Raw genomic sequence first — 57,671 nt, forward strand, 5'->3', positions numbered from 1 at the left:
CCTGTTCGAGGTCTGGCACCTGGCCGTCGAGAATCGCGGCGTAGAGCGCCTGTGCCTCGACGCTGGACATGTCGCGAGCGCCTGCTGCGCCGCGCCCGATTTCCCTGATGACCGCCGCCAAATTCATGTTTTCTATCCCTTCGCTAGTCGCCATGCCCCTCCCGTAGTGTCTTCAGGCAAGCAGTTCGGTGGTGGTGCGCTGGGTCTGGCTGGCGACCATCTGCCGCAGTACGGGAAGACAGGAGCCGCAGAAGGTACCGCATTTCCGCTTTTCCTGCAGTACTGCCAGTGTTGCACCGCTTTCGAGGTCGGCCTTGATTTGTGCTTCGCTGATGTCCCCACAATTGCAGACGATGCGGTTGCGCTGCGGCAGCTTGCCCGGTCGCTTGCCGATCGGTGCCACCGCCCAGCGGATCAGCGCCGGGTCGAGCGCTGTACTGGCTGCGTCAGCGTCGTCGTTTTCTTCGGCTTCCGCAGCCATCACTTCCTTGAGCCACGACTGGGCCTGCGTTTCGCCGGCGAGGCGAATGCCGATCAGCTTGCCGTCCGGGGCGAGGGCACGCTTGCTGATCTGTCGGCGCGGATCGGCGTAAACGATCGCCGCCGCAGCGTCGGCGTCAAGGCCGAACAGCGCGTCGATCTCGCGCAGGCGGGATTCGGGGAGTGCTTCGCCGTGTGCCGCGCGGAACACCACCAGTGCTTCGCTGCGCCCGTACAGTCCGACGCTGGCAAAGGCGAAATCGGCGAGCAGGCTGCGCGCTTTGGCGAGCAGGGTCGGTGCCGCCAGTTCTCCGCTTCCCGCCTTGCGCAGAACGACCAGTTGCCACGGCAACTCGGCCTGCTCGACAGCGACGGCGGCATGCTTGAGTTCGGGTTGCTGCGAGAACGGGTCGTAGGCCGAAAGGGTGAGCGCGTTGACGCCGGCGCTGTTCATGAACTGGCTGCCCCAGTGCATCGGTAGCCAGGCGCGTCCGCGCACCAGCCCAGCGTCAGGCTTGACGCGCACATGCACCTGACCGCGCGCATTGCCGACGCGCACCACATCGCCGCCAGCGAGGCCGCGCTGGCGCAGGTCGGCGGGGTGCATCGAGAGCAGCGGTTCATCGTCGAGATTGAACAAGCGGGCGACGGTACCGGTGCGACTCATGCCGTGCCATTGGTCACGCAGGCGGCCGGAGAGCAGGCTGATCGGATACCTCTCGTCGGTGCTTTCGGCGGTCGGCAGGTGCTCGACGGCGACGAAGCGGGCGCGACCGGAGGGGGTCGGGAAAACGCCGTCGGCGTAAAGGCGCTGGCGGCCACTGCTCGCCCCTTCGGGGAACGGCCACTGCTGCGGTCCGCTGCTGTCGAGTAGCGCATAGCTCAGGCCGGTGATGTCGAGATCGCGGCCGCGTGTGCTCTCGCGATGCTCGTTGAAGATCGCCTCGGGACTGGCGTAGGGAAAAAGCTGCGCGGTCAGCGGCTGGCCGAGCCGGGCCCCGAGCCGGTGCGCGAAGTCGACGACGATTTCCCAGTCGGGCCGCGCTTCGCCTGGTCTGGCGACTGCTGGCGTGAGGTGTGTGATGCAGCGCTCGGAGTTGGTGACCGTGCCTTCCTTTTCTCCCCAGGTGGTCGCCGGCAACATCAGGTCGGCGTAGGCCGCGGTGTCGGTATTGGCGAATGCTTCCTGGAGGACGACGAAGTCAGCAGCCTCGAGGGCGGCGCGCACTTCGCTCTGGTCGGGGAGCGATTGTGCCGGATTGGTGCACGCGATCCATACCGCCTTGATCTCGCCACGCTTGAGCGCGGCAAAAAGTTCGACCGCTGCCTTGCCGGGCTGCGCGGGAACCGACGGCAGGCCCCACAGACGTGCGACTTCGGCGCGGTGTTCGGGGTTGGCGAGGTCGCGATGTGCGGAAAGCAGGTTGGCCAGGCCGCCGACTTCGCGGCCACCCATGGCGTTCGGCTGGCCGGTCAGCGAAAAGGGGCCGGCGCCCGGGCGGCCGATCTGCCCGGTGGCCAAATGCAGGTGGATCAGCGCGGCGTTGTTGTGCGTGCCGTGCGACGACTGGTTGAGTCCCTGGCAGTACAGCGACAGCGCCGCCGCCGACTTGCCGAACCAGCGCGCGGCCTGGATGATCTCGGCCTCGGCGAGGGCGCAGATTTCGGCCACCACTGCTGGCGGGAAAGCGGCGACCGTCTGTTCGAGCGCGGCGAAGCCTTCGGTGTGCGCGGCAATGTAGTTGCGATCGACCAGTTCCTCGGCCAGCAGCACGTGCAGCAAGCCGTTGTAAAGGGCGATGTCGGTGCCCGGTTTGAGCGGCAGATGCAGGTCGGCAATGGCAGCGGTTTCGCTGCGCCGCGGGTCGACGACGATGATGCGCAGATCCGGATTGGCGGCGCGCGCGTCTTCGATGCGCCGGAAGACGATGGGATGGGCGACCGCCGGGTTGGCGCCGGCGATGAGCAGGCAGTCAGTGGCGGCGATGTCCTCGTAGCAGCATGGCGGCGCGTCGGCGCCGAGCGTTTGCTTGTAGCCGGCCACCGCCGACGACATGCACAGGCGCGAGTTGGTGTCGACGTTGTTGGTGCCGATCAGGCCCTTGGCGAGCTTGTTGAAGACGTAGTAGTCCTCGCTGAGCAGCTGCCCGGAAATGTAGAAGGCGACGCTGTCCGGACCGTGCGTGGCGATGATCTCGGCGAAGCGTTCCGCGGCATGGTCGAGTGCCTCGTCCCAGGCGACACGCTGGCGCGGCAGCTCGCGGCTCAGACGCAACTCGGGATGCAGCAGGCGATATTCGGGGCGCGTTGTGAGGTGCAGCGAGGCGCCTTTGGTGCACAGGCGGCCAGCGTTGGCCGGATGCGCGGGGTCGCCGCGCACGCCGACGATGCGCTCGTTCTCGGTTTCGATCAGCAGCCCGCAGCCGACACCGCAGTAACAACAGGTGGATTTGACTTGTTCGATCATGGTTTTCTTGCTCCTGCTTGTGCTGAGCAAAAGCCGTGCCATGGATGCAAGTCATTGATCTGGAGAGATTATGGGCTCCGCTGTGGGCGCCAGAGCCCTCTTGTGGTGCGCCGTAGGCAAGGGCGTGCCTTGATACGGGGCGGTGGCGGATTGTGCCGGCGATTCCACCGCTTCTCATTTTGTCCGTGCGTGCCGTTTAGCGAATGGCGGAGTATTTCCCGCCGCGGAAATTTGCAAGCTACGGTATCTGGCCTGCAATTCTCCGCAATCGCGGGGAACTTGAGAAAACACTCACTGCCCAGCGCTGAAGCATGACGACGCCGGCCCAGTAGTGGCAAGGCGTTGCGGTGGGCAGGCAAAAAAAACCTTCGCACAAGAGGGCTAGACGGCCGGGCGGACTTCTGGCAGGATAGGTGGAGCGTAATCAATCTGCGCTTCAGTCGGAGGTTTTGCGATGCTTGCAACGAGTGCGGGGGAATGGGTGCACTGTGGTCGCGTGTTCAGCGCGACGGAGATTGCCGAGCTCTGCGCGACGGTCGCGTGGCTGCCGGGATTGGCACGCAAGGAGTTGGCGGCGACGGTGTGCGAGCACCTGGGCTGGACGACCCTGACGGGGACGGCGAAGATCAGCGCCTGCCTGGATTTCCTGGAGCGTTTGCAGGCGGCCGGATTGCTGGTACTGCCTGCGTTGAGGCCCTCGCCGCCGCGCCGTTGCGCGCCGCCATCGGCATCCGCCGCCCCAGTCGCCCCCGTTGCCGAGCCGGCGGTGCACTGCGCCCTGTCGGCGCTCGCGCCGGTGTCCCTGGCAGTGGTTCGCGACGCGACCCGGGTGGCGCAGTGGGATGCGCTGGTGGCGCGCTGGCACCCGCTGGGTTTCCAGGGGGCCTTCGGTTACCGGCTGCGCTACTTCATCAAGGCGGGCGAGCGGCGGCTGGGCTGCGTCCTGCTGTCCGGTGCTGCCCGCGCGGTGGCCGTGCGCGATCAGTGGATCGGCTGGACGGCCCAGGCCCGCCGCGAGAACGTGGCGCGGGTGGTGAACAACAGCCGCTTCCTGATCTTTCCGCACGTCCGCGTACCCCATCTGGCCAGCCATGTGCTCGGGCAACTCGCGCGCCGCGCACGCGCGGACTGGCTCGAGCACTGGGGCTTCGAGCCCCTGCTGCTGGAGACCTTCGTCGATCCGCGTCACTATGCCGGCACCTGCTACCGTGCCGCCGGTTGGCAGTTGCTTGGGGCAAGCAGCGGGCGCGGGCTGGCCCGCCCTGGCCAGTCCTATCACAGCACGCCCCGCCAGGTGTGGGTCAAAGCGCTGACCTCGGATGCTTGCGCCGCGCTGTGCGCCGCGCCGGGGAGCCCGCGGTCATGAGCAAACCTTGCCGTCGCCCGACACGCGTGGCCATCAAGAAACTGCGCTCGGAGAAGAAACGGCAGGAGAAGGTACTGAACGCGAAGCTGCGCGCAACGGGACAAGTCCCCCACTCAGCCGCTCCATTGCCCAACAGAAGCTCGGCCTTCGCGACCGTCGACGAGGAACAAAAGGCCCGCGAGGACGCCGTGAGCAAACAGATGCGCCTCCTGCGCAAAGAGCTGCCCGCCTTGCTCGCTCAACTGGAACAAATTCCCGACCCGAGAGATCCCAAAAAGCGCCGGCACAAGCTGACCGTGCTTCTGCTCTACGGCTTGCTGATGTTCGTCTTTCAGTTCTCTTCCCGGCGCGAGACCAACCGCGAAATATCCCGTCCCCAGTTCATGACCAACCTGCAGCTGCTGTTCCCGGAGATCGACACCCTGCCACACGCCGACACCCTGTTTCGGCTGTTGCGCGACATTGACCTTGAACAGCTCGAGCAGGCCCACGTCGATCTGGTGAAGCGGCTGATTCGCGGCAAGAACTTTCGTCGCTATCTGATCGACCACTGCTATCCGATCGCCATCGACGGCTCACAGAAGCTCGCTGGCGACACCCTCTGGACGGAGGAACTCCTGCAACGTACCGTCGGCAAGGACGAAACCCGTCACACTCAGTACTTCGTCTACGTCCTCGAGGCCAGCTTTGCCTTCCACAACGGCCTGGTCATCCCACTGCTCAGCGAGTTCCTCGAACACGCGCTGGGCGATACCGAAGCGCAAAAGCAGGACTGCGAGCTGCGCGGCTTTGTGCGCTTGAGCGACCGGCTCAAGACGCTGTTCCCCCGCCTGCCGATCCTGCTCCTGCTCGACGGCCTCTACGCCAACGGGCCGGTGATGCGGCGCTGCTTGCGCGCCCACTGGCAGTTCATGATCGTGCTCAAGGACAAGGATTTGTCCACGGTCTGGCAGGAGTTCCGCGCGCTCCACGCCCTGAAGCCACAAGCCGTGCAGCGCGGTTGGGGAAGACGCCGACAACACTTCAGCTGGGTCAACGACATCGACTACGCCTTCGCTGCCAACGGGCGTCAGCGTCTCAAGCTGAATCTGGTGGTCTGTGAGGAAAGCTGGGAGAAGATCGATGAACAGGCCAGGACCGTCACCGAAACATCGCGCCACGCCTGGCTCTCCAGCCAACCGCTCAGCCAAGACAATGTCCATGAGCGCTGCAACCTCGGCGCCCGCCACCGCTGGGGCATCGAAGCGGGCTTCCTCGTCGAAAAACATCAGGGCTACCACTACGAGCATGCCTTTGCCCTCGACTGGAATGCCATGAAAGGCTATCACCTCCTCATGCGCCTGGCGCATGTGTTCAATACCCTGGCACGCTTCACCCGACAGCTACGCGATCTCTATCAGCAACTCGGCGTGCGCGGTGCCATCGCCTTTATCCGAAGCTCCTGCGCCGCCCCCTGGCTCGACCCAGCACGAATCCGCGCGCTCCTCGCCGCTCCATTCCTGCTTCAACTTGAGTGACCTCACACAGGCGTACCCGAAACATCCTCTCGAGCGCGGCGTACGCCGCGTTCGGAAAGGCTCGCCTGGCGATCGTACCGCCGTCCAAAAAATTCTTTCGGCATCCTCCTGGCTGACTCCACCACCCGTTCTTTGCCGCTAGCCAACCGCAATCTGACCGCCTCGACCGCAAAAGCGGGCGTTACCGGCAAATGAGCCTGATTCGGCTGGGTCATGCGTCAGGGCTGCTCACTGCCCCACCCGGTCGCCGGATGACAAACCCTGGGCTATACTTCTTTCCCCAATTCACTCAATCTGGAAATCTGCCATGCGCTTCAGCCTGCTCCGCAGCACCCTGTTTGCCGGGATTCTCACGGCTCTGCTTGTCGCCTGTTCGTCGACTTTGGTGATCTCCGAGTGGCGAGATCCGGGCTATCAGGGCGCGGCGCTCAAGAAGATTCTGGTCTACGTCGCGGCGGGCGAGGACGCCACCCGGCGCACGGCCGAGGATCATCTGGCGGCGTCGTTTCCCAAGGGAACGCAGGGCGTGCCGAGCTATACGCTGTTCCCGGATGCGAAGGAGATCAACAAGCAGAACGAGAAAGCGATCGCCGCGCGTCTTCAGAAGGAAGGCTTCGACGGTGCGCTCACGGCGCGCCTGGCCTCGGTGGATAAAGAGAATGTCTATATGCCGCCGCAGACCTATCTGGCGCCGACGATGCTTGGGCCATACGGCTCTTTCTACGGCTATGGCACTTTTGCCTACTCTTCGGTATATACCGTTCCCGGCTATACCTATCAGGAGAGGAAGTACATGATCGAGACGATTCTTTACGAAATCCCCGGCGGGAAGATGCTGTGGACGATGACCACCGAATCGGTAAGTCCGGATTCCCGTGAGCAACTGATCAAGTCGGTCACGGGCCTCATTGATGGCGAATTGAAGAAACAGGGATTCATCGCCGGCTGAATGCGCTCCCACCCCACACGGCCGGCCGCATTTTTTTCATGGTCAATGTCGTCACCGATGACGCCAGACCGTTCGCTGCCGAAAGGCGATTGCGAATGGCAAAGCATCTGCCAAGTCGTTGTTTTTCAATGGCCCGAATGGGCTTCTAACCAAGGACTGAAAATGATATTTCGCACTTTCGTCGCTAGCGCTGTCGCCGCTTCATGTTTTCTTGCCACCCCGGCAGCGGCTGATCAATCCACTCTGGACAGAATCAAGGAAACGTCGACCATCAAGCTCGGCCACCGGGAGAACTCGCCACCGTTCTCCTTCGTTGGCGACGACAAGAAGGCAATGGGCTACAGCGTCGATCTTTGCCTGCGCGTGGCAGATGACATTGCCAAGCAGTTGAATATCCCGGATCTGAAAGTGCAATGGGTGGCGGTAAGTGCAGAAAGCCGCTTCGACGCGGTGAAGAACGGCGATATCGATATCGAATGCGGCAACACGACCCAGACGATAGGACGCCGCGCGAACTTTGACTTCAGCCTGATGACTTTTATCGATGGCGCCAGCATGCTCTTTCTCCGCGATGGAAATCCGAAGTCGCTAGAGGATGTCAAGGGGCAGCGCATTGTCGTCGTCGCCGGAACGACGACCGAAAAAGCAATGGACCTACTCGTCGCCGACAAAACGCTGGGACTGCAGTTGATCAAGGTCAAGGACCACAAGGAAGCCTTGGCGGACCTGAAGAGCAAGAAGGCAAGCGCCTATGCCGCGGATCGCACGGTATTGATCACCACTGCGCTGCTCGGTGGCGGCGGTACGGAATACTCCATCGGTGACAATCAGTTTACCTACGAGCCCTACGGTCTGATGATGCGCCGCGATTCGGACATGCGCCTGGCCGTCGATCGCTCGCTGGCACAGTTGTATCGCACTGGCGAAATCGGCCCGGTCCTCAAGAAGTGGTTCGGGCCGCTTGGCAACCCGGGCGAAGTGCTGAAGGTGATGGTCCTTCTGAATGCTCTACCCGAGTAAATAGTCCGACCGGGCGCAAGCACTCAGCACGCGCTTGCGCCTGCCTTGCCCAGCCTGCCGGCCAGGGTGAAGCCGTCGAGTGAGACGCAGGGCGACTGGCCGCCGATCAGGTCGGCGAGCGCACGGCCGCTGGCCAGCGACAGCGTGAAGCCGAGTGCGCCGTGGCCGACATTCAGCCACAGCTTGCGGTACGGGCTGTGGCCGAGGATCGGCCGTCCGCTCGGCGTCGCCGGCCGCAGGCCGGCCCAGCCGTCCAGCTGCTCGTAATTGGCCGCAGCAGGGAAAGCGGCACGTGCTTCGGCGAGCAGGGTTGCCAGGCGCCGCGGCGCGATGGCGCGGCTGTAGCCGCCGATATCGGCAATGCCGGCAACGCGCAATTGTCCGCCGAGGCGGGCATAGACAATCTTGCGCTGGAAGTCGGTGACGCTCAGTGTTGGCGCAGCGTTCGGGTCGCTGATCGGCGCCGTCAGGCTGTAGCCCTTGAGTGGGTAGATCGGCAGCGCCAGGCCCAGCGGACGCGCCAGGCGTGCGCTGTCGCAGCCGCTGGCGAGGAGGTAGGCGTCGGCTTCCAGCAGTCCGGCGCTGGTTTCGACGCCGACGATGTCGCCCTGGCTGACTTTGAGACCCTGTATCGAGGTGTCAAAAAGGCAGCGGCTTTCCGGCCCGGCCGCACGCATCCTGGCCAATAAGCCGATGCTGAAGCGATAGCAATCCGCGCTGTCCTCGCTCGGCGTGTGCACGCCGCCGACGATTTGCCGGCGCAGGCCGTCGAGGGCCGGTTCGATACTGATGCAGCTTGCGCTGTCGAGCACCTCCTGGCGGTAGTGGCTGTCGGCAACCAGGCCTCGCTGGAATTCGACCTGGCGGCGCGCACTCTCCAGGGCCGCCGCATCGCGGTACACGACCAGCTTGCCGCTACTGGCGTAGGCGCAGTCGAGGCCCGGCTCGCGGCTGAGCAGTTCGTGCATCAGACGACGGCTGGCGTGCCCGAGGCGCAACAGGTGGCGGGTCGTTTCCGCACTGCAGCGGCCGCGACAGGCAGCGAGAAACTGCAGGCACCAGCGCCATTGCTGAGGGTCGAGTCGGGGACGAAAACGGACCGGGGAGGTCGGGGAGAGCAGCCAGGGGACAAGCTTCGGCCACACTCCTGGGTCAGCCAGCGGTGCCACGTAGCTATAGCTCAACTGGCCGCCGTTGGCGTAACTGGCTTCCAGGGCAGCACCCCGGTTGCGGTCTACGAGCGTGACTTGATGGCCGTCACGGGCCAGATAGTAGGCGCTGGCGATGCCAACGACGCCGGCACCAAGAACGATTACGTGCATTCTTTCTCCCTGGCCGCTGCGCGCCAATGAAGGTGTTTCCAGACTGTCGGCTTCGCGCCGGGCTTGCACGCGAGAATCTGCTGTCGTGTGGCATTACGCGGCATCAATCGCCGGCCACGGGGCGACTGGCCATGATAAGCCGTGCGGGAAAAAGAAAAAGGGGCCATCGTCAGCCGATGGCCCCAGCTTGTCACAGGCGAGCGCGCGATCAGCCGATCTTGAACATCAGCGAATGGGAACCCGAGTTGAGGGCCACGCTGATCGGTTGCTGATGCGTCGTCGGGCCCCAGAACTGGCGCGGACCGGGTGACGTGAAAAGGTCACTGGCGGCCCACTCGTCGCGTCGGGACGTAAAGAACTGCATGGCCGGCGAGTCCATTTTGACCAGCGCCTTCTCGATCACGAACTCATCCTGGCCGTGGCGGCGCTCGATGTTGAGCAGGCCGGCAAGCGGGATCGCCTGCGGCACGCCGCCGCTGGTCAGGCCGGTAATCGTCGCCATGTAGCCGCTGTGGCCGTCGAGGATCAAGGAGCCGGCGGTCAGGCCGAGGTTGTAGGTGTAGGCGGCGTCGAACAGTGTCGGCGCGCCGCAACGTCCTTCGTACCCCAGGAAGTGGCTGTGCGCGGCAAACGGGACTTTGCCGTCGAGTTCCTTGACGCGCGCCTTGGTCATGTCGATCAGCAACTGCTCGGTGGGGATCAGCGAGACCTGCAGGTTGCCGTGCGAATCGCGCTCGGCGAGCAGCATGTCGACGATGTAGTGCGGCAGGGAAGCCAGCAGCTTGCCGTTGTCGGCGCTGAGCTTGCTTTCCACGAAAGCCGCTTTCCTGTCGTCGGCGAGAGCGGCGAAAGCCGCGGCCTCATGCGCCAGGACGTCGTTGAGCTCGGCGATCATGGCGTTCATCTCGGGGATGAACTCGATCAGGCCTTCGGGAGCCAGCAGTACGCCGTAATTCATGCCCTTGTGCGAGCGTTCGACGACGACTTTGGCGATGCTGTCGATGATGCTCGCCAGCGACATCTTCCTGGCCGACACTTCCTCGGAAATGATGGCGATCGCTGGCTTGGTCTGCAGCGCCACTTCGAGTGCCACGTGCGAGGCGGAGCGGCCCATGAGCTTGACGAAGTGCCAGTACTTCAACGAGGAACTGGTGTCCTGCAGGATGTTGCCGACCATTTCGCTGTAGATCCGCGTCGCGGTATCGAAGCCAAAGGAGATCGCCAGCAGGTCGCCCAGTTGCAGGTCGCCGTCGATGGTCTTCGGTACGCCGATCACCTGAACGCCGGAACCGTCCGCCTTGACGCCACGGTACAGCGACTCGGCGAGTACGGCGGCGTTGGTGTTCGAATCGTCACCGCCAACGACGACGATGGCGTCGAGACTGTGCTTGATGCAGGTTTCGCGAACCTGCGCGAACTGGGCGTCGCTCTTGATCTTGGTACGGTCCGAACCGAGAAAGTTGAAGCCGCCGGTGTTGAGGACGAAGTCGACGTCGGCATCGCTGATTTCGAACAGCGAGCCTTCGAGCAGGCCTTTCGGTCCGGCCTTGACGCCAAGCAAGGTGTTGCCCGAGCCGAGTACCCGCTTCAGGCCGCAGACGACGTTGTGTCCACCGGCGGCGGGGCCACCCGAGAAGAGGACGGCGACGCGCTTGCCCTTGATGTGGGTGGTTCTGCTGCCGGCGGAGCTGAGCACGACATTGCCCGACGCGGCGACGGTTCTTGGAAACTGCTTGGCGACGGCTTCGCTGTCTTTGGTGCTCAGCACACGATCGGTGCTGCTGAAGCTGACCGGCTGTGGCTTGTCGGACGAGCCGAAGGCGGCACAGACCGGAAGCGGGAGTTGGCGCACTGCGGATTCGAAAAGCGATTTGTGCGCTTCTGTATTGATTAGCTGTTCTACCAGGGTGCTCATGGTTCGGTCCTCGGTTGGCAAGAGTGTGGTGGTGTCGGAGCAGGGCGGGCAGGCTTGTACTGTTCAGGCAGTTGCGCCGGCGTCGCGGCAATGGCTCGCTCGCTGCGTGCATGCAGTGCATGTGCCGTGCCTTCGCAAGATCCTGGTCCGACACAAAAAAGGGCCAGCCCAGAACCTGGGCCAGCCCGTTTCGGTGCCGTCAGCGCTTGACTACGCCAGGGTACCGATGTTGTTGAGATCCTTGAAGGCCTGCGTCAGGCGGGCGCGGAAAGCGTCTTCGCCCTTGCGCAGCCAGGCGCGCGGATCGTAATACTTCTTGTTCGGCTTGCTGTCGCCTTCGGGGTTGCCGATCTGGCCTTGCAGATAGCCTTCGTTCTTCTTGTAGAAGCCCATCACGCCGTCCCAGAACGCCCACTGCAGGTCGGTATCGATGTTCATCTTGACGACGCCGTAGCCGATCGCCTCGCGGATTTCCTCCAGGCTCGAACCCGACCCACCATGGAAGACGAAGTCGACCGGCTGCGCCTTGGTGCCGAATTTCTTCTGTACGAATTCCTGGGAGTTCTTCAGGATGATCGGCTGCAGTTTCACGTTGCCGGGCTTGTAGACGCCATGCACGTTGCCGAAGGCCGCCGCGATGGTGAAGCGATCGCTGACTTTGGACAGCGCTTCGTAAGCCAGTGCGACATCTTCGGGCTGGGTGTACAGCTTGGAGCTGTCGACGTTGGTGTTATCAACGCCGTCTTCTTCACCGCCGGTCACACCGAGTTCGATTTCGAGAGTCATCCCCATCTTGCTCATGCGCTCGAGGTAACGCGTGCAGATGTCGATGTTTTCGCCGATCGGCTCTTCGGAGAGGTCAAGCATGTGCGAGCTGTAGAGTGGCTTGCCATGCACCTTGAAGTACTGCTCGCCGGCGTCGAGCAGACCGTCGATCCAGGGCAGCAGTTTCTTGGCGGCGTGGTCGGTGTGCATGATGACGGTGCAGCCATACAGCTCGGCAAGCTGATGGACGTGCGTGGCGGCGGAGACGCCGCCAGCGACGCAGGCGCGTTGACCGGCATTGTCGAGGCCCTTGCCGGCATAGAATTGTGCGCCGCCATTGGACAGCTGGATGATTGCCGGAGCGTTCAGCTCGGCAGCGGTTTCCATGACCGCGTTGACGGTGCTGGAGTTGATGACGTTAACCGCTGGGAGAGCGAACTGCTTTTCCTTGGCCAGTTCGAAGATCGCTTGCAATTGGTCGCCGGTAGCAACACCCGGTTTAATGTTTTTGGCATTCATGAGTTCTTATCCAGATTCGGTTGATGGAAAGGGTTCAGAAGCGAGGGGAGCTCGACCAGTGAAGTTGGCCGGTTCAATAGAAGTATCTCGTTCGCACAGCAACTCGTCAAGCACCGTCTGCCGCGGCCTTGCGGGCGTTGGTTTCCTTGCTCAGTGCGATTCACGAAGCGGTGCGCGCGGGCCCAGGCCGGCCTCGTACCAGGGCTTGCTGCGGTTCACCAGACGCACCAGCCAGAGCATCACCGGGACCTCGATCAGGACGCCGACGACGGTGGCCAGCGCAGCACCGGAATCGAAGCCGTAGAGGGCGATTGCCACGGCCACCGCCAACTCGAAGAAGTTTGATGCTCCTATCATCGTCGATGGGCCAGCAACGGCATGCGCCACGCAGAATTTCCGGTTCAGCCAGTAGCCAAGGGCGGCAATCAGCAAGCCCTGCAGGAGGATGGGCACGGCAAGCATGGCGATGATCAGCGGCTGCTCGCTGATGGCCTGGCCCTGGAAGGCAAAAAGCAGCACCAGCGTGGCCAGCAGGGCGATGATCGAGAACGGGCCGATGCGGCTCAGCGCGCGCTGGAAAAGTTCCTCGCCATGTCGGCGCAGACGCTGGCGGACGAACTGGGCGATGGCCAGTGGCAGCACAATGTAGGTCACCACCGACAGGAGCAGCGTCTCCCAAGGCACGGGAATTGCCGAAACGCCAAGCAGCAGGGCGACGATCGGCGCGAAGGCGAAGACCATCACCAGATCGTTCAGCGCCACCTGTGTGAGCGTGAAATTGGCATCGCCACGGCACAGATTGCTCCACACGAAAACCATCGCCGTGCACGGCGCTGCGCCAAGCAGGATCAGGCCGGCGATGTAGCTGTCGATTTGCGCTGCCGGAAGGGCCGGGGCGAAAACGTGGCGGATGAATATCCAGCCGAGCAGTGCCATCGAGAACGGCTTGACGGCCCAGTTTACGAACAGCGTGATGCCGATAGCGCTCTTCTGGCGCCGGACCTGGTGCAGTGCCGCGAAGTCGACCTTCATCAGCATCGGGATGATCATCACCCAGATCAACAAGCCGACCGGGATGTTGACCTGCGCGACGGCGAGGCGGGCGAAGGCCTGCGCCAGTTCGGGAGCGGCAACGCCGACAGCCGTCCCGGCGACGATGCACAGGAATACCCACAAGGTCAGCCAGCGCTCGAAAAAGCTCATTCGTGTGTCGCCGCTGGCTTGCAAATCTCCGGATTGCCGTCGCAGCAATTGTCGGTGAGAAAGCCGATCAGCGCATCGATTCTGCCCATCTCGGCTCGGCAGCGGACGAAACGCCCTTCCTGAAGCGTGCTGACCAGGCCGGCGTGCGCCAGCGTCTTGAGATGGAAGGATAGCGTCGGTGCGGGCAATTCAAGCTGCTCGGCGATCACCCCGACGGTCAGGCCGGCAGGGGCGTTCTGGACCAGCAGTCGGAAGATGGCGAGGCGGCTGTCCTGCGCCAGCGCGGCGAGCGCGGCGACGGCATTGGTATTGTTCATGCTTCCAACGATACCGAAATATTGCCGCTGCCGCAAAGTGTTTGCCGGCGAAGGTGGTTTTCCCGCGCATCAGGCCTGGCCCGGAGCATCGGCCAGAGCAGACTCGCTTTGGCAACTCGCTGCGCTGAGGGTTTACAGATTTCGAGAATTCTAGCAATATGAAAACGTCGAGCGCGCCGATGTAGCTTGTGGCGTGCAAAAGGGCGGCTCGCGGGATCCGTCCGAGCCGCATCCACAACCCCCTGGATGAAAACGTCGAGCGCGCCGATGTAGCTTGTGGCGTGCAAAAGGGCGGCTCGCGGGATCCGTCCGAGCCGCATCCACAACCCCCTGGAGAAACGAGAAATGACGATCAAAGTTGGCATAAACGGTTTCGGTCGCATGGGCCGGCTGGCTCTGCGCGCGGCCTGGGACTATCCGGAGCTCGAGTTCGTGCATATCAACGAAGCGAATGGGCCGGTCGAGTCGGCCGCACACCTGCTTGAATTCGATTCGGTGCAGGGCCGCTGGCGGCGTGACATTTCGGTCAGCCAGGGCCGCATGCTGATCGATGGCCGGTCGATCGGCTATAGCAGCGCCAAGGACGTCGCTGGCGGTCCGTGGCACGATGCCGGCGTGGACATCGTTCTCGAAGCCAGCGGCAAGTGGCGCACGGTCGGGCTGCTAAACCCCTATTTCGATGCCGGCGTCAAGAAAGTGGTCGTCGCCGCGCCGGTCAAGGATGGCGGCGTGCTGAACATCGTCATGGGGATCAATGACCATCTCTACGATCCGGCGCGCGACCGGATCGTCACCGCCGCGTCGTGCACCACCAACTGCCTGGCGCCGGTGGTCAAGGTCGTTCATGAGGCCATCGGTATCACGCGCGGAATGATCACCACCATTCACAGCTCGACCAACACGCAGGTAGTGCACGACCAGATGCACAAGGACTTGCGGCGTGCACGCTCGGCGAGTCTGTCGCTGATCCCGACGACGACCGGTTCGGCGACGGCGATCGCGCTGATCTTTCCGGAGCTGCAGGGCAAACTCGATGGCCACGCGGTGCGCGTGCCCCTGCTCAACGCTTCGCTGACCGATTGCGTCTTCGAAATGCAGCGGCCGACCACGGCCGCCGAGGTCAACGCCCTGTTCAAGGCGGCTGCCGAGGGTTCGCTGCAGGGAATCCTCGGTTACGAGGAGCGACCACTGGTATCCATGGACTATCTGGGCGATCCGCGTTCGTCGATCGTCGATGCCGCCCACACTCTGGTGGTCAACGAGACGATGCTCAAGATTTACGCCTGGTATGACAACGAGTGGGGCTATGCCAATCGCTACGCCGAGTTGGCGCGCAAGCTGGCGCGGTCGCTCTAGGTCGATGCTTTTGCTTGGTTTTCGCAGCGCTGCAGGGGAGCGAGTCGGCGTCCGTCGGACGCCGACGGCGAGCCGCCGGCAGCCGACAGGAGGAGAGCAGTGAACAATCCATCGCCAAGCAGGAGTGAGGCGTCGCGTGCCGGCCTGCGCAACTACGTGCTGGTGACTGGCGCCTACTGGGCGGATACGGTGACCGACGGCGCGACGCGCATGCTGGTCCTGTTCTACTTCTACAATCTCGGCTACACGCCGCTGGCCGTTGCTTCGCTGTTCATTTTCTATGAAGTCTTCGGCATCCTGACCAACCTCTTCGGCGGCTATATCGGTGCCCGCTTCGGGCTCAAGACGACGCTTTTCATCGGTCTCGGTACGCAAGTCGTCGCGCTGTCGATGCTCGCCTTTGCGCCGCAGTCGTGGCTGGTCGTCGCCTGGGTGATGGCTTCGCAGGCCTTGAGCGGGATCGCCAAGGACATGACCAAGATGAGTTCGAAGAGCGCCGTCAAGCTGATCGTCCCCGAGGATTCGTCGGCGACCCTGTACCGCTGGGTGGCGATCCTGACCGGCTCGAAGAACGCCTTGAAGGGTGTCGGTTTCTTCGTCGGTGGTCTGTTGCTGACGGTGCTCGATTTCCAGACGGCGCTCAAGCTGCTGGTCGTGCTGGTGGGCGTCACGCTGCTCGTGGCCGCCATCCTGATGCGCGGTGGTCTTGGTCAGGCCGACAGGAAAGCAAAATTCGGCCAGATGTTCTCGCGCAACGCCGCGGTCAACAAACTCGCCGCGGCGCGCATCTTCCTCTTCGGTGCTCGCGACGTGTGGTTCGTCGTTGGCCTGCCGGTGTTCCTTTCGAGCGTGCTCGGCTGGACCTTCTGGCAGTCGGGTGGTTTCCTGGCGGTGTGGGTCATCGGCTACGGCATCGTGCAGGCGGCGACGCCGCGCCTGTTGCGCAGCCGTGTTCAGGAGCAACACGAGCCCGACGGGCGGACGGCGACGATCCTCGCCTTCGTTCTCGCCGCGCTGCCCGCCGGTATTGCCGTGGCCTTGAGCGCCGGGGTGGCGCCAACGCTTGTCGTCGTCGCCGGCCTGATCATCTTTGGTGCCGTCTTTGCGCTCAACTCGGCGGTTCACTCTTACCTTATTCTGGCCTACACCGACAGTGACAAAGTGGCGATGAGCGTCGGTTTCTACTACATGGCCAATGCTGCCGGTCGTCTGGCCGGCACCGTTCTTTCGGGGGCCCTCTATCAGTGGGGGCTGCAAAGCGGAGCGAGCAACGGGCTGGTTGCCTGCCTGTGGGCGTCCTCGGCGTTCGTTCTGATTGCCGGCCTGCTGTCACTGCTCTTGCCGCGCCAGGCGGGCGTGCGCAGCAAAGCAATCAAAATCGGCGATGCCTTTTTTTGTGGCTGCAAACCCGGCTTAGCAGCTGGTTGTACTTGCAGATGCGGTCGGTACGCGACAGCGAACCGGTCTTGATCTGGCCGGCGCCAGTGCCGACGGCGAGGTCGGCAATGAAGGCGTCTTCGGTCTCGCCCGAGCGGTGCGAGGAGATTACGCCGTAGCCAGCCTTCTGCGCCATCTTGATGGCGTCGAGCGTCTCTGTGACGGTACCGATCTGGTTGACCTTGATCAGGATGGCGTTCGCCGCCTTCATGTCGATGCCTTGCTTGAGGCGAACCGGATTGGTGACGAAGAAGTCGTCGCCGACGATCTGCACTGTTTCGCCGAGTTCCTTGGTCAGCTTGACGTAGCCGTCCCAGTCGCTCTGGTCAAGACCGTCTTCGATGGACACGATCGGGTACTTCTTGCACCAGTCGCTGTACACCTGGATCATCTCGTCGTCAGTGAACAGCTTGTCCGGGTTCGACTTCCAGAACTTGTAGCCCTTGCGGTCACCTTCGTCGAAGAGCTCGGAAGAAGCACAGTCAAGCGCAATGCCGATCTGCTTGCCAGGCTTGTAGCCGGCGGCAACGATTGCTTCCATGATCACTTCGAGCGACTGGTCGTTGGTCAGGTTGGGCGCGAAGCCGCCTTCGTCGCCGACCGCGGTGACATGGCCGCCTTTCTTCAGGATGCTCTTCAGAGCGTGGAAGATCTCGGTGATCCAGCGCAGGCCTTCCGAGAAACTCGGTGCGCCGACCGGCATGATCATGAATTCCTGGAAGTCGATCAGGTTGTCGGCGTGCTTGCCACCATTGATGATGTTGGCCATCGGCGTCGGCAGGCAGAAATCACGGTTGCGGTGAATCTTGCCAATGTACTTCCAGAGCGGCATCTCGCTGACGTTGGCGCCGGCCATGGTGATGGCCATCGAAGCGCCGAGAAGGGCGTTGGCGCCGAGGCTCGACTTGTTGGCCGTGCCGTCGAGGGCGATCATCGCCTCGTCGAGTGCGCGCTGATCAAGCGGGTTCTTGCCCTTGAGCAGTTTTGCGAGCGGGCCGTTGACCGCGGCAACGGCTTTCAGGACACCTTTGCCAAGGTAGATCTTCTTGTCGCCGTCGCGCAGTTCGCAGGCTTCGAATTCACCGGTTGATGCACCGGACGGGACGGCTGCACGAGCCATATAGCCATTGTCAAGTGTGATGTCGACTTCAACGGTCGGGTTGCCCCGTGAATCGAGGATCTGCCGCCCGACAACCTTGCTGATCTTGACGAAATCCGGGGTGACGACAGCCGTCATTTCGGCTTGTACGGTATCTGCAACGTCTTTCGATTTCTTCGATTTCTTTACTTTTTCTGCTTTTGCCATAATTGGGCTCCGTGGGAGTGATTTGGTAGAAACGCCTGCACAAACTTATCCGTGCGATCATACCCAATTCAGCTCGCATGGTGCAATGGCCGTCAGCGCTAAATTCGGGCGATCAGGCGGGAACTGGACGTTCGCCGAGCGTAGCCCCGTTGTCAGGCCAGCGTGACGTCGTGATCGCACCTGTTCCGCGAAGGAAATTGTGCTGAACGTCGATTCCACGGTCTGTCGCCGGAGGACTGTCGGCAGGGTTGGATGGAACGTTCGACCCGGAAATCGGAATGCAGAAGGCATCAGACGTGTCTTGCCCGAGCCATCCGTAATGGTTCCGTCCGCGTCAGTCTCGCCTTCGTCCCCCGCGATTCCGAGCGTCGTGCCTCCCGGAGCTTGAGGCTTGGGCGCTGTAGCGACCGCCGCTTGGCGAGGTCAGCCATTTCTCGTTGCTACGGCCATGTTGCTCCTGCATGAGTTCGACGATGATCACTGGCGCATCGATCTGACCAGCGTTCGTCGTTTGGCGTCATACAACCGCAACCTTGTTAGCCAACAATCCCGCCTTTGGGCACATCATTTCGAGTCGATTGGGGAAAGCCTGCATGGCAAGTGAGCAAGAAGAAACAGGGGACGTGTCATCGCGCGACATCCTCGTGCGGCGGGTGGCGCTGGCCATCGAGCGGCTTCGCGAAGACGCGATGGCCATTGAAGACGAACTGGACGCGAGCTTGCGTATCGTGTCGCCGGGATTCAGGGCGAGCGCGCGCAACCTGGCGCACTACCTGGCCGTGCGGCGAGTCGATATCCGTATTTTGCAGCGCGAACTGGGTCGTCTGGGTCTGAGTTCTCTGGGCCGCACGGAGGCGCACGTCATGGCCTCGCTCGACAGTGTCGCGGATGTGCTACGCCGACTCGGCAGGAACCCTGTTCCCGATCGCGTCAAGGTCGCGCCAAGGATCCTGTTCCAGGAAGGCGATCAGGTTCTGGCCAGGCACGCGAAGGAGATCCTGGGGCCGCTGCCAGACGATCGCAAGACACGGATCATGGTCACCATGCCCAGCGAAGCCGCTGCCGACCCGTCGTTCATCAGCAACCTGCTGGCACAAGGCATGGACATCATGCGCATCAATTGTGCCCATGACAGTGCCGAGGTCTGGGGAGGCATGGTCGAGCAATTGCGGCGTGCGGAAAAGGCGCTTGGGCGTTCGTGCAATGTGTGTTGCGACCTGGCCGGGCCCAAGTTACGAACCGGCCCGGTGGAGCCGACCGAGGGCGTCGTCAAGTGGCGGCCGCAGAGGAATGCCTTCGGTCAGACGATCGGGCCGGCGCTCGTCCGCTTCGTCAAGGAAGCCAGTGAAGCCTCGTCTGAAGGGGACGGCGTCCCGCTTCGAGGGGACCTGCTGGGCAAGGTCAGAGAAGGCGATTACATCGAGCTGCAGGATGCACGGGGGCGTGCCCGGAGACTCGAAGTCATCGGTGTTTCCGCGGATGCCTGTCTGTGCCAGGGGGTGCGCACTGCGTATGTCAGCGAAGGCACCCACCTCAAGCTGCGTCGAAAGACGAAGCGGATTGGCAAAGCCCGGGTCGGCGTCTTGCCACCCATGCCGCAAGCCGTGTTGCTGAAACCAGGAGACATGCTCGATGTGGTCAAAGGCGAGGTGCTCGGACGGAATGCTGTATTCGATGACGCTGGCAATCTTGTTGAGCGCGCGCGTATTGCCTGCTCGCTCGACGAGGCCTTCGTCAGCGTTCGTGAAGGAGAGCGAATCTTCTTCGACGATGGCAAGATCGCCGGAAAGATCGGGAAAGTGCTGCCTGACCGCTTCGCCGTCGCGATCACCCATGCCGCAGGAGGTGTCGCCAAACTGCGTGCCGAGAAGGGAATCAACCTGCCGGATACCGAGATCGACATGCCGGCGCTTGGCGCGGTCGACAGGGAAGACCTTGCCTTCGTTGCTCGCCACGCCGACATGGTCGCCCTGTCGTTCGTGCAGCGCCCGCAGGATATCGAAGATCTGATTGGCGCCCTTGATCGCCTCGATGCTTCCCATCTGGGCATCGTGCTGAAGATCGAGACGAAGAAGGCTTTCAGCCGTTTGCCAAGCCTGTTGCTGGCGGTCATGCGCCACCAATCAGCCGCGGTCATGGTGGCCCGTGGCGATCTCGGTGTCGAGGTCGGATTTGAACGGCTGTCGGAGGTGCAGGAGGAGATTCTCTGGATTTGCGAGGCCGCGCATATCCCGGTGATCTGGGCAACGCAGATACTCGAATCGCTGGCCAAGGGAGGCACGCCGTCGCGTGCGGAAGTCACCGATGCGGCAATGGGGGTTCGCGCTGAATGCGTAATGCTCAACAAGGGACCCTACATCATGCAAACGCTTCACTTCCTGCGCGGTGTCTTGATGCGGATGGAAGCTCACCATGAGAAGAAGACGACCATGTTGCGTCGCTTGAGCATCTCGGACATCGCATCGAGCGCGGATGTGGCGCGCCTGGAGAGGCCTGAAAGCTGCCAAGGATGAGCGGGCTGTGCTGGCTGTCGGCTATGCTACTTCTGTGCTTGTCTTGCAGATCTTGCCAAAATCGATGCCAAAGCGTCTATGCTATGCGGTCTGCAGGAAGCGCTTCAGGCACGCCTGCTGGCGGCGCGAATCTCGCGCCTGGCGCGTCCGCCACATCAACGTTACGCTATCCGCCATTCCTTGTCCCGTTTTCCACACCCGCTCCACTACCTGTCCATGTACAAGTTCGTCGCTCTGGCAGCGCTGCTGCTCGCCCTGCCAGCGGCCGCCGCTGTGCCGCAATTGCAGGCACCGGAAGAGGTGCACCAATTGCTGACCAACTTCCTGGAGCTCGGCGAGGTGGCCGATGCGCCGGAGCAGGCGGCTTTCGAGCGCCGCATGCAGCGCGAAGTGCCGCCGCTGTTGGCGACCGAGGGCTATTTCTCGCCGCAGGTGGTGGTCAGGGAGGGTGACGGAAAGCTGCTCATCGAAGTCGATCCCGGGCCGCGCTCGACGGTCGACAGTGTGCACATCGAAATCCTTGGCGAAGTCGACGTGGCACGGCGCGAGACCTTGACCAAGAGCTGGAAACTGAAAAGCGGCCAGCCGTTTCGGCAAGCTGACTGGGACGACGCCAAGCAATCGCTGCTCGCCGAGCTGCTGTCGGTGGACTTTGCGGGGGCTCGCCTACAGGACAGTTCTGCCCGAGTCGACCCCGAGGCGCGTCGGGTTGAGCTGCGCGTCGTCCTTGCTGCCGGCCCGCCCTACAGTTTTGGCGAGCTGAAGATCAGTGGCCTGAAGCGCTACTCGGCGGCGCTGGTCGAGCGCTACAACCATCGCGTTCAACCCGGGGAGCCCTATCGTGAGGATCGGCTACTGGCTTTGCAGACTGCTCTGCAGGACACGCCCTTCTTCGGCTCAGTGACCGTTGCCCTTGAGCGCAGCGCGGTAGGCGGTGGTTCGCCCGTGGGTGATGATGGGCGGGTGAGTGCGCCGGTAGTGGTGCATGTCCGCGAGAGTGCGCCTTATCAGGTGTCGCTGGGCGCCGGCTACAGCACCAACACTGGCGCGCGCGTTGAAGCCAGCTATCGCAACAACGATCTCTTTGGTCGTGCCTGGGAATTGCAAAGCGGGGTGCGCATCGAGCAACTGCGCCAGACGGCGTACGCCGACGTCTTCCTTCCCCCCGACCAGCGCCGGCGTCGCGATGGTGTCGGCATCGCTTTCCAGAAATCCGACATCGAAGACCTGGCGCTCGAGGGCTACTCGGTGGGTGCCACGCGCGTTCAGAAGCGCGGTAGCGTCGAGCAGCGCCTGGCGCTGAACTGGCTGGAAGAAAAGCAGACTCCGAAGGGTTCGCCGACAACGACCAACCAGGCCTTGACCGCGCAGGCTGGCTGGACCTGGCGGCACGCGCCGGATCCGCTGAACCCGGCAGAGGGGATTGCGCTGCAGTTCCAGGTCGGCGGCGGCAGCAAGCAGCTGCTTTCCGATCAGGACTTCCTGCGCACCTATCTGCGCTATGCGCAGGGGGTGCCTCTTGGCGCCAGCGATGGCCTGCTGCTGCGCGCCGAGCTGGGCGTGACTTTTGCCCCATCAAGCACTGGCATTCCGCAGGATTTTCTCTTTCGCACCGGTGGCAGCAACTCGGTGCGCGGTTACGCCTATCAAAGCCTCGGCGTGCCCGACGGCTCGGCGGTTGTCGGTGGGCGTTATCTGACGACCATGAGTGCTGAATACACGCACTGGATCACGCCGTCCTGGGGTGCCGCGGGCTTTGTCGACGCCGGCGACGCCCAGGACAGTCGCGACGCTTTCGATCTGGCCGTGGGTTACGGTCTTGGCGCGCGCTGGAAGAGCCCGCTTGGACCGCTTGGCGTGGACCTCGCATACGGCCAGCGCGAAGGCAAGCTGCGCCTCGATTTTTCGCTGGCGGTGCCGTTTTGATGAGCACGCTTGAGCCGCCCGAGCGCGGCAGCGACGAGTGCTCCGCCCCATCGTCAACGCCAGCACCGCCACAGCCACCGCCGCCGCTGCGAAAGTCGCGCCGCTGGCTGTGGCTGGCGCCGCTTGCCGCCCTTTTGGCGCTACTCGCCGCACTTGCCTGGCTGCTTGGCAGCGAGGCTGGTTTTCGTCTCAGCTGCCGAGGCCTCGAGCAGCTTGCCGGTGGTCAGCTGACGCTGACGGCGCCAACTGGGTCGCTCGCGGGCTCGCTTACCGTGCAGTCGATACATTGGCGGGATGCGACGCTCGACGTTCAGTTGCAGGAGCTGCAGTTCGACTGGCGGCCGGCCGAGCTGTTGCAGAAGCGACTCTCGGTCGCTCGCCTGGCGGTGGCCAGCCTGCGCTTTGCGAGCTTGCCCAGCGACGAGCCGTCGACGCTGCCGGACAGCCTGCGCCTGCCGCTGCCTGTCGACATCGAGCAGCTAAGGGTCGGCAGCATCGAAGTTGGCGACTACGCACTGCCTGAAGGCAAGGTGGCGCCCGTCGTCGAAGCGCTCGAAGCGACACTGAGCAGCGACGGCTTGCTGCATCGCGTCGCCGCATTGCGCGCCAGTGTCAGCGGACTGGCGGTGAGCGGGGAGCTTTCTCTGGCCGCCGACAAACCGTATGCACTGATGGCGAAAGCCGCTATCGAGGGCGAGGCGGCGGGACGAACTCTGGCCTTCGATCTCACCGCTGACGGTTCGCTCGAAGAACTCGTCATCCGCGGCAGCGGCCGGCCAGTCGACGCGAAAGCCGGTGAAAGCTTCGCCGGTCAGCTCACGGCAAGGATCAATCCTTTCGGGGCGCAGCCCATCCTCGAGCTCGTCGCCCAGCTTTCGGGCGTCGACCCGGCTGTGTGGAGCCCCGGTGCGCCGCAGGCGGCGCTCGATTTGAGCGTTGATTTGCGGCCTCTGGGCGAGCCGTCGGACGGCCTGGGTGGGCGCCTGACGATGAGCAATCGGCGCCCAGGTGGCGTCGACCGGCAACTCCTGCCGGTCGTCTCGCTGCAGGCCGGGCTGCGGCTGAGCGACGACGAATTGCAGCTGGCCGATCTCGATCTCCGTTTGTCGGGCGGCGGCCGACTGCGCGGCAGCGGCCTGCTGCGTGACAGCGAACTGACGCTGCGTCTGGCAGCGACGGAACTCGACGCGAGTGCCCTGTACGGCAGCCTGCGGCGGACAAGGCTTGCCGGACCCTTGCGCGCCAGCCTGAGCGCGGATCGGCAGTTGCTCGAGATCGAATTGCGTGATCCGCAGTTCACTGTCGACAGCAAGATCGCCATTGCGCCGACCGAGATCGTCGTCGACAGGCTGCGACTGCAGAGCGGCGATGCGAGTTTCCTTGCCAGTGGCAAGCTCGGCCTGGTCGACAGCGGCAAGTTTGCGGTGCAGGGAAAGCTGAAGAATTTCGACCCCAGCCGCTTTGCAGACCTGCCCGCGGCACGTTTGAATGCCGAACTCGAGGTCACCGGCAGCAGCCAGCCGCAGCTCGTTCTCGGCCTGCGCTTTCAGCTCCACGACAGTCGTTTTCAAGGTCAGTCGGTCACCGGCAAAGGCGATGTCGATCTCGCCGGCGAGCGGCTGCGCAAGGCCGATGTCGAGCTCAACGCCGCCGGCAACCGACTGGCCGCGAAAGGTGCTTTCGGCGCCCGTGGCGATCGCTTGACGGTGACCATTGCGGCGCCGAAACTCGATCCGCTTGGCGTTGATGGGGACCTCAGCGGCACGCTCGTTCTCAGCGGTAGCAGCAAGGCGCCGGAAGTGTCGGCGGATCTGCGCTCGGTGCGCCTGGCGGCCAAGGATTTTGGCGAGATTCGCGGGCTCGATCTCGGCGCCCGCCTCGGCGATGGCAAGGACGGGGTCCTGGCCGGCAAGCTGCAGCTCGCCCGACTCGATCTGGCTGATGGCAGTACCCTGCTTGGCAAGTTGTTGTTGGAGGCCGACGGCGTGCGCAGTGCGCACCGCTTGCGCGGCGAGATGGCTCTGCCGCGCAAGCGTGATCTGCGTCTGTTGCTCGCCGGGGGCCTGGCGACTCCGGCGAGCGGCATGGTGTGGACCGGCACGCTCAGCGAGCTGAGCCTGTCTTCACTGGTCGACAAGGACAAGCCCTTCGTTCGTCTCGCCGGGCCGTTACCGCTGCAGGCGGCCGCGGAGCGCGTCAGCGCCGGTCCTGGCGAGTTCCTCGGCCCAGCCTGGTCGCTGCGTCTCGAACGTGCGCGGTACGAGAGCCAGCGCTGGCAGACTGCCGGGAATTTGCGCGGCCTGCCGCTGCTGGCGACACTCGCCGAGTTTCCGGATTTGTTTGACGACTCGGCCATCGCGGCGGCCAAGGGCAGCAGCGAGGCGCTACGTCTGAATGCCGAATGGGATCTGGGTAACCGCGGCAGCGGTCGTGCGGCCGGCAAAGGCGATGCGCCGCGGGGCGCCTTGCCGACGGGTAGCCTGCGCCTGTGGCGGGAGAGCGGCGACCTGACGATTGGTACGGTGCCCCTGGGTCTGGAGGAGGGGCGTGTCGAGTTGCAGGCCAGGAACGGCCGTCTCGACGCCGAACTCCAGTTGCGCGGCAAGAAACTCGGCGAGCTAAGTGGCCAGCTGAGCGCGGCCAGTTCTGCGGATACCTTGATCAATCAGCGGGCGCCATGGCAGGGTCAGCTCAAATTGAAGGTTCCGGATCTGGCCTGGGCGGCCCGCTTGCTGGGAGCCGGCTGGCAACTCGGCGGGCGTCTGGCGGGCGAAGTCGAGCTTGCCGGAACGCCAGGCAAACCTCAGCTCAGCGGTGAATGGCGCGGCGACGACCTGGCCGTGCGTGCCCTGGACCATGGCATGCGTCTGGAGCGCGGCAAGCTGCTGCTGCAATTGACCGGCGACAAGCCGGGTGACGTGCGTCTGCTCCTCAAGCAACTCGTGTTCGAGAGCGATTTTCAGCCGATGCCGCGCACCCTGGCCCTCGATCCGGGCATTGACGTGGCTGCCCTGACCGGCAAACCCGGTAGCGTCGAGGCCAGTGGCGAGTTGCATCTGGGAAGTAACGACGGCGTTCTCACCCTGCGCGCCGATCGTATCGGTGTGACGCAGCGCGCGAATCAATGGATGCTCGTTTCCGGCGATGCCAAGCTGACCCTCGGCGAGAAAGTGCTCGACGTCCTCGGCAAGTTCAAGGTCGACGCGGGTTACTGGGAGTTGGCCAAGAGCGGCACACCGCAGCTTTCCGATGATGTCGTGATCATCCGCGCGGGGGATGGCAAGGCCAAGGTGGCGCCAGCGGCTCGTCTGCTGTCCTTGAACATCGACGCCGACCTGGGACGGCACTTTCATTTTCGCGGCGCCGGCGTCGAAAGCCGCCTGGCGGGCTCGCTCAAGATCGAGTCGGACGGATCGGGAATGCCGCGGGCGGATGGTTCGATTCGCACCGTCGGCGGCCGTTTCGATGCCTATGGTCAGAAGTTGGCCATCGAGCGCGGCATTCTCAACTTCCAGGGCTTGATCGACAATCCGGGCCTCAACATCCGCGCCATTCGTAGCAATCTGCCGGTCGAAGCGGGCGTCGAAGTCACCGGTACCGCCAGACGACCGATCATCAGGCTGGTGTCCGATCCCGTGGTGCCCGATGCCGAGAAGCTCTCGTGGCTGGTTCTCGGGCAGGCCAACGATCAGGAGGGGGGAGGAGGAGGGTCGGGTGCCTTGCTGGCCGCGGCGCAGGCGCTTTTCGGTGGCCAGGATGGCGGTACCCTGGGGAAACTGCAGCGCGGTCTGGGCATTGACGAATTCGGGGTCAGCAGTGGCTCGATCGATGGCTCCGGCCGTTCGCAGACCAGCAGCATTGCCAACACCGGATCCTTCGGTTCCAGCACGACGACGACCGGGCAGATCGTCAGCGTCGGCAAACGGCTGTCTTCGGATGTGCTGATCGGCTACCAGCAGTCGCTGACCACGGCGGAAAGCGTCGTTACGCTGACTCTCTTCCTCAAGCGCAATTTTTACGTCGTCGGTCGCGTCGGCTCCGACAATGCGCTGGATTTCTTCTGGAAACACCGCTTCGGTCGTTAATGTGAAAGTCGCGCAAGCGACTCACGAAACTCCCTTCTCCCCTTGCGGGAGAAGGGGCAGGGGAAGAGGGAAACGGTCATGACTTTCATGATTTGGGGTGTCTCCACGTGTCATGACCGTTAATGTGAAAGTCGCGCAAGCGACTCACGAAACTCCCTTCTCCCCTCGCCGGAGAAGGGTCTGGGGTGAGGCGGGGAATTCAGGGAGCATGCTCCCTGCCCGGCGAACGATTACGGCGTGCAAGCCGGAATGCGCACTGCAAGTGAGAGGGAAGCGGTCATGACTTTCATGATTCGGGGTATCTCGAAATGTCATGACCGTTAGGCGATGGCCGCAACAGGAGCGCTTGTCCTTGAACAGGAATCGCCTTGGTTCCGTGCGCTCCTGCTTTGTCGAGCCAGCTGCGCTGGCCGGTGACTGGGGATCAGCGATGCCTGTTTGCCGAGTCAGTCGTTTGACCGGCGCCGACGGCGGCCCGGCGCAGGCGATCGGCGACTGCTGCCCAGGCGGGTGTCGCCGGAACCGCTTCGACGACGATCAGGTCGGCGGCCATTTGGTCGAGTTCGCGCAGTGCCGCGTAGAGTGCGCGCGCGTAGCCGCGGGGATGCGCAGCCAGCTGGCGAACGGCAAGCGTCGCCGCGACGCCCGGGAACTCGCTGTGGCACAGGATGGCACTGTGGCGGCCCGTTTGACGGAGTTCGGCGACGACTTCCGCAAGCTCGGTCGAGGCCACCAGGCGCAGCGGCGTCGCTGGCGCGTAGTGTGCGGCCAGCGAACCCGAGACCCGCGGCCTGCCGTCATCCGCCGCTTGCGTGAGGACCTCGGGCAGCATGCCGATGACCGACGCGATCTGCTCCGGGGTGACGTGTCCCGGACGCAGCAGCCGTGGCGGCAGCCCAGGATCGCGCGTGAGGTCGAGAATCGTCGACTCGATGCCGACTGGGCAGCGGCCACCGTCGAGCACCAGGGAGACGGAGTTGCCCAGTTCTTCGCGCACATGCGCGGCGTCGGTCGGGCTGATGCGGCCGAAGCGGTTGGCAGAAGGGGCGGCCAGGCCACACATGCCAGCAACGCCGCCGCCGGCCTGCGCAAAGGCGCGCAGTAGAGCCAGTGCGACCGGATGTGCGGGCACGCGGACGCCGATGCTGTCCTGGCCGCCGGTGACTGCAGTGGGCACTCCCGCGGCGCGCTTGAGGATCAAGGTCAGCGGACCTGGCCAGAAAGCTTCGGCCAACTCCCATGCCAGCGCTGGAATATCGCACGCCCAGCGGTCGAGACAGCCGGCACCGGCCAGATGGACGATTAGCGGGTGCTCGGCGGGTCGCCCCTTGGCGGCGAAGATGCGGGCCAGCGCCGGCGGGTTGGCGGCATCGGCGCCCAGCCCATAGACCGTCTCGGTCGGGAAAGCGACCAGTTGGCCGGCCTGCAGTAGCGCGACGGCGCGCTCGATGTCCGCCTGCTCAGGGGGCATCGACGATCCCGATCGCCGTACGGGCCGCCAGCGCCACGGCGCGGGCTTTCTCCGGGTCCTCGTCGACCACCGTGAAGTGCCCCATCTTGCGGCCGTGCCTGGCGTGGTGCTTGCCATAGAGATGCAGCTTGAGGCCGGGAAAGGCGTGCAGGCGTGACCAGTCGGGTTCACGATAGCGAGTGCCGGCAGGGCCGGTTTCGTACCAGATGTCTCCGAGCAGGTTGACCATCGCTGCCGCCGAGTGCGCGCGCGGGTCGCCCAGCGGCAAGCCGCAGAGGGCGCGCACCTGCTGCTCGTACTGGCTGGTCAGGCAGGCATCGAGCGTGTAGTGGCCGCTGTTGTGCGGGCGTGGCGCCATTTCGTTGACCACCAGCTGGTCCTCGACAACGAAGAATTCGACCGCCAGGGTGCCGATATAGCCGAGGCCGGCGGCGATCTTTTCAGCCAGTTCGGCGGCCTCTGCGCGCAGCATCGGCGAAAGGCGTGCCGGCACCAGCGAGACGTCGAGAATGCCTTTGCGGTGGCTGTTCTCGGCGCTCGGAAAGCTTTTCACCTGGCCGTCTTCGTCACGCGCCAGGACCACCGAGATTTCGCTGCCGAGCGCGAGTTTCTGTTCGAGGACGCAGGTTTCGCCCTTGAAGTGCTGGAAGGCGGCGATCGCCTCATCACGACCGGCGACGACGGCTTGCCCCTTGCCGTCGTAGCCGAAACGAGCGACTTTCAGGATCGCCGGGAAAAGGCTGAGCGGGGCAGCACGCAGGTCGTGTTCGCTGTGCACGGCGATGAAGTCGGCAATCGGCAGATGGTGTCGGCGCAGGAACTCTTTTTCGGCGATGCGATTCTGGCAGACGCTGACCGCGGCTGCCGCCGGGCGCACGAGGACGAATTTGGCGAGATAGTCGAGGCTGCCGGCGGGGACGTTTTCGAACTCGGTGCTGATCGCCGTACAGCCCTGTGCCAGTTCGTCGAGCACCGGATAATCGTCGTAGCCGGCGACCAGATGACGGTCGGCGATCAGTCCGGCGGGACTGTGCGGGTCAGGGTCGAGAACCCAGACCGGGTAGCCGAGTTCGTGTGCGGCGGCGACGAAGAAGCGGCCGAGTTGGCCGCCACCGAGCATGCCGAGAGTAGCCGGGGGAAGAATCATCGTCTTGTACTCATCTGGCGCGCCGCAGGCGGTCAGCGACAGCGCTCTCCGGTGAGAGAAGTCCCTGGCCGGGAGCGGGGCTGTCGTTCGGGCTGCGGCCGCTCACACTTCCGGCAGCTTCATGGCCAGCACTTTGGCGGCCTGGGTTTGACGGAATTCGCTGAGGCGCTGCGCCAGCGCCGCGTCGCTTGTGGCGAGCATGGCGACGGCAAACAGCGCCGCGTTGGCCGCGCCGGCCTCGCCGATGGCGAAAGTGGCCACCGGTATGCCTTTCGGCATCTGCACGATGGACAGCAGCGAATCGTTACCGGACAGCGCCTTCGATTGCACCGGCACGCCGAGGACGGGCAGGATGCTCTTGGCGGCCAGCATGCCGGGTAGATGCGCGGCGCCGCCGGCGCCGGCGATGATCGCCTTCAGGCCACGCTCGGCGGCCGTCGAAGCGTAGTCGAAAAGCAGATCCGGGGTGCGGTGCGCGGAGACGACGCGGGTCTCGAAAGGGACGCCGAAGTCCTTGAGCATCACTGCCGCCGCTTGCATCGTCGGCCAGTCGGAATCGGAGCCCATGACGACGCCGACCAGCGGCGCCTGCTGCTGTGCCATCAGTGCGCCTCTCTTTCTGCGGCTTCGAGGGTGTTGGCGAGCAGCATGGTGATGGTCATCGGCCCGACGCCACCGGGGACCGGCGTGATCGCCGAGGCGACCTCGCTGACCGGGCCGAAGTCCACGTCGCCACAGAGTTTGCCGTCCGGCAGGCGATTGATGCCGACATCGATGACCACCGCACCGGGTTTGACCATCTCGGCGGTGACAAAGCGCGCACGCCCGAGCGCCGCAACCAGGATGTCGGCGCGCCGGGTGTGGAACAGCAGGTCACGGGTCTGCGAATGGCAGATGGTGACCGTCGCGCTGGCTTGCATCAGGAGCATCGCCATCGGCTTGCCGACGATGTTCGAGCGTCCCAGGACGACTGCCTCCTTGCCCTTCAGTTCGATGCCGGCGTCGCTGAAGAACTTCATGATGCCGTAGGGCGTACAAGGAATGAAACGCGGATTGCCCTGCATCAGCGCGCCGACGTTTTCGGCGTGAAAACCGTCGACGTCCTTCGCGGGGGAGATCGCCTTGAGTACCGCATCACTGTCAAAGTGCTTCGGCAGCGGCAGTTGCACCAGGATGCCGTGAATTTTTGGATCGGCGTTGAGCTCGGCGATTTTGGCCAGCACCAGCGCCGGCTCGACAGTCGGCGGATAAGTGATTTTTTCGGAGTGAAAACCGGCCTGCGCACAGGCGTTGACCTTGTTGCGTACATAGACCTGCGAAGCGGCGTCTTCGCCGACCAGAATCACGGCCAGTCCGGGGCGGGTGCCGCGCGCAGCCAGCGTTTCGGCGCGGGACTTGAAATCGGCGCGCAGCTTTTGTGCCAGCACGGTGCCGTCGAGGATTTTTGCTGTCATTTCGTGGTTTCCTGGAGTGGCCAGAAGGCAATGCGAGAAACGCGAGGCGCTCCAGGCGCGCGTCGTCTCTTCGCATCGATCTCGGAGGAGAGCGATTCTATCGCAAATCAGGTGGCGTCCGTTGCCGCTTCCGAGTTCGCCGCTTGTGCGCTTGCCTACCTTCCTGGAAGGGGAAAATGCCTACAAAGCCGGCCACTTGGCGGCTGATTGACGATTCCACGTTGATACAGATCAACTTCCTGGCCGTGACACGGTCAATAGGGGGTGCCAAAACACCCGCAAGGGCCTTCTGGCGCATGTGAAATTGCACGATGCAAAAGTGTGTTTTACAATGCGGGACAACAAGGATTGCTGCGCTGCGGTACTTTGTAGTGACGCAAGCGTTTACCCTCTGTGCTGACGTTCGCTTGGGCGTCCAGCAAAACTATTCACTTCATGATTCTGCAGACCAGGAGACAAGTCCATGGCAGCTCTGCCCGAAAACGCGCCGTCGGCCGGCATCACCGATGCCGACCCGCAAGAGACACAGGAATGGCAAGACGCACTGAGCGGGGTAATCGATCGGGAAGGCGCCGAGCGCGCTCACTACCTGATTGACGGCCTGATTTCCCACGCCCGCCAGGAGGGAATCGATATTCCCTACAGCGCCACCACCGAGTACATCAACACCATTCCGGTCGATCAGCAGCCCAAGTATCCCGGCAACGCGGATCTCGAAATCCGGATTCACAACTACATTCGCTGGAATGCCATGGCGATGGTCGTGCGTGCCAACAAGGACAGCAACGTCGGCGGCCACATCGCTTCGTTTGCCTCGGCGGCGGCCCTCTACGACGTCGGCTTCTCCTGGTTCTGGCACGCGCCTTCCGAGCAGCACGGTGGCGACCTGATCTTCTTTCAGGGGCACTCGGTGCCTGGGGTTTATGCGCGCGCGCATCTGCTCGGGCGGCTGACCGACGAGCAGATGGACTGCTTCAGGCAGGAAGTCGATGGCAAGGGTGTCTCGTCCTACCCGCATCCGTGGCTGATGCCTGACTTCTGGCAGTTCCCGACCGTCTCGATGGGCCTCGGTCCGATCCAGGCGATCTACCAGGCGCGTTTCATGAAGTACCTCGACAGCCGCGGCTTCATCACCGCTGGCGACCGCAAGGTCTGGGCTTTTCTGGGCGACGGCGAAACCGACGAGGTCGAATCGCTGGGCGCCATCGGCATGGCCGCGCGCGAGAAACTGGACAACCTGATTTTCGTCATCAACTGCAACCTGCAGCGTCTCGACGGGCCGGTGCGCGGCAACGGCAAGATCATCCAGGAACTCGAAGGCACTTTCCGCGGCGCCGGCTGGAACGTCATCAAGCTGGTCTGGGGAACGCAATGGGACACGCTCCTGCAGCGCGACAAGAAGGGCATCCTCAAGCAACGCATGATGGAGGCGGTGGACGGCGAGTACCAGACCTTCAAGGCCAAGGATGGCGCTTACGTCCGCGAGCACTTCTTCAATAGTCCGGAACTCAAGGAACTGGTCGCGGACTGGACCGACGAACAGGTCTGGGGGCTGAACCGCGGGGGCCACGACATCTTCAAGATCTTCAGCGCCTACAAGGCGGCTGTGGAACATCAGGGTCAGCCGACGCTGATTCTGGCCAAGACCATCAAGGGCTTCGGCATGGGCCAGGCCGGTGAGGCGATGAACATCTCGCACCAGCAGAAGAAACTCGATTTCGAGGCCATCAAGCGCTTCCGAGATCGCTTCAACCTGCCGGTCGCCGACGATCAGCTCAAGGAACTGCCTTACCTGAAGTTCGAGGAAGGCTCGCCCGAGTTGACCTACATGCGGCAGCGGCGGATGGACCTCGGCGGCTATCTGCCGCAACGCCGACGTAGTGCCGAAGCGCTGGACATTCCGGAGCTCCCGGCCTTCGATGCCTTGCTCAAGGCGTCGGGCGAGGGCCGCGAGGTGTCGACGACGATGTCTATCGTCCGTTTCCTCAACATCCTGCTCAAGGACAAGAAGATCGGCCGCCACGTGGTCCCGATCGTGCCCGACGAATCACGCACCTTCGGCATGGAAGGCCTCTTCCGCCAGATCGGCATCTGGAACCAGCAAGGTCAGAAGTACGTTCCGGAAGACCATGACCAGCTGATGTTCTACAAGGAGTCGATCGACGGCCAGGTACTGCAGGAAGGAATCAACGAAGCCGGCGCAATGAGCGACTGGATCGCCGCGGCGACCGCCTACTCGGTGCATGGCGTGCAGATGATCCCCTTCTACATCTGCTATTCCATGTTCGGATTTCAACGCGTCATGGACCTTTGCTGGGCGGCTGGCGACCAGCGCGCGCGGGGCTTCCTGATCGGCGGTACTGCCGGCAGGACGACCCTGAACGGTGAAGGTCTGCAGCACGAAGATGGTCATTCGCTGATTCTCTCCGGACTGATTCCGAACTGCATCAGCTATGACCCCAGCTTCTCCTTCGAAGTCGCGGTGGTCATGCGCGAAGGCATGCGCCGGATGTACCAGGAACAGGAGGATGTCTTCTATTACATCACGGTGATGAACGAGAACTACGAGCATCCGGAAATGCCGGCCGGCGCCGAGGCCGATATCCTCAAGGGTATGTACCTGCTGCGTCGCGGTGCGTCCTCGGATAGCAAGCCGGCGACGCCACGCGTGCAGCTGCTGGGTTCGGGAACCATTTTCCGCGAAGTCATTGCTGCCGCCGAGCTGCTCAAGAACGACTGGGGTGTCGATGCTGACCTCTGGGGTTGCCCCGGCTTTGGCGAGCTGGCACGTGACGGCAACGACGTGCAGCGCTGGAACATGCTCCACCCGACCGAAAAACAGCGCCTGTCGCACGTCGAAAAATGCCTGGCTGACACGCGTGGTCCGATCGTTGCGGCGACCGACTACGTCAGGATGTACGCCGAGCAGATTCGCCCCTTCATCAACCGTCGCTACGTGACGCTGGGTACCGACGGCTTCGGTCGCTCGGACACGCGCGAGCAGCTGCGTCACTTCTTCGAAGTCGATCGCCGCTGGGTCACCGTTGCCGCGCTGAAAGCGCTCGCCGACGAGGGAGCGATCGAGCAGCAGACGGTTGCCACGGCGATCGCCAAGTACGGCATCGACGTGAACAAACCCAATCCGATGACGGTTTAAGGGAGCCCTCTGATGAGTCAAATGATCGAAGTAAAAGTCCCTGATATCGGTGACTACAGCGACGTGCCGGTGATCGACATCTGTGTCAAGGCTGGTGACGTCGTCAAGGTCGATGACGCTCTGGTGACCCTGGAATCCGACAAGGCGACGATGGACGTGCCGTCTTCGGCGGCCGGGGTGGTCAAGGAAGTGCGCGTCAAGCTGGGTGACAAAATCTCGGAAGGCGCGGTGGTCGTCGTTCTCGAAGCGGCCGGCGAAACTGCCGCAGCCGCGCCGGTGGCTGCAGCTGCCGGCGCTCCAGTCGCTGCTCCAGTCGCCACCCCGGCAGCTGCTCCGGCAGCCGCTGGCGGAGCAGTGGTCGAGGTCAGCGTCCCCGATATTGGGGACTACAGCGATGTGCCGGTGATCGACATCTGCGTCAAGGTCGGTGACACGGTCAAGCTCGACGATGCGCTGGTGACGCTTGAGTCGGACAAGGCGACCATGGACGTGCCGTCATCGGCGGCCGGCGTGGTCAAGGAGATCAAGGTCAAGCTCGGCGACAAGATTTCCGCTGGTGCGGTGGTCGTCGTTCTCGAGGGCGCGGGCGGCGCTTCGCTTGCTGCCGTTGCCGCCACTGCGGCGAGTGCGCCAGCGAGTGCCCCGGCTGCGGCCGCGGCCGCAGCCGCCAGCCCGCCGTCGGCAGCGGCCGTTGTGCCGCCAGCCGCTGGTCTGGCCCTCGGCGCCAAGACCCACGCCAGTCCTTCTGTCCGTCTGTTGGCCCGTGAGCTCGGTGTCGACCTGTCCAAGGTCACTCCGAGTGGCCCCAAGTCACGGATCCTCAAGGAAGACGTCAGCGCCTACGTCAAGGGCGTCTTGAGCGCTGGGCCGGCAGCTTCGGCTGCCGCCGCTGCTGCGCTGGGCGGTGGTCTCGATCTGCTGCCCTGGCCAAAAGTCAACTTCGCCAAATTCGGCGCTGTCGAAGTCAAGCCTCTGTCGCGGATCGCGAAGATTTCGGCACAGAATCTGGCACGCAACTGGGTGATGATCCCGGCCGTGACCTATCACGAAGACGCCGACATCACCGACCTCGAAGCCTTTCGCGTGGCGATGAACAAGGAGAATGAGAAGTCAGGGACAAAGATCACCATGCTCGCCTTCCTGATCAAGGCCAGCGTCATGGCGCTGAAGAAGTTCCCGGCGTTCAACAGCTCTCTGGACGGCGACAATCTGATAATGAAGCAGTATTTCAATATTGCTTTCGCCGCCGACACGCCGAACGGCCTGGTCGTACCGGTGGTCAAGAACGCCGACCAGAAATCGGTGACGGAGATCGTCATCGAGAGCGGCGAACTGGCGAGGAAGGCGCGCGACGGCAAGCTCGGTCCGGCCGACATGTCCGGCGCCTGCTTCACCATCTCCAGCCTGGGCGGCATCGGCGGTACCTATTTCTCGCCGATCGTCAATGCGCCGGAAGTGGCCATTCTGGGGGTCAACAAGTCGGTGATGAAACCGGTCTGGAACGGCCGCGAGTTCGCACCGCGGCTGATCCTGCCGATGTCGCTGAGCGCCGACCACCGTGTGATCGATGGCGCACTGGCCACTCGCTTCAACGTTTACCTTGCCCAGTTGCTCGCCGACATGCGACGCGTGCTGCTTTGATCGGGAGAAGACCATGAGCCAGATCATTGAAGTAAAAGTGCCCGACATCGGCGACTACCAGGACGTGCCGGTCATCGACGTCTGCGTTGCGGTTGGCGATACCATCAAGCTCGACGACGCCTTGGTCACCCTCGAATCCGACAAGGCGACGATGGATGTTCCGAGCAGCGTCGCTGGCGTCGTCAAGGAAGTGAAAGTGAAGCTGGGGGACAAGATCTCCGAGGGCGCGGTGGTGGTTCTGATCGAAACCAGCGACGCCGTGCCGGCCTCGGCAGCCGCGGCACCGGCTGCCGCCGCCGCAGCGCCGGCGGCAACTGCCGCTCCGGCACCGCAGGCCGCAGCAGCGATCAGCGGCAGCGCCGACATCGAGTGCGAGATGCTCGTTCTCGGTGCCGGACCCGGCGGCTATTCAGCCGCTTTCCGCAGCGCTGACCTGGGCATGAAGACGGTACTCGTCGAGCGTTACGCAACGCTCGGCGGCGTCTGTCTGAACGTCGGCTGCATTCCCTCGAAGGCGCTGCTGCACATCGCCGGGGTCATGGAGGAGGCGCAGCACATGGCCGACTGCGGGGTCAGCTTCGCCGCTCCCAGCGTCGACCTCGATAAATTGCGCGCGCACAAGGACAAGGTCGTCGGCAAGCTGACCGGCGGTCTTGCCGGCATGGCCAAAGGGCGCAAGGTCGAAGTCGTGCAAGGGGTCGGGCAGTTTCTCGATCCCAACCATGTCGAAGTGACGCTTGCCGACGGCGGCAAGAAGATCGTCAAGTTCCAGAAAGCGATCATCGCTGCAGGTTCGCAACCGATTGCGCTGCCGTTCATGCCCAATGACGATCCGCGCGTGGTCGACTCCACCGGTGCCCTCGAACTGCGTCAGATCCCGAAACGCATGCTGGTCGTCGGCGCCGGCATCATCGGCCTGGAAATGGCCACCGTCTACTCAGCGCTCGGTTCGCGCATCACGGTCGTCGAACTCGGGCCGATCGTCATGCCCGGTGCTGACCGCGATCTGGTCAAGGTCTGGGAGAAGAAGAACGGCCATCGCTTCGACCGCATCCTGCTCAACACCGGCGTCGTCGCCGCTGCGGCCAGCGCCGACGGCATCGAGGTCACGTACAGCAATGACGAGAAGGAGAGCTTCGACCTGGTGCTGGTCGCTGTCGGTCGTTCGCCGAATGGCGGCAAGCTGGCGGCCGACAAGGCCGGCGTCGCAGTCAGCGATCGCGGCTTCATCGCGGTTGATGCGCAGTTGCGGACCAATGTGGCGCACGTCTTCGCCATCGGCGATCTCGTCGGCCAGCCGATGCTCGCCCACAAGGCGGTGCATGAGGCGCACGTCGCTGCCGAAGCCGCACACGGCAGCAAGCGCTGTTTCGATGCCCTGCAGATTCCCTCGGTGGCCTACACCGATCCGGAAATCGCTTGGGCCGGCAAGACCGAAGATCAGTGCCGCGCCGAAGGCATCAAGTATGGCAAGAGCGTCTTTCCCTGGGCGGCATCGGGGCGCGCACTGGCCAACGGTCGCGAAGAAGGTTTCACCAAGCTGATCTTCGACGAAGCGACGCACCGGGTAATCGGCGGCGGCATCGTCGGCACCCACGCCGGCGACCTGATCGGCGAAGTCTGCCTGGCGGTAGAAATGGGCTGCGACGCCGCCGACATCGGCCACACCATCCACCCGCACCCGACCCTGGGCGAGTCGGTGGGCATGGCGGCCGAAGTTTATGAGGGCGTGTGTACTGACCTGCCGGCGATGAAAAAGAAGTAACGAGGCTTCTCCTCCAGCCCTACAATGACGCCGCCGCACGTGAAGTACGGCGGCGTTTCCTTTTGGGGGAGTGGATTCCTTCGTGACAAAAGATATTCACCATGAGTGGCCGCGATACTGGCTGCCGCTAGCCGAAACTCTGACTCTCGAAGCTGACGGTTTTCTCCCCGACCCCGAGGACACTTTCGGCTGTCATTACAATCCGGCCTTGCGGCGGCTGGATTCTCTGCGCGATAGACCGATCCTGGTCCTCTTGGGCGAGCCGGGATGCGGCAAGTCGACAACCCTGGAAGACGAGTTTCGACAGTTGCGCGCTGCGGGAGAGCGCGTTCATCGCGTGCGGCTTGAGGATTGCACCGCATCCAACGTCGTATCGACCGTTTTTGAGGCGCAGGAAGTAGAGAATTGGCGCCGGGGAGACGGCCGGCTCTTCCTTCTCCTGGACAGCCTGGACGAGTGCCGCCTGACGCTGCCTATGCCCAATGTGGTCCGCATTCTGATGCGGGAACTTGCTCGCCTGCCTACGGAACGACTATGTTTGCGCCTGAGTTGCCGAACCAGTGAGTGGCCGTGGGGTGCCGAGGACGAATTGGGCCGCATTTGGGCGAGGGGCGCTGAGAGCCACGAGCCTGTACCGCGGCAGACCGCGAGCCAAGGGGACGCTTCGGAGGCCAGGGCCGACAGTCCTCTTGTTTGGGAACTGGTCTTCTTGAGGCGAAAAGACGTCGAGCAGGCGGCGCGAGATTATCACGTCGATCCGTCTGAGTTTCTGACGCAGGTGGATGGGCGGGACATTGAGGGTTTCGCTGCTTTGCCCAACACCTTGCGCATGCTCTTGCGCATCTACAGCAGCAAGGGCAGCCTGCCTGACGCGAGAGCCGGGATTTTCCGCGACGGATGTACCCTGCTGGCGGACGAACTCGCTGGCAGCCGTCTCCAAGCAGGATGTCGTGGGGATCTAAGTGCCGGTCAACGCCTGGCAGTGGCGGGCCGGATAGCCGCCATGCTGCTGCTGGGAAGCCGGCAGTCGCTCTGGTTGGGAAATGGGCTCGATATCGCCGATGATGACCTCTCCCCGGAGGATGTCTACGGCGATGGCGAGCGTGCGGACGGCTTGACGTTCGCCATCGATCGCAATGTCCTCTACGAAGTGCTGAACACCTCGTTATTCTCCGCGCGAGGTAGCCAGCGACTCGGCTTTGGGCACCAGAGCTGGGCCGAGTATCTGGCTGCCGCTTACCTCGCGGAACGAGTCAAGGACGCGGACCGATTGCTTTCCCTGTTGCGCTGGGCTGAAGACCGTCGTATCCCGCCGCGACTGTCCGAACTGGCCGCCTGGTTGGCGAGCCTGTCATTGCCCGTTTTCGACGCCTTGGCGATTACCGAACCGGCACTCCTCTTGAGGAGCGATCTCACCGCGCTTGATGGGGCGAGAAAAGAGAAGCTGGTGGGCGGCCTCCTGGCTGCTGTTCAGGAGGAGGAACCGACTGTCTGGCGATGGGAAAGTCGGCGGAATTTCGCCAAGCTCGCTTACGCTGGTCTCGCAGATCAGTTGCGTCCGTGGATTGCCGATCGCGGCTTGCCAGTCGAGTTTCGAGCCGCCGCGCTGGCGATCGCACTGGCCTGCAAAGTAACGCAGCTCGCCGATCTGGCAGCAGATTTGGCGTTGGCTGTCGAAGAAACCGCCCGCATTCGCCATGCCTCGGCTCGCCTGGTTGCAAACCATGGCTCTCCAGGGCAGCTAGCGCGCTTACGGCCATTGGCTGTCGGCCCGGCGGCTACAGACGAGCTGCAGTCCATCCTTTTGACGCGCCTATGGCCCGATCACGTGAGTACGGAAGAGCTATTTGAGGCCCGTCACGTGACAGGCAGTTGGCAATGCCTGGGCGGATACCGTTACGCTGCTGACGAACTACTCGATCGTTTCAGCGCGATCGATATTGTAATTGCCCTGAATTGGCTGCGGGAGACCGTGCCGTCTCATGTTGACCTTGACAGCAATCGCCTGGCCTACGCTATTGCCGCTCGCGCCTGGGAGCTGTTGGATGATCCCGGCGTAATGCACGTTTTTTCCCATGTCGTCTGGCGATGCCTGAAGCGCTACGTGGGGATTTTCGAGCGTAGCCACAAGGGCACGGACGCTCCGCATCCTTTCGCGACGGACTGCGAGAAGAGGAGGCGTTTGCTTCTCGCCATCTTGCCTCTGGCTGACCAGCCCGAGAGCGATTTGGTCGAGCTGGTTTTGACCAAAGATCGCCTATTGTTCGAGGAAGATTTGCCGTGGTTGGTGGATCAGTACGAGCATGCGGATGACGACCGGCAAAAATCACGACTGACTCATTGCATACAGAATCTCTTCTCTCCAGATATCTTTGGCCACTGGAGCGACAGTCTAGTCGACGTCGCTTGCCGCGACGCACGCAACGCGTTTTCGCCATTGGCTGATTTTCTAGCTGTCTTCATGGAGCCGATCTACTTCGGTAGCGAGGCCGAAAGGCGTGCCCGTGACCTCTACCAGCGGCGGGTGAGCTTTGAAAGCTCCAGCCCCGAGGGGCTGGACCCCTCGCCTGCAGCCAGAGTGGCGGCCGACTTGGCAGATTTCGTCGCCGGTTACATCGGGGCCTGGATGCGCCTCTGGCCGGATCTTGGCCTGGCGGATGACGCGCTGGAGTACCCGTATGGGTGGTGCCGGATTCCGAAGACGCCAGGTTGGCTGCGCTCCAGCCGAGAGGAGCAAGAACGAATCGTCGACTGCGCCGCAGCGTGGGCGACGGAGACCCCTATGCCCGAAATTGATTTGGGCGTACCGGGTGAACCCGGCTCCAGGCCCGACGTTGGCCTCTGGCTTGCCCTCACTCTGCTGGCGCATCAGCGGCCAAATGTTTTGCAGGAGGCGACGGCCGAACGATGGGTGGTCTGGATTCCCGGGCTTGTGTTTTTTCCCTGTGATCACGGTGACGACAGCCGCGGAATGCTCCTGCAGATCGCTTGCCAGAAGTGTCCCGATGTGGCGCTGGCGGAAATCGGCCGCAAACTGACCCACGAAATCGCTGCCGGACGCTCATGCTTGAGCGGACTGGATGATTTGCAAGCGATCTGGTCTGCAGATTGCGCCGAACTTGTTCGCCGGCACTTGCGGTCGCTGACCGACCCCGCTCAGCGTCGGGCTTTCTTGATGGTGTTGCTCGATCAGCACGAAGCCGACGCCGTGTCGCTGGCGCTCGACGAGTTTAGGGGTGCCGTGGAACGTCCGGACGATGCGCTATGGCATCACTCGCTTGAGATGGCCCTGTTGCTGATGAAGCGTGTGCCGAGTGCCGCCTGGCCCACCTTGTGGACACGCACGCGATCGTACCCCGTGTACGGCGTCGCTCTCTGGACGCACCTGGTCCGTTCATTGAACTGGGACGACGCTTGCTGGGCGGTGTTTCAGGAAGCCGACTTGAGCGAATTCTATGGCTGGCTGGAGGAGCGTTTTTCGGCAGCGGGTGATCGGGTCCATCGTTCTGGACAGGCTTATACGCCAAGTCCTCGCGACGACCTCGCCGACTTGCGCGAGGCCTGCATCCGTCGCCTGGTGGCGTTTGGTACGATTCAGGCGATTGAGGCCATCGAGCGCCTGGCAGATCGATTTCCCGGTCAGCCGGCTTGGCGCGAGCGACTGCACGCGGCTCGCGCGGCTCGACGTGAAAAGGAGTGGCGTCCACTTTGCCCGCGAAAGCTGATCGCTTTCGTTCAACAGACGGACAAGCGTTTCGTTCGCGATGCGGCTGAGTTGAGCGAGGCGGTGATCGCCTCGCTGGAACGGCTTCAGCACCTGTTGCAGGGCGATACGCCGCTGGCCCCTTTTCTCTGGAACGTGGGGAAAGATGGACGCTCGGGAAGGCCGAAGAGCGAGGACCGCTTCTCCGACTTCGTCTTGCATCATTTGCGACGAGATCTCCCCGGCGCGGTCATTGATCGCGAGGTGCAGGTACTCAACGCCAGAGAAAGCGGTATCGGCGAACGCACGGACCTGAAAGTGGAAGCACGCACGGAGGACGGCTCGTCGACCGTGGTGATCATCGAAAGCAAGGGTTGTTGGAACAGAGACTTGTTGACGAACATGCGTACGCAGCTCAAGGAGCGCTACCTGCAACCGCATGCCTGGCGGCAGGGCATTTACTTGGTCGGCTACGTTGACTGCGACTTCTGGTCTCGCGACGACGACAGACGGCAAGCGTTTCGCAAAAAAGGCGTGAATCGGGAAGCTCTGCAGGCGTGTTTGGCAGGGCAGGCTGCGGAGCTATCCGATTCCAGCTGTCGAATCGCTTCGCTGGTGCTGGATATTCGCCATCCGCGGTCGACGAATTAGACGTCGGTCGTCACTCGGCCTCCGTCTACCTGTCTGTCGATCAGTTGGACGGCCTGGGAAGGTGTGACGATTCGGATGCCATGGTATTCGGTGCCCAAATCGAGCAGATGCCTGTCTCCGGAAACGATCAGGTCGGCGTTGGCGGCAAGCGCGCAGGCAAGGACCTCGTCATCGTCGGCGTCGTCGGGCACCACGCGCGGCACGGCAAGCGGTTGCACCACTATGGCTACATCCAGGTAGCTTTCGAGTGGATCGCCCAAGGTCAGCCCGCTGCGCACGATCGGACGAGCGAGTTTCGGCGTGCTCAGGGTCGTGCTCAGTTCTGCCACCCATGCCGGGCTGGTGTAAAGCGTGACCTGGCGGAGGGCGGCGGCTTCCAGCAAGCGTCCGGGATTGCCCAGCCACAATAGTCCTGACACCACGACGTTGGTTTCAGTGACCCGTCGCATTCGCTGCTTTTCGCTGGACGCGCACGGCCGCAACTTCCGCGGCGATCTCGTCTTCAGTGAGAGGAGGGACGTTGGCCTCGCGCAGACGACTCATCGCTTCGAGCAAGCGCCTGCCGGCCTCCCGTCGTACTGCCTCCTCGATCAGGCGTCCAATGGCTTGATCGGTGAGCAGCCCCGCCCGCTTTGCCTCCAAGACGACACTGTCCGGAAGGTTCAGCTTCAGATCTACAGTCGCCATAACTTTTTCCTCGATAGTGACCAGGGGACAATTTGCTACCGTTGACCATACTAGCGGACTTTCTGAGCTTGGAAGACAAGAGGCCTCACTTCTCTTGCTGCACGCTGAACGGCAAATGAGATGGGTCGCGTTTCGAACGTGCACGCCATTGTTGAAAACTAACAAGGCCTGGAGGACGGCGGCGACCGTATCCGCCAACTGAAATGAACCCCCTTCGCTTGCTGCAAGCTGCGGCTATAATGACGGGCTGTTTCACTTACTTTCAGGATCGAAATGCGCCTACTCAAATTTCTCCCGTCTGCAGTGGCAATCGTTCTTGCTGCCCCGCTTGCCTTCTCGGTGTCCGCGGCACCGATACCCATTGATCTCTCACACCGCCTTGATGAAGGACAGGGCGAACGACTCGAGAAATTCGTCGCACGTTTCAATGAGCGGCAGAAAGACTATCAGCTCAACATCACGCGTCGCGTCGACGGTGACGCGCCGAAACACATCAATCTGGTCACCCGCGAAGAACAGGCAAAATTTCAAGCCAGCAAGGCCGATTTCAAGCCCCTCTACCAGGTGATGAAGCAGGCCAAACAGCCTTTCGACAGCCGCAAGCTGTCCCCTGACTTGCGTGTTGGCCTTGACGATGCCAAGGGTAATTTGTTTGCTTTGCCGGTGGCCTTGTCCACGCCAGTTCTCTACATCAACAAGGCCGCTTTCCGCAAGGCTGGCCTGGACCCCGAAAAGCCGCCGAAGACCTGGGCCGAGACACAGAAAGCCGCCGACAAGCTGTTCGATTCCGGCAGCGCCTGCCCTTACACCACGTCCTGGCCGGCATGGGTGCATATCGATAATCTGAGCGCCTGGAATGGTGGCGAGATTGCCGATGCAAAGGGCAAGCTGGACTTCAACGGCCTGGTTCAGGTCAAGCACACGGCGATGCTGACAACCTGGTCGAAGGCCAAATTCTTCGCCTATTTCGGTCGTCGTGACGAGGCTGATCGGCGTTTTGCGGCAGGCGAGTGTGGCATGCTGACCAGTACCTCTTCACTCTACGGCGCGCTGCGCGATGACCGCCAGGTCGAGACCGGTGTTTCGGCGCTGCCCTATCACGATGATGTGCAAGGCTCGCCGCAGCAGACGCTGGCCGACGGTGCTTCGCTGTGGATCGGTGCCGGCAAGAATGCCGACGAGTACAAGGGCGTAGCCATGTTTATCAGCTTCCTGCTGGAACCGGATCTGCAGGTCGAGTTCACCGCTCTGGAAGGCTTTCTGCCGATGACTCCGGTGGCCCGTGCGGCTGCCAATAGTAAGCTTTTACAGGCCGACGTTGCCAATCTCGACGTCGCCTACCTGCAGTTGCAAGGCAAGGGCTCTTTGTACCCGCTGCGTGTTTCGCAGATCGAACCGGTGCGGGTCATCGTCGAGGAAGAGCTGGAAGCGGCCTGGGATGGTCGGAAGCCGGCCAAGGAGGCGCTCGATAATGCCGTCGAACGTGGCAATGAGGCACTGCCGGCGGCGCTCAAGGCACAGTTGTTGAAGTGATTCGTCCGCGGCTCGGCTGGGCACTGCCGCGCGTTTTCGCGCACCGCTGCGGCGGTGCGCTGGCGCCGGAGAACACTCTGGCTGGCCTGCGTATCGCTGCCCGCATGGGCGTGCAGGCAGTCGAGTTCGATGTCATGCTGTCGGCCGACGGCTCGCCGTGGCTGCTACACGACGAAGCGCTCGAGCGCACCAGCAATGGTTTCGGGCGGGTCTGCGAGACGCACGATGCGAGCTTGCGGACCCTCGACGTGGGCGCTCATCAGCACCCGGCTTTTCTGGGCGAGCCGATTCCCACGCTCGAATCGGCGGCCTTGCTCTGTCGGCAGCTGGGGCTGATGGTCAATGTCGAAATCAAGCCCGCAGTCGGTTTTGAGGCGCTGACCGGCGAGGTCGTTGCCCGGCAGGTCAATGAGCTTTGGGCTGGCGCGGAGTTGCCGCTGGTTTCTTCGTTTTCGGAAGAGGCGTTGCTGGCGGCGCGTGCGGCGGCGCCCGAACTGCCGCTCGGCGCGCTCTACGAAGCTCCGCCGGTGGATTGGCTGATGCGCATCAATCGTGTCGCGGCGCTGAGTCTGCATTGTGATGCCGAGCGCCTTGACGACAGCGTACTCGGCAGCGCTCGGGCCAACGGCATACCTGTGCTCTGCTATACGGTCAACGAGCCGCTTGCCGCCGAAGCACTTTTTCGACGTGGCGTGATAGCGGTGTTCAGCGATCGCATCGACTGCCTGCGCGACAGCTGAGCCGGGCTGCGCCGGGCGACTGCCAGGCATTGGCCGGTGGTGGCTGCGGCTTTCACGTTAAAATCGCAGCTTTTTGAACGACCCCGAGCGGGTATGGACGACGATGAAAAGCCCCCCCATCAGCAGCGCCGAAATTCGCGAGAAGTTCCTCAAGTTCTTTGCATCGAAAGGCCATCAGATCGTCGCTTCGAGCTCGCTGGTGCCGCATGACGACCCGACGCTGTTGTTCACCAACGCCGGCATGAACCAGTTCAAGGACGTCTTTCTCGGTTTCGACAAGCGTCCCTATCAGCGGGCGACGACGTCCCAGAAGTGCGTTCGCGCCGGTGGCAAGCACAACGACCTCGAAAATGTCGGCTACACGGCGCGTCACCATACTTTTTTCGAAATGCTCGGCAATTTCTCCTTCGGCGATTACTTCAAGCTGGATGCGATCCGCTACGCCTGGGAATTGCTCGTCGATGTTTATGGCCTGCCTGCTGATCGGTTGTGGGTGACCGTCTATGCCGAGGACGACGAAGCCTACGCCATCTGGACCAAAGAGATCGGCGTGCCCGCCGAGCGAGTGATCCGCATTGGCGACAACAAGGGCCCGCGCTACGCCTCCGACAACTTCTGGATGATGGGCGATACCGGTCCCTGTGGTCCGTGCACCGAGATTTTTTACGATCACGGCGAAGACATTCCTGGTGGTCCCCCCGGTTCGCCCGACGAAGAGGGTGACCGTTACATCGAGATCTGGAACAACGTCTTCATGCAGTTCAACCGCGATGAGGCCGGCGTCATGCACCCCTTGCCGAAGCCATCGGTCGACACCGGCATGGGGCTCGAACGGACGGCGGCGGTTCTGCAGCATGTGCACAGCAACTACGAGATTGACCTGTTTGTCCGCCTGATTGCTGCCGCGGCCCGCGAAACCGCGTCTGCCGATAGCGACAGCCCATCGCTGCGGGTGCTCGCCGACCACATTCGCGCCTGTTCCTTTCTCCTCGCCGACGGTGTCATTCCGGGTAACGAAGGCCGCGGCTACGTCCTGCGGCGGATCATCCGGCGAGCCATTCGGCATGGCTACAAGCTGGGTGCACGCGCCGCTTTCTTCCACCGCATGGTGCCCGACCTGGTCGCTGAAATGGGCGCCGCTTACCCCGAACTGGTGAGCAGCCAGGAGCGCGTCGGCGAAGTCCTGCGCCAGGAAGAGGTGCGCTTTTTCGAAACCATCGAGCACGGTATGAGCCTCCTCGAAAGCGAACTCGCGGCCTTGGCCGGCGACGGCGTTTTCAACGGCGCCATCGCCTTCAAGTTGCATGACACCTTTGGTTTCCCCCTCGATCTGACGGCCGATGTCTGCCGTGAGCGGGGTGTCAGCGTCGACGTCGCCGCTTTTGATGCGGCGATGGCCCATCAGAAAGAGCAGGCACGCGCCGCCGGCAAGTTCAGGATGGCCGCTGCGCTCGACTACAGCGGTCCGGAGACGGCCTTTCACGGTTATGACGCGCTTGACTTCAACGGGCAGGTGCTGGCGCTGTACAGGGACGGTAGCCCGGTCGATGAGCTCAAGGAAGGCGAACTGGGCGTCGTCGTCCTCGACGAGACGCCGTTTTATGCCGAGTCGGGTGGTCAGGTCGGCGACCGCGGCGTGCTGCAGGGCACGCAGGGTATTTTCTCCGTTGAGGATACGCAGAAAATACAGGCCGCTGTCTTCGGTCATCAGGGGATCGTCAGAACCGGCGCGATCGCCGTCGGCGACACGCTCGCCGCCCGCGTCGACGTCGTCGCGCGCGCACGTACGGTGCGCAACCATTCGGCGACGCACTTGATGCACAAGGCCTTGCGCGAAGTGCTTGGCGCGCACGTGCAGCAGAAGGGGTCGCTGGTGGACCCGGAGAAGACACGGTTCGACTTTGCGCACAATGCGCCGCTGAGTGCCGACGAGATTCGCCGCGTCGAGCGCCTCGTCAATGACGAGATCCTCAGCAATGCTGCTGCCGAGGCGCGCGTCATGGCCATCGACGAGGCTCGCAAAGCGGGGGCGATGATGCTTTTCGGCGAGAAATACGGCGATCAGGTGCGCGTGCAGACGATCGGTTCATCGATCGAATTCTGCGGCGGTGTGCATGTTCGCCGCACGGGCGATATCGGCCTCTTCAAAATCGTCTCCGAGACCGGCGTCGCGGCTGGCATCAGGCGTGTCGAGGCGGTTACCGGTGATGTCGCCTTGGCGCTGGTGCAGCAGCAGCAGGCGATGCTGGCTGAAGCGGCAGCGGCTTTCAAGGCGCCGATCGCCGAGGTCCCGGCCAAGCTCGCGCAGGTGCTCGAAAATGTTCGTGCGCTGGAAAAGGAACTGGCGCGCCTGAAGGCCAAGCTGGCGTCCGCGCAAGGCGACGACATGCTCACGCAGGCGGTCGATATCAAGGGGGTCAAGGTTCTCGCGACGCTCATGGAAGGCGCCGACGTCAACGCCCTGCGCGCCGCGGTCGACAAGTTGCGTGACAAGTTGAAGAGCGCCGTTGTTGTTGTCGCCTCGAGCAGCGAAGGCAAGGTAACGCTGATCGCCGGGGTCACCGCCGACCTGACCGGCAAGCTCAAGGCGGGCGAGCTGGTGAATATGGTCGCCCGCCAGATCGGCGGCAAAGGTGGTGGTCGGCCGGACATGGCGCAAGCCGGCGGCAATGAACCCGAAAAGCTGCCGGCCGCACTGGCCTCGGTGGCGGCATGGGTCGAGCAGCGCCTGTGATTCAGCCGCGGGCAAGGATCTGACCTGGAACCGGAATGATAACGAAGCCAACAATGCAGCACTTCGCCAGTGACAACTACGCGGGCATCTGCCCGGAGGCCCTGGCCGCCTTGCTGGCGGCCAACGCTGGCCATGTCCGCTCCTACGGCGACGACCAGTGGACGCTGCGCGCTGCCGACCGCTTGCGGGAAGTGTTCGAGACCGAGTGCGACGTGTACTTTGTCTTCAACGGGACGGCGGCTAATTCGCTGGCGCTCGCCGCACTTTGCCAGTCTTACCACAGCGTCATTTGCCACCAGTTGGCGCACGTCGAAACCGACGAGTGCGGCGCCCCGGAATTCTTTTCCAACGGCGCCAAGTTGCTCGCGCTCGCCGGTGAAGAGGGCAAGCTGACGCCGGCGGTGATCGAAGAAGCGGTGACCCGGCGCAGCGATATCCATTATCCCAAGCCGAAAGTCGTGACCCTGACCCAGGCCAGCGAAGTCGGCACCGTCTACCGTCCCGACGAATTGCGCGCCATCACCACGACGGCCCGCGAGCTCGGTCTGCGGGTGCACATGGACGGCGCCCGTTTTGCCAATGCCGTCGCCAGCCTTGGCGTTTCGCCGGCCGAGCTGACCTGGCGCGCGGGGGTCGACGTGCTCTGCTTCGGCGGCACGAAGATGGGGCTGCCGATTGGCGAAGCGGTTGTTTTCTTCGACCGTCGCCTGGCCGAAGACTTTGCCTATCGCTGCAAACAGGCCGGCCAGCTGGCGTCGAAGATGCGCTACCTTTCCGCACCGTGGCTCGGCATTCTCGAAAACGACAGCTGGTTACGCCACGCCGCACACGCCAACGCGATGGCCCGGCGACTGGCCAGCGGCCTGGCAGAAATCGCTGGTTTGCAGACACTTTTTCCGGTCGACGCCAATGGCGTTTTCGTACACCTGCCGAGCGTCGTCGAGCAGGGCCTGCGCGAGCGCGGCTGGCTCTTCTACACCTTCATCGGTGCCGGTGGCGCACGCCTGATGTGCGGCTGGGATACTGCGCCGGAGACCGTTGATCGCTTTCTGGACGATGTCCGCGCCTTGTCTACAGTGTCGGCATAGTCGCTCGTGACCGACGCCTGGCAGTTCTGTCCCTGCTGTGCCGCTGCTCTCGATTCCTGCGAGGAGGGCGGTCTCCTTCGGCTTGCTTGCGGTGCAGGCTGTGGCTTTGTGCATTGGGACAACCCGGCACCGGTGCTGGCGGCCCTGGTCGAGTATCAGGGACAGGTCGTGCTGGCGCGTAACCGGGCCTGGGCCGCAGGGGCGTTCGGGCTGATCACCGGTTTTCTCGAGCGTGGCGAAGACCCGGCGGCCGGTGTCGCACGTGAGGTCAAGGAAGAACTGGCACTGGACACCCTGGCGACGACGCTGATCGGCGTCTATCCTTTCGCCCGCAAGCACGAAGTGATCATCGCCTACCATGTCGTCGGGCAAGGGGAGATCGGCCTCAACGAAGAGCTTGCCGAGTTCCGGCTGATTGCACCCGAGAAGCTGAAGCCCTGGGATTTTGGAACCGGGTTGGCGGTGAGTGACTGGTTGGCGCGGCGCACTGGGTTCTGAAGGCGTTCGCCGGTACGGCTCAGCTTGGCCATTGGTGCAGCCTTAGCCAGGGCCGTGCGGGCTGGGCCAGCGGCCCCGGCAGCACGCCTTCTTGGCCTACAATAGCGGCTTTGCCGGCAGAACACCGTCGTGCAAGGGCTTGCCAAGAACAAACCATGAAAACCAATCCGCGCCTGACCTGGAGTCCTCGCAAACGGCGTGATGACGCGCCAGCCAGTGACCCTGGCCAGAACATGATCGACGCCGCTCTCTCGGTTCGTCCGGCCGATCAGTATCAGAACCGACTGGCGCTCTGACCGTGCTCAAGGAATATTTCAACGACGCCTGGTTGCCCATCCTGCAGCACAACCATCTGGAGAGCTTCGAAGCTCTGTGGGAGCTGAACAAGGATGAATGGTTCGAGCCGCCAAACTACAGGCGAGGTGGCTGGAGCGGTGTCATCCGAACAAGTATCGCTCTCCCTGAGGGCGGAAAAGTCGGGGTTTTCATCAAGCGTCAGGAAAATCATTTCTTCCGCTCATGGCGAAATCTTTTCCGGCTCACGGCCACTTTGGAACGAGAATTCCGAAATATTCTCAACTTTCGCAAGCTTGGCGTGCCCACGCTGGAACCGATCTATTACTGTCAGAAGACCGTTGCCGGAAAGCTGCGCGCAATTGTGGTTACCCGGGAGCTTGCAGGCTATCAGCCCTTCGATGCGCCGTGCTACAAACCAATAGACCAGTTAGCCAAAGGCAGACGCCGGCCATTGATCGCCCGAGTGGCGAAGACGCTGCGTCAGATGCACGATGCACGCCTGCAACATAACTGCCTGTACCTGAAGCATATCTTCGTCAAGGAAGAGCCCGGCGAGGCCGCCGACGTGCGCCTGATCGATCTCGAAAAAGCCAAGTGGCGGCCGATCAGGTCGATTATCGCGACACGCGATTTGTACTCGCTGTATCGCTGCGCTGAAGGCTGGTCAAGGACCGATCGTCTCAGATTCTTCCTGGCCTATCGCGACGAAGATCATCTGAGTGTGGAGTCAAAAAAACTCCTACGCCGTATCGTCAAGAGATTGGTCGACAACAATCGCCGGGTTTGAAGTCTGCAGGCTGGTCGTTGCTGCTGGCACACGGCGGCCCTGGCAGCCGTTGTTCAGTCGTCATTTCCGTTCAACCAGCTCAGCGCGGCGCTCAGGCCGGTGTTCAGGGTCTGGCGGTCGTAGTTGCCGGGCAGCCTGGACAACAGGCTGTCGCAGCAGGCGGCGTCGTCGTGGTCGAAGCACTCGAGCAGCGCCAGGATGGTTCCCAGCAGGCCTTCGTGCTGGCGCAGGGCCTTGCTGACTTCGCGCTCGACGGCGATCTGTTCGAGAATTTCCTCAATGGGCAGGCCGAGCGCTACGGGCATCATCGACAGGATGCCGGTGAGGAACGCCAGGTCGGACAGTTTGTGGTCTCTTGGTTTGCCGACGGCGACCAGCAGCTCCATCATTCGCCCACGCAGGGCGGCCACCTGCAGTAGTGGCGAACGGCTAGGGTCGAGCGAATCGTTGCCATTGTTGCCAGGCGCCAGCAGCAGCAGCGATAGCCAGCGCTGCAATTGGCGCCTGCCGAGCAGGGTGATGGCGTGTCGCAATGAGGTCACCGGTTGCGTGGACCGGTTGCCGAGGCGCCCGACGGAGTTGACGATACGCAGCAGGTTGAGCGTCAGCGCCGGCTCGTGCTTAAAGGCGTCCTCGATGACGGCCGTGTCGACGTCACGGCCGACCAGGTTGCACAGGCGAATCAAGCTCGCGTGTGCCGCCGAGAGGCGGCGGCCGCTGACGATTTCGGCCTGCGCAAAGTAGCGCCCCTGGAAGAGGGCAAAGCCGAGGTTTCGACAGCATTCCATCTGCGCCTGGCTGTCGACAGCTTGCGCCAGAAGCTTGAGCGGCAATTGGCGCAGGGAGCCCGCCAGCTCCTCAAGGCGGGCCTGGTCAGCATGGTGCAGGTCGATCTTGACGACCGAAACCAGCGGCAGCAGCGGTCGGCTGTGATCGTCGATGCCCTGGTAGTTGCTCAATGCCAGTGAGTAGCCGCGCTCGACGAGGGCGCGACAGCGTGTCAGTGTCGGTTGCGTGGGTGCGCCATCGAGCAGCAATTCGAGGACGACGCCTTGCGGTGGCAGTAGCTCGATCGCTTCCTGCTGCAGGAAGTCGGCATCGACGCCGAGGTAGGCGCTGGTATTGCCCAGGGCGCTGCGCATGCCGAGTTCGGAATAGGCCGCACAGAGCGGTGCGCCAGCACCGCGGCGGGTGGTGGCGTCATCATCGCCGACTTCCTCGCCGCTTTGGAACGACAACTGGTAGCCCGCCAGCTCCTGCCTGCGGTTCAGGATCGGCTGCCGGAAGAGAAAAGCGTTCTGCAGGAATTGATCATTCATCAGGCATGCGCTTCCGCGTTGTACATTCCAGTGTCTCGCTGATCTCGGTGGCCCATCTTAGCATTCCCTCCCGGCGCAGCGCTTGTGCGGGATTCTCAGAAGGGCAGAGCCAGGCCAGGGCGGGCAGCATGGATGACGCGGCGGAAATCCGCCTGGATGCGTTCGAGTGCCGCCTGGCTGTCCGCTTCGAAGCGCAGCACGACCACTGGCGTGGTATTCGACGGCCGCGCCAGACCGAAACCGTCGGCGTATTCGATGCGCAGGCCGTCGATGGTGATGATCTCGCGTGCGTCGGTGAAGCGGGCGTCGCGACGCAGTTCTTCGATCAGCGCCAGCGGTTCGCCTTCCTGCATGGCGATGTTCAGTTCCGGCGTCGAGCTGCTGTCCGGCAAGCTCGTGAGCAGGGCGTTGGCGGCGTCGGCGTCGCTACTCCGCGAGAGAATTTCGAGCAGCCGGGCTGCCGCGTAGAGACCGTCGTCGAAACCGAACCAGCGTTCCTTGAAGAACACGTGCCCGCTCATTTCGCCAGCCAGTGGTGCTCCGGTCTCCTTCAGCTTGGCCTTGACCAGTGCGTGCCCGGTTTTCCACATCAGCGGTTCACCACCATGTTCGCGAATCCACGGTGCCAGCTGGCGGGTGCATTTGACGTCGTAGATGATCGGCTGTCCCGGGCAGCGGCTGAGGACGTCGGCCGCAAAGAGCATCAGCTGACGGTCCGGGTAAATTATTTGTCCGTCCTTGGTGACCACGCCGAGGCGGTCGCCGTCGCCATCGAAAGCGAGGCCGAGTTCGGCGTCGGTGTCGCGCAGGGCACGGATCACGTCCTGCAGATTCTCGGGCTTCGAGGGGTCGGGATGGTGGTTCGGGAAGTTGCCATCGACTGCGCAGAAAAGCTCGACCAGCTCGCAGCCGAGCGCGCGGAAGAGCGGCGCGGCGAGCACCCCGGCAACGCCGTTGCCGCAGTCGACGACGATCTTCATCGGTCGTGCCAGGCGGATGTCGGCGACGATGCGCGCCAGATACGCCGGCAGGACGTCGGCGCTGCTGGCCTGGCCCGCCCCATGGCGCAGTTCGCCGGCGTCGACGCGCCGCCGGATGCCCTGGATCGTTTCGCCGGCCAGGGTTTCGCCGCCGACAACCATCTTCAGCCCGTTGTAGTCGGGCGGATTGTGGCTGCCGGTGACCGCCACGCAACTATTGCAGCCCAGCTCGTGCGCGGCGAAGTAGGCGACCGGTGTCGGCACGCAGCCGATGTCGATGGTGTCGATACCGGCCAGGCGGATGCCTGCCATCAGCGCTGTCGCCAGCTCGGGGCCGGAGAGGCGTCCGTCGCGGCCGACGGCAAGCGCGCGTTGACCGCGCTCCGCAGCCAGGGAACCGAGGCCATGGCCGATGCGGCGGACGTTGTCGCTGGTCAGCGTCTTGCCGACGATGCCGCGAATATCGTAGGCCTTGAAGATCTCGGCGGGGAGTGGAGTGATGATTGGCTGGGCGGTGCTGTTCATTTCAAACCTCGTTCTGAAAATAGTGAAGAAGGCGCTGCGGCAGCCAATCAAGGCGCCCCGGCGGCTGGCCGGCGACGAAGCCGACATGGCCGCCCTGTGCCGGGAATTCGATCTGCACGCTGGCCGCTACCTGGCTGGCAGTGGGCAGCGCTTGCTCGGGCAGGAAAGGGTCGTTGCGCGCGTTGAGCAGCAGCGTCGGCAGGCGGATGCCGGCCAGCCAGGGCTTGCTCGAAGCGCGTCGCCAGTAGTCGTCGGCACTGCTGAAGCCATGCAGTGGTGCCGTGACTTCATCGTCGAAATCGTGCAGATTGCTGGCTGCACGCATCCGTCGCTCGTCGAAAATACCGGGGTGACGGCGCAGCTTGTCGGCTGCCTTACGCTTCAGCGTGTGCAGGAAGTGCCGGGTATAGAGGCGGTTGAAGCCGCGTGCCAGATGGTGGCCGGAGACGCTGAGGTCGAGCGGGGCGCTGACTGCTGCCGCTGCACGCAGACAGTTGGCGGCAGCCGTTTCGCGTTCACCGAGCCATTTGAGCAGCGCATTGCCACCTAGCGAGACACCGATGGCGTAGCGTGGGCGGTGCGGGAAGAGCTGTTGCAGGCGGCGCAGAATCCAGTCGATCTCGTCGCTGTCGCCGGAATGGTAGGCGCGCGGCAGGCGATTGATCTCGCCCGAGCAGCCGCGGAAATGCACCACCACGCCGGTCCAGCCGATGGCTGCGGTGGCGTGCATTAGCGAGCTTGCGTAGTGGCTGGCCGAACTGCCTTCGAGGCCGTGAAACAGTACCATCAGCGGCGCAGAGTTGGTCGCAGCGTTGGTCCTAATCTCCGGCGCCAGGCACGGCGGGCGCGGATCGCTCCAGTCAAGGTCAATGAAATCATCGTCGGGCGTCTGCCAGCGCTCGCGGCGATAGCGCGGGGGAGGGGACTTGATGAGCAGTGGGTAGATGGTCTGGGCATGACCGCCCGGGAGCCAGGAAGGCGCAGGGTAGCCGGTCAATGCAGAACCCGTGGGCTGGTTTCCTCGCGCTCACCGGCGCGCTTGTCGGCCAGGTCGCGATCGGCGGCGGTCGACGAATGATGCGCGAGCAGGCGCCAGCCGTTGGTGCCACGCTGAAAAACGTTGGTGGCGAGCATCGGGCCATGTGCCTTTTCCTCGTCGCCGATGTACAGCGTTTCAACGACATTGTGTACCGCCAGCAGCATGCTGTTCCAGCGCAGGACGCGCGACAGGCGCACTTTCAGGCGTGCGTTGTTGGCGAAAATGCTGCGCCAGCTGTCACGGATGGCCACTGTGCCGCTCAGCCGCTGGCCGGTCGGGTGGATGCAGACGATGTCTTCGTCGTCGGCCCAGACGCTCATCAGGGCACGCAGATCGGCGCGGGCGATGGCGTCGTAAAAGGCCGCTTCGACGTCAGCCGGGCTGGCGAAGGTGGCGATCATGCCGTGCTCCTCGACAGGCAGGCGTCGAGCACGCGCTGCGGCTCGAGCTTGTTCAGGCAGTCGAGATGGCCGAGCGGACATTCGCGCTTGAAGCAGGGGCTGCAGGCAAGCTCGAGGCTGATGACCTGCGCCCGCTCCGACAGCGGCGGCGTGAAGCCGGGCGACGACGAGCCATAAACGGCAATCAGCGGGCGGCCGAGGGCGGCAGCGACGTGCATCAGGCCGGAATCGTTGCAGACGACGAAAGAGGCCGCGGCCAGCAGGTCGATCGCCTGGCGCAGCGAAGTGCTGCCGCAAAAGTTATGTGGCGCGCTGGCCGGATCGGCCAGTTTGGTGATCTCGTCGGCGATCGGCCGGTCTTTTGCTGAGCCGAGCAGCCAGATGGCGTAGCCACGTGCTGCCAGTGCGTCGCTCAAGGTCGCGAAATGGCGTGCCGGCCAGCGCTTGGCCGGGCCGTATTCGGCGCCGGGGCAGAAAACCGCCAGCTTTTCGGGGCGGTCGATGGAAAGTTCGGCGCGCGTTGCGGCGCCTTGTTCGCGGCTCGAAGTCAGTCGCGGCAAGGGTAGCGGTCGCGGTAGCGGAGCGCCCGGGGCTTCGGCGAGTTGGGCGAAACGTTCCGCCATCTGCGGCAGCATAGTCCTGTCGAGCGTATGGCGCTGGTTGATCAGCCCGTAGCGCTTCTCGCCGACAAAGCCGATGCGTTCGGGAATGCCGGCAAAGAATGGCACCAGCGCCGATTTCAGTGAGTTGGGCAGGACGTAGGCCCGCTGGTAGCCGGCCGTCGCCAGTTGGCGCGCCAGACGATGACGTGCTTTCAGCGACAATTCGCCGTGGGCGAAGGGGCTGTCGACAAGCTGTGTGATTTCCGGCATGCGCTCCAGGACCGGGGCCACCCAGCGTGGCGCGAGTGCGTCAAGCTGCAGGCCTGGCGTGCGTTCGTGCAGCCGCCGGAATAGCGGTTGTGCGAGAACCGTGTCGCCGATCCACGACGGGGCGACAATCAGTGCTTTCATGAGCCTTGCTTCAGTCGGCTATCCGTCGCCGGCAGCCGCGACGATCAGTGGTGGCCTTTTGGCAATTCGCCGGTCAGCACGTAGTGCGCGCTGCAGTACGGGCAGACGGCCTCCCCGGTGTGGGTGATTTCGAGAAATACGCGCGGATGGCGAGCCCAGAGCGGTGCGTCACTGGTTGGGCAATGCAGGGGCAAATCCTTGGCGCTGATCGCGATGGGCTTCTGCTGGATGTTCTGGGGCATGGTGGCGACCTTGCAAACTGGGTTAGACGTAGGCGAGCCAGTCTGCATGCGCCGGAATGCGGCCGTTCACGCAGTCGAAGTAGAGGCTCTGGATGCGGGTGGTGATCGGCCCGCGGTGGCCGGCACCAATCTGGCGATTGTCGAGTTCGCGAATCGGCGTCACTTCAGCGGCGGTGCCGGTAAAGAAGGCTTCGTCGGCGCAATACACTTCGTCGCGCGTGATCCGCTTTTCGATCACCGGAATGCCCAGTTCATCAGCAAGTTCGAGCACCGAGGCACGGGTGATGCCTTCGAGGCAGGAGGTCAGGTCCGGGGTATACAGCTTGCCGCGCTTGACGATGAAAATATTCTCGCCGGCGCCCTCGGCGACATAGCCATCGACGTCGAGCAGCAGTGCCTCGTCGTAGCCGTCGTGCGCCACTTCCTGATGGGCGAGGATCGAGTTGGTGTAGGTGCCGACCGACTTCGAACGGCACATGTTGATGTTCACGTGATGGCGAGTGAATGAAGAGGTCTTGACGCGGATGCCTTTTTCCATGCCCTCGGCACCAAGGTAGGCGCCCCACGGCCAGGCGGCGATGGCCACGTGCGTACTGACCGCCGTGGCGGCGATGCCCATGGCTTCGGAACCGTAGAAGACGATTGGCCGGATGTAACACGACTCCAGTTCGTTGGCGCGGACCACTTCCTTCTGCGCTTCGAGCAGGGTTTCCTTGTCATAAGGCATTTTCATCTGAAAAATGTACGCCGAATTGAACAACCGGTCGGTGTGCTCTTCGAGACGGAAAATGGCGGTGCCCTTGTCGGCCTTGTAGGCGCGGATGCCTTCAAAGACGCCCATCCCGTAGTGCAGGGTGTGGGTCAGCACGTGCGTCGTTGCCTCGCGCCATGGCACCAGCCTGCCGTCGTGCCAGATGAATCCGTCGCGATCCGCCATGGACATGGTTTGCTCTCCCTTTGCTGGAAATACTGAAACGGAAAGTTTAGCCGATTTCGCCTCACGGTTGGCGGTAAAATGGCGTGTTGTCCCTACCCGCAAGGCTTGTCGAATGGTCTGGAAACCCAACGTCACCGTCGCCGCGGTGCTCGAACGCGATGGCCGCTTCCTGCTTGTCGAAGAGGAAACGGAGTACGGCGTCTGCTACAACCAGCCGGCAGGCCACCTCGAATGCCGCGAATCGCTGCTTGATGCGGTGATCCGCGAAACGCTCGAAGAGACCGCCTATACCCTGAATCCGCAATACCTGCTCGGCGTGTACAACTGCCGCAACGAAGCCCGCGATGTCACCTACCTGCGCTTCAGTTTCGGCGGCGAGATTCTCGCTCATGATCCCGGTCGACCGCTTGACACTGGCATCCTGGCAGCGCACTGGCTGACCCTTGCCGAGATCCATGCGCTGCAGGCGCAGCATCGCAGTCCGCTGGTGCTGCGTTGCATCGAGGACTGGCTGGCGGGCAAGCGCTATCCACTGGAACTGCTGACCCATTGCTCATGAAATGGCTGTTGGCGCTGCCGCTTTTGGCGGCGATGGCACCCGCAAGCGCTGGCGAGACGATCAGCGTCTGTTACAACTACGGCTGTCTGGCGCAGTCCAAAGTGTATTTCGTCGACGCACAATTGGCGCAGGTGCAGGCCCTTCTCGGCAGCGCACAAAACGCGGCGGAGGAGCGCGAGAAGCTGTCGCTGACGATTGGCTGGTTACTTGGCTGGGCCGGCCGGCAGACGCCGATCGCCGCCGATCGTGGCGGCAACGCGGCCGACGAGGGGGTTTACGGGCGGATGGATTGCATCGACCACTCGACCACGACCACACGTCTGTTGCACCTGCTGGAAGCGCGCGGCTGGCTGCGTTTCCATCGTGTCCTGGAGCCGGTATCGCGCGTCCGCTATCTGTTCGCGGTGCACTATTCGGCACAGATAGAAGAAATTGCGGTGATCGATCCGGCGGCCGGCACGCTTGCTGCGGCGAAGCAAGCAAATGCGGGCGCCGCGCGGCCGCGCTATGTCGTCGATAGCTGGTTTCGCGACAACGGGCAGCCAGCGGTGGTGATCGGCCTGCAGAACTGGTTCGATGGCCAGGACGACCAGGATGACGAGGGTGACCGGGCGCAGCTGACTACCGTACTGAACAGCCGTGGCGAGGGCCCGAATATTGAACGCTAGCAAAGGCGATGGCATGAAAGAGGCAAAGACAGTGGTCGTCGGCTTGTCCGGTGGGGTCGATTCGGCGGTCGCGGCCCTGCTGCTCAAGGAGCAGGGCTGGCACGTGCTCGGCCTGTTCATGAAGAACTGGGAGGACGACGACAGCGACGAGTATTGCTCGTCGCGCCAGGAT

General features: G+C 63.2%; 45 protein-coding genes (2 of these 45 cut by a window edge). 24 read left to right on the top strand and 21 right to left on the bottom strand.

What is annotated here, in order from left to right:
- On the bottom strand, positions 1-154 hold the beginning of the coding sequence (gene ybiB, locus V5B40_RS19485) for a DNA-binding protein YbiB (protein WP_332356057.1). The gene continues 857 nt to the left of window position 1, outside the view; only the first 154 of its 1,011 coding nucleotides appear in the window; it begins with the start codon at positions 152-154; its stop codon lies beyond the left edge, outside the window.
- Positions 155-172: 18 nt separating this feature from the next.
- The gene (locus V5B40_RS19490; RefSeq protein WP_332356058.1) at positions 173-2,947 is read right to left on the bottom strand and encodes a nitrate reductase; all 2,775 of its coding nucleotides are present in this window, start codon (positions 2,945-2,947) and stop codon (positions 173-175) included.
- Positions 2,948-3,401: 454 nt separating this feature from the next.
- Here V5B40_RS19490 and V5B40_RS19495 point away from each other — a divergent pair, with 454 nt between their 5' ends.
- From V5B40_RS19495 to V5B40_RS19510, 4 genes are all read left to right on the top strand, one after another.
- The gene (locus V5B40_RS19495; RefSeq protein ID WP_332353155.1) at positions 3,402-4,313 is read left to right on the top strand and encodes a DUF4338 domain-containing protein; all 912 of its coding nucleotides are present in this window, start codon (positions 3,402-3,404) and stop codon (positions 4,311-4,313) included.
- Positions 4,310-5,830: a transposase family protein gene (locus V5B40_RS19500; RefSeq protein WP_332353156.1), complete on the top strand. Its 1,521-nt coding sequence runs from the start codon at positions 4,310-4,312 to the stop codon at positions 5,828-5,830. The genes V5B40_RS19495 and V5B40_RS19500 overlap by 4 nt, the downstream gene beginning before the upstream one ends.
- Positions 5,831-6,137: 307 nt before the next feature.
- Entirely contained in the window at positions 6,138-6,779 is a 642-nt protein-coding gene (locus V5B40_RS19505) for a hypothetical protein (RefSeq protein WP_332356059.1), read from the top strand.
- A 162-nt stretch (positions 6,780-6,941) separates the two neighbouring features.
- Positions 6,942-7,799, top strand: a complete 858-nt coding sequence (locus tag V5B40_RS19510) for an amino acid ABC transporter substrate-binding protein (RefSeq protein ID WP_332356060.1) — start codon at positions 6,942-6,944, stop codon at positions 7,797-7,799.
- 23 nt (positions 7,800-7,822) lie between these two features.
- On the opposite strand, the gene V5B40_RS19515 is transcribed toward V5B40_RS19510, so the two are convergent.
- The 5 genes from V5B40_RS19515 to V5B40_RS19535 all read right to left on the bottom strand — a co-directional run bounded on the left by V5B40_RS19515 (position 7,823) and on the right by V5B40_RS19535 (position 13,840).
- Positions 7,823-9,121 (bottom strand): D-amino acid dehydrogenase, encoded by a 1,299-nt coding sequence (locus V5B40_RS19515; RefSeq protein WP_332356061.1) that lies wholly within the window; start codon positions 9,119-9,121, stop codon positions 7,823-7,825.
- Positions 9,122-9,329: 208 nt separating this feature from the next.
- Positions 9,330-11,036, bottom strand: a complete 1,707-nt coding sequence (locus tag V5B40_RS19520) for a diphosphate--fructose-6-phosphate 1-phosphotransferase (protein ID WP_332356062.1) — start codon at positions 11,034-11,036, stop codon at positions 9,330-9,332.
- Between the two features lie 210 nt (positions 11,037-11,246).
- Positions 11,247-12,320: a class II fructose-bisphosphate aldolase gene (fbaA, locus tag V5B40_RS19525; RefSeq protein WP_332356063.1), complete on the bottom strand. Its 1,074-nt coding sequence runs from the start codon at positions 12,318-12,320 to the stop codon at positions 11,247-11,249.
- Positions 12,321-12,470: 150 nt separating this feature from the next.
- The gene (gene arsB, locus V5B40_RS19530) at positions 12,471-13,523 is read right to left on the bottom strand and encodes an ACR3 family arsenite efflux transporter (protein WP_332356064.1); all 1,053 of its coding nucleotides are present in this window, start codon (positions 13,521-13,523) and stop codon (positions 12,471-12,473) included.
- Positions 13,520-13,840: an ArsR/SmtB family transcription factor gene (locus V5B40_RS19535; RefSeq protein ID WP_332356065.1), complete on the bottom strand. Its 321-nt coding sequence runs from the start codon at positions 13,838-13,840 to the stop codon at positions 13,520-13,522. Before V5B40_RS19535 ends, arsB begins: the two co-directional genes overlap by 4 nt.
- Positions 13,841-14,185: 345 nt before the next feature.
- On the opposite strand from V5B40_RS19535, the gene V5B40_RS19540 reads away from it, so the two are divergent.
- Both V5B40_RS19540 and arsJ read left to right on the top strand, forming a co-directional pair.
- A complete protein-coding gene (locus tag V5B40_RS19540) occupies positions 14,186-15,196 on the top strand; it encodes an ArsJ-associated glyceraldehyde-3-phosphate dehydrogenase (RefSeq protein WP_332356066.1) in 1,011 nt (336 codons plus the stop codon).
- Positions 15,197-15,295: 99 nt separating this feature from the next.
- Complete coding sequence (gene arsJ / locus V5B40_RS19545; protein ID WP_332356067.1) at positions 15,296-16,666, top strand: organoarsenical effux MFS transporter ArsJ; 1,371 nt, start codon at positions 15,296-15,298, stop codon at positions 16,664-16,666.
- On the opposite strand, the gene eno is transcribed toward arsJ, so the two are convergent.
- Positions 16,569-17,870, bottom strand: a complete 1,302-nt coding sequence (eno, locus tag V5B40_RS19550; protein ID WP_332356097.1) for a phosphopyruvate hydratase — start codon at positions 17,868-17,870, stop codon at positions 16,569-16,571. The two genes, arsJ and eno, sit on opposite strands and share 98 nt — an antisense overlap.
- Positions 17,871-18,387: 517 nt before the next feature.
- Between eno and V5B40_RS19555 the strand changes: the two genes are divergently transcribed.
- The 4 genes from V5B40_RS19555 (at position 18,388) to V5B40_RS19570 (ending at position 26,463) form a co-directional block, all read left to right on the top strand.
- On the top strand, positions 18,388-18,543 hold the full coding sequence (locus tag V5B40_RS19555) for a hypothetical protein (RefSeq protein ID WP_332356068.1): 156 nt from the start codon (positions 18,388-18,390) through the stop codon (positions 18,541-18,543).
- Positions 18,533-20,452, top strand: a complete 1,920-nt coding sequence (locus tag V5B40_RS19560; protein ID WP_332356069.1) for a pyruvate kinase — start codon at positions 18,533-18,535, stop codon at positions 20,450-20,452. The genes V5B40_RS19555 and V5B40_RS19560 overlap by 11 nt, the downstream gene beginning before the upstream one ends.
- Before the next feature lie 78 nt (positions 20,453-20,530).
- The gene (locus tag V5B40_RS19565) at positions 20,531-22,378 is read left to right on the top strand and encodes an autotransporter assembly complex protein TamA (protein WP_332356070.1); all 1,848 of its coding nucleotides are present in this window, start codon (positions 20,531-20,533) and stop codon (positions 22,376-22,378) included.
- On the top strand, positions 22,378-26,463 hold the full coding sequence (locus tag V5B40_RS19570; RefSeq protein WP_332356071.1) for a translocation/assembly module TamB domain-containing protein: 4,086 nt from the start codon (positions 22,378-22,380) through the stop codon (positions 26,461-26,463). Before V5B40_RS19565 ends, V5B40_RS19570 begins: the two co-directional genes overlap by 1 nt.
- Before the next feature lie 424 nt (positions 26,464-26,887).
- Here the strand turns inward: V5B40_RS19570 and V5B40_RS19575 are convergent, their stop codons facing one another.
- The 4 genes from V5B40_RS19575 to folD all read right to left on the bottom strand — a co-directional run bounded on the left by V5B40_RS19575 (position 26,888) and on the right by folD (position 30,535).
- A complete protein-coding gene (locus V5B40_RS19575; RefSeq protein ID WP_169068472.1) occupies positions 26,888-27,934 on the bottom strand; it encodes an L-threonylcarbamoyladenylate synthase in 1,047 nt (348 codons plus the stop codon).
- Positions 27,924-29,081, bottom strand: coding sequence for a 5-(carboxyamino)imidazole ribonucleotide synthase (locus V5B40_RS19580; RefSeq protein WP_169068473.1), 1,158 nt, complete (start codon positions 29,079-29,081; stop codon positions 27,924-27,926). Before V5B40_RS19580 ends, V5B40_RS19575 begins: the two co-directional genes overlap by 11 nt.
- Before the next feature lie 102 nt (positions 29,082-29,183).
- Complete coding sequence (gene purE / locus V5B40_RS19585; protein WP_169068474.1) at positions 29,184-29,684, bottom strand: 5-(carboxyamino)imidazole ribonucleotide mutase; 501 nt, start codon at positions 29,682-29,684, stop codon at positions 29,184-29,186.
- Entirely contained in the window at positions 29,684-30,535 is an 852-nt protein-coding gene (folD, locus tag V5B40_RS19590) for a bifunctional methylenetetrahydrofolate dehydrogenase/methenyltetrahydrofolate cyclohydrolase FolD (protein WP_291997541.1), read from the bottom strand. Before folD ends, purE begins: the two co-directional genes overlap by 1 nt.
- Positions 30,536-30,998: 463 nt before the next feature.
- On the opposite strand from folD, the gene aceE reads away from it, so the two are divergent.
- The 4 genes from aceE to V5B40_RS19610 all read left to right on the top strand — a co-directional run bounded on the left by aceE (position 30,999) and on the right by V5B40_RS19610 (position 41,452).
- Positions 30,999-33,692 (top strand): pyruvate dehydrogenase (acetyl-transferring), homodimeric type, encoded by a 2,694-nt coding sequence (gene aceE / locus V5B40_RS19595; protein WP_332356072.1) that lies wholly within the window; start codon positions 30,999-31,001, stop codon positions 33,690-33,692.
- A 12-nt stretch (positions 33,693-33,704) separates the two neighbouring features.
- Positions 33,705-35,333 carry a dihydrolipoyllysine-residue acetyltransferase gene (aceF, locus tag V5B40_RS19600; RefSeq protein ID WP_332356073.1) on the top strand — a complete coding sequence of 543 codons (1,629 nt, stop codon included), beginning with the start codon at positions 33,705-33,707 and terminating at the stop codon, positions 35,331-35,333.
- 13 nt (positions 35,334-35,346) lie between these two features.
- Positions 35,347-37,098 carry a dihydrolipoyl dehydrogenase gene (gene lpdA / locus V5B40_RS19605; RefSeq protein WP_332356074.1) on the top strand — a complete coding sequence of 584 codons (1,752 nt, stop codon included), beginning with the start codon at positions 35,347-35,349 and terminating at the stop codon, positions 37,096-37,098.
- Between the two features lie 82 nt (positions 37,099-37,180).
- Positions 37,181-41,452: a hypothetical protein gene (locus V5B40_RS19610; protein ID WP_332356075.1), complete on the top strand. Its 4,272-nt coding sequence runs from the start codon at positions 37,181-37,183 to the stop codon at positions 41,450-41,452.
- Here V5B40_RS19610 and V5B40_RS19615 read toward each other — a convergent pair.
- Together V5B40_RS19615 and V5B40_RS19620 are read right to left on the bottom strand one after the other, a co-directional pair.
- Complete coding sequence (locus V5B40_RS19615) at positions 41,449-41,901, bottom strand: putative toxin-antitoxin system toxin component, PIN family (protein ID WP_291997536.1); 453 nt, start codon at positions 41,899-41,901, stop codon at positions 41,449-41,451. The two genes, V5B40_RS19610 and V5B40_RS19615, sit on opposite strands and share 4 nt — an antisense overlap.
- Positions 41,885-42,139, bottom strand: coding sequence for a hypothetical protein (locus V5B40_RS19620; protein ID WP_332356076.1), 255 nt, complete (start codon positions 42,137-42,139; stop codon positions 41,885-41,887). Before V5B40_RS19620 ends, V5B40_RS19615 begins: the two co-directional genes overlap by 17 nt.
- 273 nt (positions 42,140-42,412) lie before the next feature.
- Between V5B40_RS19620 and V5B40_RS19625 the strand changes: the two genes are divergently transcribed.
- From V5B40_RS19625 to V5B40_RS19655, 7 genes are all read left to right on the top strand, one after another.
- Positions 42,413-43,672, top strand: coding sequence for an extracellular solute-binding protein (locus V5B40_RS19625; RefSeq protein WP_332356077.1), 1,260 nt, complete (start codon positions 42,413-42,415; stop codon positions 43,670-43,672).
- Complete coding sequence (ugpQ, locus tag V5B40_RS19630) at positions 43,669-44,412, top strand: glycerophosphodiester phosphodiesterase (RefSeq protein WP_332356078.1); 744 nt, start codon at positions 43,669-43,671, stop codon at positions 44,410-44,412. The genes V5B40_RS19625 and ugpQ overlap by 4 nt, the downstream gene beginning before the upstream one ends.
- A 118-nt stretch (positions 44,413-44,530) precedes the next feature.
- A complete protein-coding gene (alaS, locus tag V5B40_RS19635; protein WP_332356098.1) occupies positions 44,531-47,146 on the top strand; it encodes an alanine--tRNA ligase in 2,616 nt (871 codons plus the stop codon).
- A gap of 53 nt (positions 47,147-47,199) precedes the next feature.
- Positions 47,200-48,234, top strand: a complete 1,035-nt coding sequence (locus tag V5B40_RS19640) for a threonine aldolase family protein (protein WP_332356079.1) — start codon at positions 47,200-47,202, stop codon at positions 48,232-48,234.
- Between the two features lie 6 nt (positions 48,235-48,240).
- On the top strand, positions 48,241-48,732 hold the full coding sequence (locus tag V5B40_RS19645; RefSeq protein WP_332356080.1) for an NUDIX domain-containing protein: 492 nt from the start codon (positions 48,241-48,243) through the stop codon (positions 48,730-48,732).
- Positions 48,733-48,887: 155 nt separating this feature from the next.
- Entirely contained in the window at positions 48,888-49,028 is a 141-nt protein-coding gene (locus V5B40_RS19650) for a hypothetical protein (RefSeq protein ID WP_332356081.1), read from the top strand.
- 2 nt (positions 49,029-49,030) lie between these two features.
- On the top strand, positions 49,031-49,816 hold the full coding sequence (locus V5B40_RS19655) for a lipopolysaccharide kinase InaA family protein (RefSeq protein ID WP_332356082.1): 786 nt from the start codon (positions 49,031-49,033) through the stop codon (positions 49,814-49,816).
- 53 nt (positions 49,817-49,869) lie between these two features.
- On the opposite strand, the gene V5B40_RS19660 is transcribed toward V5B40_RS19655, so the two are convergent.
- The 7 genes from V5B40_RS19660 to V5B40_RS19690 form a co-directional block, all read right to left on the bottom strand.
- Complete coding sequence (locus V5B40_RS19660) at positions 49,870-51,135, bottom strand: EAL and HDOD domain-containing protein (RefSeq protein ID WP_332356083.1); 1,266 nt, start codon at positions 51,133-51,135, stop codon at positions 49,870-49,872.
- A gap of 95 nt (positions 51,136-51,230) precedes the next feature.
- Entirely contained in the window at positions 51,231-52,640 is a 1,410-nt protein-coding gene (locus V5B40_RS19665; RefSeq protein ID WP_434735891.1) for a phosphomannomutase/phosphoglucomutase, read from the bottom strand.
- Position 52,641: 1 nt separating this feature from the next.
- Complete coding sequence (locus V5B40_RS19670; protein WP_332356084.1) at positions 52,642-53,637, bottom strand: hydrolase; 996 nt, start codon at positions 53,635-53,637, stop codon at positions 52,642-52,644.
- On the bottom strand, positions 53,634-54,080 hold the full coding sequence (locus V5B40_RS19675) for a YybH family protein (RefSeq protein ID WP_332356085.1): 447 nt from the start codon (positions 54,078-54,080) through the stop codon (positions 53,634-53,636). The genes V5B40_RS19670 and V5B40_RS19675 overlap by 4 nt, the downstream gene beginning before the upstream one ends.
- Positions 54,077-55,093: a lipopolysaccharide heptosyltransferase II gene (gene waaF / locus V5B40_RS19680; protein WP_332356086.1), complete on the bottom strand. Its 1,017-nt coding sequence runs from the start codon at positions 55,091-55,093 to the stop codon at positions 54,077-54,079. Before waaF ends, V5B40_RS19675 begins: the two co-directional genes overlap by 4 nt.
- Before the next feature lie 44 nt (positions 55,094-55,137).
- Positions 55,138-55,335, bottom strand: a complete 198-nt coding sequence (locus tag V5B40_RS19685; RefSeq protein WP_332356087.1) for a zinc-finger domain-containing protein — start codon at positions 55,333-55,335, stop codon at positions 55,138-55,140.
- A 22-nt stretch (positions 55,336-55,357) separates the two neighbouring features.
- Positions 55,358-56,278 (bottom strand): branched-chain amino acid transaminase, encoded by a 921-nt coding sequence (locus V5B40_RS19690; RefSeq protein WP_332356088.1) that lies wholly within the window; start codon positions 56,276-56,278, stop codon positions 55,358-55,360.
- Between the two features lie 106 nt (positions 56,279-56,384).
- Between V5B40_RS19690 and V5B40_RS19695 the strand changes: the two genes are divergently transcribed.
- The 3 genes in view from V5B40_RS19695 to mnmA are tightly spaced (at most 13 nt apart) and all read left to right on the top strand, a layout consistent with a single transcriptional unit that may run on beyond the window.
- The gene (locus V5B40_RS19695; protein WP_332356089.1) at positions 56,385-56,831 is read left to right on the top strand and encodes an NUDIX hydrolase; all 447 of its coding nucleotides are present in this window, start codon (positions 56,385-56,387) and stop codon (positions 56,829-56,831) included.
- The gene (locus V5B40_RS19700; RefSeq protein WP_332356090.1) at positions 56,828-57,499 is read left to right on the top strand and encodes a hypothetical protein; all 672 of its coding nucleotides are present in this window, start codon (positions 56,828-56,830) and stop codon (positions 57,497-57,499) included. Before V5B40_RS19695 ends, V5B40_RS19700 begins: the two co-directional genes overlap by 4 nt.
- A gap of 13 nt (positions 57,500-57,512) precedes the next feature.
- A protein-coding gene (mnmA, locus tag V5B40_RS19705; RefSeq protein ID WP_332356091.1) for a tRNA 2-thiouridine(34) synthase MnmA crosses the window boundary here: on the top strand, positions 57,513-57,671 show its 5' portion. It continues 942 nt past the right edge of the window; the window shows 159 of its 1,101 coding nt (coding positions 1-159); its start codon is at positions 57,513-57,515; its stop codon lies off the right edge, out of view.

This window comes from Candidatus Accumulibacter meliphilus (genome assembly GCF_036625345.1).
GTDB classification, from domain to species: Bacteria; Pseudomonadota; Gammaproteobacteria; order Burkholderiales; family Rhodocyclaceae; genus Accumulibacter; species Accumulibacter meliphilus.

Coding starts and splice junctions, on each gene's coding strand:
- V5B40_RS19490 (WP_332356058.1), bottom strand. CDS start 2,947: ATGATCGAACAAGTCAAATCCACCTGTTGTTACTGCGGTGTCGGCTGC.
- V5B40_RS19495 (WP_332353155.1), top strand. CDS start 3,402: ATGCTTGCAACGAGTGCGGGGGAATGGGTGCACTGTGGTCGCGTGTTC.
- V5B40_RS19500 (WP_332353156.1), top strand. CDS start 4,310: ATGAGCAAACCTTGCCGTCGCCCGACACGCGTGGCCATCAAGAAACTG.
- V5B40_RS19505 (WP_332356059.1), top strand. CDS start 6,138: ATGCGCTTCAGCCTGCTCCGCAGCACCCTGTTTGCCGGGATTCTCACG.
- V5B40_RS19510 (WP_332356060.1), top strand. CDS start 6,942: ATGATATTTCGCACTTTCGTCGCTAGCGCTGTCGCCGCTTCATGTTTT.
- V5B40_RS19515 (WP_332356061.1), bottom strand. CDS start 9,121: ATGCACGTAATCGTTCTTGGTGCCGGCGTCGTTGGCATCGCCAGCGCC.
- V5B40_RS19520 (WP_332356062.1), bottom strand. CDS start 11,036: ATGAGCACCCTGGTAGAACAGCTAATCAATACAGAAGCGCACAAATCG.
- fbaA (WP_332356063.1), bottom strand. CDS start 12,320: ATGAATGCCAAAAACATTAAACCGGGTGTTGCTACCGGCGACCAATTG.
- arsB (WP_332356064.1), bottom strand. CDS start 13,523: ATGAGCTTTTTCGAGCGCTGGCTGACCTTGTGGGTATTCCTGTGCATC.
- V5B40_RS19535 (WP_332356065.1), bottom strand. CDS start 13,840: ATGAACAATACCAATGCCGTCGCCGCGCTCGCCGCGCTGGCGCAGGAC.
- V5B40_RS19540 (WP_332356066.1), top strand. CDS start 14,186: ATGACGATCAAAGTTGGCATAAACGGTTTCGGTCGCATGGGCCGGCTG.
- eno (WP_332356097.1), bottom strand. CDS start 17,870: ATGACGGCTGTCGTCACCCCGGATTTCGTCAAGATCAGCAAGGTTGTC.
- V5B40_RS19555 (WP_332356068.1), top strand. CDS start 18,388: ATGTTGCTCCTGCATGAGTTCGACGATGATCACTGGCGCATCGATCTG.
- V5B40_RS19560 (WP_332356069.1), top strand. CDS start 18,533: ATGGCAAGTGAGCAAGAAGAAACAGGGGACGTGTCATCGCGCGACATC.
- V5B40_RS19565 (WP_332356070.1), top strand. CDS start 20,531: ATGCTATGCGGTCTGCAGGAAGCGCTTCAGGCACGCCTGCTGGCGGCG.
- V5B40_RS19570 (WP_332356071.1), top strand. CDS start 22,378: ATGAGCACGCTTGAGCCGCCCGAGCGCGGCAGCGACGAGTGCTCCGCC.
- V5B40_RS19575 (WP_169068472.1), bottom strand. CDS start 27,934: ATGCCCCCTGAGCAGGCGGACATCGAGCGCGCCGTCGCGCTACTGCAG.
- V5B40_RS19580 (WP_169068473.1), bottom strand. CDS start 29,081: ATGATTCTTCCCCCGGCTACTCTCGGCATGCTCGGTGGCGGCCAACTC.
- purE (WP_169068474.1), bottom strand. CDS start 29,684: ATGGCACAGCAGCAGGCGCCGCTGGTCGGCGTCGTCATGGGCTCCGAT.
- folD (WP_291997541.1), bottom strand. CDS start 30,535: ATGACAGCAAAAATCCTCGACGGCACCGTGCTGGCACAAAAGCTGCGC.
- aceE (WP_332356072.1), top strand. CDS start 30,999: ATGGCAGCTCTGCCCGAAAACGCGCCGTCGGCCGGCATCACCGATGCC.
- aceF (WP_332356073.1), top strand. CDS start 33,705: ATGAGTCAAATGATCGAAGTAAAAGTCCCTGATATCGGTGACTACAGC.
- lpdA (WP_332356074.1), top strand. CDS start 35,347: ATGAGCCAGATCATTGAAGTAAAAGTGCCCGACATCGGCGACTACCAG.
- V5B40_RS19615 (WP_291997536.1), bottom strand. CDS start 41,901: ATGCGACGGGTCACTGAAACCAACGTCGTGGTGTCAGGACTATTGTGG.
- V5B40_RS19620 (WP_332356076.1), bottom strand. CDS start 42,139: ATGGCGACTGTAGATCTGAAGCTGAACCTTCCGGACAGTGTCGTCTTG.
- V5B40_RS19625 (WP_332356077.1), top strand. CDS start 42,413: ATGCGCCTACTCAAATTTCTCCCGTCTGCAGTGGCAATCGTTCTTGCT.
- V5B40_RS19640 (WP_332356079.1), top strand. CDS start 47,200: ATGCAGCACTTCGCCAGTGACAACTACGCGGGCATCTGCCCGGAGGCC.
- V5B40_RS19650 (WP_332356081.1), top strand. CDS start 48,888: ATGAAAACCAATCCGCGCCTGACCTGGAGTCCTCGCAAACGGCGTGAT.
- V5B40_RS19660 (WP_332356083.1), bottom strand. CDS start 51,135: ATGAATGATCAATTCCTGCAGAACGCTTTTCTCTTCCGGCAGCCGATC.
- V5B40_RS19665 (WP_434735891.1), bottom strand. CDS start 52,640: ATGAACAGCACCGCCCAGCCAATCATCACTCCACTCCCCGCCGAGATC.
- V5B40_RS19675 (WP_332356085.1), bottom strand. CDS start 54,080: ATGATCGCCACCTTCGCCAGCCCGGCTGACGTCGAAGCGGCCTTTTAC.
- waaF (WP_332356086.1), bottom strand. CDS start 55,093: ATGAAAGCACTGATTGTCGCCCCGTCGTGGATCGGCGACACGGTTCTC.
- V5B40_RS19685 (WP_332356087.1), bottom strand. CDS start 55,335: ATGCCCCAGAACATCCAGCAGAAGCCCATCGCGATCAGCGCCAAGGAT.
- V5B40_RS19690 (WP_332356088.1), bottom strand. CDS start 56,278: ATGTCCATGGCGGATCGCGACGGATTCATCTGGCACGACGGCAGGCTG.
- V5B40_RS19695 (WP_332356089.1), top strand. CDS start 56,385: ATGGTCTGGAAACCCAACGTCACCGTCGCCGCGGTGCTCGAACGCGAT.
- V5B40_RS19700 (WP_332356090.1), top strand. CDS start 56,828: ATGAAATGGCTGTTGGCGCTGCCGCTTTTGGCGGCGATGGCACCCGCA.